We start from the raw sequence: 54,590 nt of genomic DNA, 5'->3' as shown, positions 1-54,590 counted from the left end.
TATTAGCTGCAGCTGCCTTTTTCACTAAGAAAGTAAACGGTGCAAACGGCTGGATATTTGGAATACAGCCTGCAGAATTTGTTAAGATAACAGTTATTCTTGTCTTAGCTCATTTCTTTGCCAAAAGACAAGAAACGAATACACCTGTTTCCAAAGGGTCAGGTCCAGTACTTATTGGTGTTGGTATAATCATGTTTTTAATATTAAAGCAAAATGATTTAGGTACTGATTTGTTAATTGCAGGAACAGTAGGAATTATGTTTCTTTGTTCGGGAGTACAGGTTAACTTATGGATTAAACGAATTGCTTTAACTTCTATAGTATGGATTCCGGCACTATATCTTCTTGGTAATTATGCATTAAATCCATATCAAAAGGCGCGTTTTTCTGTTTTCCTTGATCCGTTTAATGATCCTCAAAAGGATGGGTTTCAATTAGTGAATTCATTTATTGGAATCGCTTCTGGAGGGCTTAATGGTAGAGGATTAGGGAATAGTGTACAAAAATATGGTTATTTACCAGAACCGCAAACGGATTTTATAATGGCAATTATATCTGAAGAACTTGGTTTTATAGGTGTAGCTATCATTTTAATCTGTTTATTACTTATTATTATTCGGTCATTTAGAGTTGCACAAAAATGTACTGATCCATTTGGAAGTTTAATAGCTATCGGAATTGCAAGCTTGTTTGGAGTTCAAACGTTTATTAATGTTGGTGGTATGTCTGGAGTAATACCACTTACAGGAGTACCATTACCGTTTGTCAGCTACGGTGGTAGTTCTTTATTAGCTAATCTACTTGCGATGGGAATACTACTTAATATTGCTAGTCATGTAAAACGAGAAGAAAAACAGCAGAATGAGGTAATAAAAGAAAGAGAACAAAATGGACCACATCTTGTAGTTGTAAAATAAAAAACACATCGTGCTTTAGAGCAGGATGTGTTTTTTATTTTCAAGTAGTTTTAAATATGATGTATTAATTTCTCTTTCAGTTAAAAGATATATCACATTTGTTTAAATGTGATATACAATTAAGTTGTTAGAAAAGGAAGAGGTATGCTATACTATTTTTGTGAAACAAATTGCACAGAAAACTTATCATTTGTTAAAAAATAAGGTATGATGGATAAAAATAAAGTGAAGCTTTCTAAGTATAATATAATGTGGAAAGTGAAGAACTTCACGCTTTTTAAGGTGTGTATATATTTTATCTCTAGAGTGGTAGGAAAGTAGAGGGGGAAAATCATGACAAAGCTGCAACGTATTCAAAAAGTATTGGTAGCTAACCGTGGAGAGGTTGCAATTCGTGTGTTTCGAGCTTGTTCGGAACTTGGATTAAAAACAGTTGCAATCTATTCGAAAGAGGATAGTGGTTCTTATCATCGCTATAAAGCCGATGAGTCCTATTTAGTTGGGGAAGGAAAAAAACCAATTGATGCTTATCTAGATATTGAAGGCATTATTGAGATTGCAAAAAGTAATCATGTAGATGCAATCCACCCTGGATATGGTTTCTTGTCAGAAAATATTCAATTCGCGAAACGTTGCGAAGAAGAAGGAATTATCTTTATCGGTCCGAAAAGTAAGCATTTAGATATGTTTGGAGATAAAGTGAAAGCAAGAACACAAGCGCAGCTAGCACAAATTCCAGTTATACCTGGTAGTGATGGTCCAGTAGATTCATTAGAAGAAGTCGAAAAATTTGCTGAAAAGTATGATTACCCGATTATTATTAAAGCGTCCCTTGGTGGTGGCGGTCGTGGTATGCGTATTGTGCGTACTAGTGAGGAATTAGGAGAATCATATAATCGAGCAAAATCAGAAGCGAAAGCAGCCTTTGGTAATGATGAAGTTTACGTCGAAAAATTCGTTGAAAAACCTAAACATATAGAAGTACAAATTTTAGCAGATGAAGAAGGCAATGTTGTTCATTTATACGAGCGTGACTGTTCTGTACAACGTCGTCATCAAAAAGTTGTAGAAATAGCACCGAGTGTATCACTTTCAGATGATCTGCGTCAGCGTATTTGTGATGCTGCTGTGAAGTTAACGAAAAATGTAAACTATTTAAATGCAGGAACAGTAGAATTCCTTGTAAAAGATGATGAGTTTTACTTTATTGAAGTAAATCCACGTGTTCAAGTAGAACATACGATTACAGAGATGATCACAGGAGTCGATATCGTTCAATCACAAATTTTAATAGCTGATGGACATGCATTACATAGTAAAATAGTAGGTGTTCCGAAGCAAGAGGAAGTGGTTGTACACGGATTTGCAATCCAATCTCGTGTAACAACTGAAGACCCACTAAATAATTTTATGCCGGATACAGGAAAAATTATGGCGTATCGATCAGGCGGTGGTTTTGGTGTGCGTCTTGATACAGGAAATAGCTTCCAAGGTGCAGTTATTACACCATACTACGATTCTTTACTTGTAAAAGTTACAACTTGGGCACTTACTTTTGAGCAAGCTGCTGCAAAAATGGAACGTAACTTAAAAGAATTCCGTATTCGTGGTATTAAAACAAATATTCCATTCCTAGAGAATGTAGTAAAACATAAAAACTTCTTATCAGGAGAATATGATACTTCGTTTATTGATGTGTCACCTGAACTATTCTTATTCCCGAAACGTAAAGACCGCGGAACGAAAATGTTAAATTATATTGGTTCAGTAACAGTAAATGGCTTCCCAGGAGTAGGGAAAAAAGAAAAGCCAATATTCCCAGATGCTCGTATTCCATGTTTAAAACATTCAGAGCCAATCCAAAATGGAACGAAACAAATTTTGGACGAGCGTGGAGCAGATGGATTAGTAAAATGGGTACAGGATCAAAACCGTGTACTTTTAACGGATACAACATTCCGTGATGCACATCAGTCATTACTTGCAACTCGTATTCGTACAAAAGATTTACATCAAATTGCAGAGCCAACAGCGAGAATGTTACCAAACCTATTCTCAGCTGAAATGTGGGGCGGTGCAACGTTTGATGTCGCGTATCGTTTCTTAAAAGAAGATCCATGGGAACGATTACTAGATCTTCGTGAAAAAATGCCGAACGTTTTATTCCAAATGTTACTACGTTCGTCAAACGCAGTTGGCTACAAAAACTATCCAGATAATTTAATTCAAAAATTTGTGGAGTGTTCTGCTCAAGCAGGCATTGATGTGTTCCGTATTTTTGATAGTTTAAACTGGGTAGAAGGTATGAGAGTTGCAATTGATGCTGTACGAGATACTGGTAAAATTGCAGAAGCAACAATGTGCTACACAGGAGATATTCATGATCCATTACGTAGTAAATATGATTTGAATTATTATAAAAACTTAGCAAAAGAGTTGGAAGCATCGGGAGCTCACATTTTAGGTATTAAAGATATGGCTGGCCTACTAAAACCAAACGCAGCATATGATTTAGTTTCAGCATTAAAAGAGACGGTATCGATTCCGATTCACCTGCATACGCACGATACGAGTGGAAATGGTATATTAACGTATACGAAGGCAATTGAAGCAGGTGTTGATATTGTCGATGTAGCAGTGAGTTCTATGGCTGGTCAAACGTCACAACCGAGTGCGAACACATTATTCTATGCACTAGGTGGAAATGAAAGACAACCAGATGTTAATATCGATTCTTTAGAAAAGCTATCTCATTATTGGGAAGATGTACGCAAATACTATGCACCGTTTGAAAGTGGTATGAATGCACCTCACACAGAGGTATATATGCATGAAATGCCAGGTGGACAGTATAGTAATCTTCAGCAACAAGCGAAGGCGGTTGGTTTAGGAGATCGCTTTGATGAAGTGAAAGTAATGTACCGTCGTGTGAATGACATGTTTGGAGATATTGTAAAAGTAACACCGTCATCAAAAGTTGTTGGCGATATGGCGTTATTTATGGTTCAAAACCACCTGACAGAACAAGATGTTTTAGAGCGTGGACATGCTTTGGACTTCCCTGGATCTGTTGTTGAAATGTTCTCTGGTGATTTAGGTCAACCGTACGGTGGTTTCCCGAAAGAATTGCAAAAGATTATTTTAAAAGGGAAAGAGCCGTTAACAGTAAGACCAGGTGAACTACTAGAGCCAGTAGATTTCGACGCGTTAAAAGAAGAATTATTCCATAAACTTGGACGCGAAGTAACAATTTTTGATGTAGTTGCATATGCATTATATCCAAAAGTATTTATGGACTATGAAAAAGTTGCTGAGCTTTATGGAAATGTATCTGTACTTGATACACCGACATTCTTCTATGGTATGAGACTAGGTGAAGAAATTGATGTGGAAATTGAACAAGGTAAGACATTGATGGTTAAACTTGTATCAATTGGAGAACCACAGCCGGATGGAAATCGTGTCCTTTACTTGGAATTTAATGGTCAACCACGTGAAATTGTCGTGAAAGACGAGAGTGTGAAAGCAACAGTTGCACAACGTGTGAAAGGAAACCGTGAAAATCCAAATCACATTAGTGCAACAATGCCAGGAACGGTAATTAAAGTAGTTGTAAAAGAAGGCGATGAAGTGAAAAAAGGCGATTCTATGGCAATTACAGAAGCGATGAAAATGGAAACGACAGTTCAAGCGCCGTTCAATGGTAAAGTGAAAAAAGTATATGTTAACGATGGTGATGCAATTCAAACGGGAGATTTACTTATTGAATTAGATCACTAAAATAAAGAAAAGAGCTGTGTAAATACAGCTCTTTTCTTTATTGCAAAAAATCCCTTGCCGAATTGGCAAGGGATTTTAGTTTTAAATTATTTTGTTTGTTTAGAAGTTGATCCGGCTTCTTTTGCATTCACTTTACTTCTTGTTCCTAACATAACTAAATAGCATAGTACGGCAAACAAGCAAGAAATGAATAGAGAATGTAACAATGCCATTGCTAAACTAGCGTTTGTAAATACAACTAAAATTCCTACTACAGCTTGAAGTGTAACAAGGATAAATGAAATGATCCATCCCCAATATACTACAGGTTGCTGTTTGTAATGACGAATAGCGAGAATCATCGCGTAAAGTATCCAAGCGAAAATTAACATTGCTGCAACTCTATGGCCCATTTGAACCCATTCATGTAGTTGAGTTGGCATAGGTCTGTTTTTGCTACATAAAGGAAAGTCTGGGCAGGCTAAGCTAGCTCGTTCGTGACGTACTAAAGCACCTGTGTAGACGACGATATAACTGTAAATTGTTACACCATAAATATGAAATTTCATTTTTTTGTCCATAATAAGAGAACGTGCATCAAATTTTTGGTCAATTTCAAAGATAAGACACGTTAATAAAATGACAGAAGCAAATGAAATTAAGGAAATACCGAAATGGATAGCAAGTACAGCTGGCATTTGTCCCCAAACAACTGCTGCTGCTCCCATTAATGCTTGTGCAACTAAAAATACGAAGGATAAAATTGCTAACGTTTTTGTTTCACGCACATGTTTATAATATTTCCAGGACAAAATACAAAGGAGAGTGACAAGAATTCCAGCTGATCCTGATGTTAATCGGTGGCTAAGTTCAATAATAGTTTCCATTGATAAATTAGATGGAACAAATTCACCGTTACAAAGTGGCCATGATTTACCACAACCTTGACCAGAACCTGTTTTTGTAACTAAAGCGCCTCCTAATAAAACTATTAATAAATCAAGGCTTGTAATGACTGCTAACCATTTAATAAAGCGTTGCAATCTCTTTCACCATCTTTCTGCTATGAAGTTATTGCGAAATATTTTCATTCCATTATGTATAGAATAAAACGCGCTAGTTCCTATGATATATAAAAAATAATAAAATAGCAAAGAAATGGAGGGGAAAGGAAAGGGGGAGAAAATAGGTGTAAAAACAGGGTTCCTAAGGAAAAATTTAGGTGAAAAATAGGCTATTTTGAAAAGAAATGGGGAGAATACGTGTTAAATAGGATAAAATAGTTTATTATAGAAGGTAACATCATGTTATGATAAGGACAAGTCAGAATGAAGTTTTTTATATTCGACACAAAAAGTTCATGTTTTCTTCACAAAATGTTCGGGAAATATGATTTAATATATTGGAGTATGGGCGTAGATTAGTAGTAGAATGGGTTAACAATGTTTCTACTGTAATAATATTGCTATATAGAAGCGAATTATTTCATTTGAAATAGGCGCAAAAAGAAAGATGAAAGTTTTAAGAGGGGGTTAGAGTGATGAACCATGCAACAAGTGAGCTGCATGATGAGTCCGCTGTTACAAGTGTACCGGAAACAACTCGGATACAAGATTTAAAAGCACTCGTTAAAATGGGGATTGTAAACTCAAATACACTTACTGTATTTACAGGATTTTGGTTGGCATTACACTTTAATGGATTAAGTGTAATGGACAATCTGGATAAGTTATTCTTTACAATCGTTGGTTCTGGATTAGTTATGGCAGGGGTATGTTGTTTAAACAACTACATTGATCGAGACATCGATCCATTAATGGAAAGAACAAAGACCCGTCCAACGGTTACTGGAAAGTATAAACCAGGATTTGCACTTACATTTGGACTAGTCATATTACTTCTTGGTTTTGTATTTTTATTATTAACAACACCAATGGCAGTCTTAATGGGATTTATTGGTGCTTTCACATATGTTGTTCTATATAGTTTATGGACAAAGAGAAAGTATACACTAAATACTGTTGTAGGTAGTATATCTGGTGCAGTTCCACCTTTAATTGGATGGGCAGCAATCGATCCATCTTTAGGTCATCCAATTGCTTGGATGTTATTTTTAATTATGTTTATTTGGCAAATCCCACATTTCCTTGCATTAGCGATGAAACGTGTTGATGAATATCGAAATGCAGGAATTCCAATGCTTCCTGTAGTTCATGGATTTGAAATTACGAAACGCCAAATTATGATTTGGACAGTATGTTTATTACCACTACCATTTTATATGAGTGGACTAGGGATAACATTTATGGTAATTGCAACACTGCTTAACATCGGATGGATCGCTTTAGGATTTTATGGATTCCGTAAGAAAGATGACATAAAATGGTCCGTGCAAATGTTTGTTTATTCCCTAAATTATTTAACAATCTTATTTGTATCAATGATTGTAGTTACATTCTTCTAAGACAACGACATAATTGGATTTCTTTACGTTGAGATTTACTTTACTTAACTATAAAGTACAATCTAATTCACAAGGAAAGTGGGGGTTGTTTGTATGAAGAAACAGTGGCGACTGCTTTCGTTCGTTTCACTGCTGGCTTTACTGTTAGGGGGATGCGGTAAAGCCTTTCAATCTACTTTAATTCCGCAAGGAGAAGTAGCAAAAATGCAATATGATTTACTTCTACTGGCGAGTGCAATCATGGTAGGAGTAGTACTAGTAGTTACTATTATTTTCTTGTATGTAATTGTGCGTTTCCGACAAAAGAAAGGTCAGGAAGATTATATTCCAGAGCAAGTTGAAGGAAATCACAAGCTAGAAATTATATGGACAGTTATTCCGATTATTCTTTTACTAATCTTAGCTGTTCCAACGGTTACATATACATTCAAACTTGCTGATGTAAGTGCGATGGAGAAAAAGAATATTGATAAAGATACTATCGTTGTTGATGTAACAGCGAATCTTTATTGGTGGGAATTTTCTTATAAATCAGAAAAGATAGTAACTTCGCAAGATTTAGTCATCCCCACAGGTAAGAAAGTGTATTTAAATTTGAAGGGTGCCGATATTAAACACTCATTTTGGGTTCCATCTTTAGCTGGGAAAATGGATACAAATACAGACAATGTGAACAAAATGTGGTTAAAGGCAGATAAATCGGGCACTTATAATGGTTTTTGTACAGAATTTTGCGGCCCATCACATTCTTTAATGCAATTTAAAGTGAAAGCTTTAGATGAAAGCGAGTACAAAAATTGGCTTGCTGATATGAAGAAGATTGATGGGAAGAAAGAAGTAGCTTCAACAAAGGCGCAAGAGGGCCAAGAAATATTTAATAAAAGCTGTATTGGTTGTCACGCAGTTGGATCTAATGATAGTAGACCACCTTCCGCTCGTATCGCACCAAACTTAGCAAACTTTGCGGATCGCGATATGGTTGCCGGTATTGCCGAAAACAATGAAGAAAACTTAAAAAAATGGCTGAAAGATCCTGAAAATATGAAGCCAGGAAACAAAATGACTGGCAAATATGGCAACTTAACGGATGATCAAATTGATGCATTAAATGCGTACTTACAAACGTTAAAAGTTGAAAAGTAAAGAGGGATTATTCGCGAAGGGGAGGTTGAAAACGTGAGTTCTGTAGCAAAAAAACAGGGGATGGGTGCTGTCATATGGGATTATTTAACGACAGTAGACCATAAAAAGATTGCCATTCTCTATTTAATTGCAGGTGGATTGTTTTTTGTAATAGGCGGAATAGAAGCTCTATTTATTCGCCTTCAATTAGCGATTCCTAACAACGCTTTTCTTGTTGGGGATGCTTATAATCAAGTATTGACGATGCACGGTACAACAATGATTTTCCTCGCAGCTATGCCACTCGTGTTTGCATTTATGAACGCCGCTGTACCACTTCAAATTGGTGCACGTGATGTAGCGTTCCCGTTTTTGAATTCACTCGGATTTTGGTTATTTTTCTTTGGTGGAGTATTTTTAAATTTAAGTTGGTTTTTAGGTGGAGCACCTGATGCAGGATGGACATCTTATGCATCTTTAGCTTTAGCTTCTAAAGGTCATGGTGTTGATTTCTATGTACTCGGTTTGCAAATCTCAGGTATTGGTACATTAATTGGAGGGATTAACTTCCTTGTCACCATTATTAATATGCGTGCGCCAGGAATGACGTATATGCGTATGCCGATGTTTACATGGACGACATTTGTAACATCTTCGCTTATATTATTCGCTTTTCCACCGTTAACTGTAGGATTAGGACTTTTAATGTTAGATCGTTTATTTGGAACAAGTTTCTTTAATCCAGCATTGGGTGGGAATACAATTATATGGGAGCATTTATTCTGGATTTTCGGTCATCCAGAAGTATACATTCTTATACTCCCAGCTTTCGGAATATTCTCAGAAATCTTCGCGACATTTTCGAAAAAACGATTGTTTGGTTATTCATCGATGGTGTTTGCGACTGTATTAATTGGATTTTTAGGATTTATGGTATGGGCGCATCATATGTTTACTGTTGGACTTGGTCCAGTTGCTAATGCTATTTTCTCAGTTGCAACAATGGCGATTGCGGTTCCGACTGGTATCAAAATATTCAACTGGCTCTTTACAATGTGGGGCGGAAATATTCGTTTTACGACACCGATGATGTGGGCAGTAGCTTTCATTCCATCATTCGTAATGGGGGGAGTTACAGGGGTTATGCTAGCATCTGCACCAGCTGATTATCAATTTCATGATAACTATTTCGTAGTAGCACATTTTCATTATGTAATCGTTGGCGGTGTTGTATTTGGTTTACTTGCAGGAGCTCATTATTATTGGCCACTGATGTTTAATAAAGTATTAAATGAAACATTAGGAAAGATAACGTTTTGGCTATTCTTTATTGGTTTCCATTTAACGTTCTTTATTCAGCATTTCCTTGGCTTGATTGGTATGCCACGCCGTTACTACACATATCTTGAAGGGCAAGGGTTGGAAATGGGGAATATGATTAGTTCTATCGGAGCGGTGTTTATGGCTCTTGGGACGATTGTTCTTCTATTCAATGTAATTAAAACGACAGTATCAAAAGAAAAAGCTGGTCGTGATCCGTGGGATGCACGTACATTAGAATGGACGATGCCAGCACCGACACCAGAATATAACTTTAAACAACTACCATTTGTTCGCGGATTAGATCCGTTTTGGATTGAAAAACGTGAAGGTAATAAAGAGATGACAGCAGCGGAACCAATTGGTGATATTCATATGCCAAATCCTTCGTTTTCACCATTTGTCATTTCTTTCGGATTGTTTATAGCGGCATTTGGTGCAATGTATATGCAGGGCGGAAAAGATAAGTTCTGGTTATTAGTAGCAATTATTGGTTTAATCATTACATTTGGCGCAATGTTCCTACGTTCAGTAATCGATGATCATGGATACCATATTCATAAGGAAGATTTAGATGATAAGGGGGGCAAGGCATAATGCATGTAGATGAAAAATTAACGAATGAAACATTTCCAGCAGAGCCTGAAAAAGCAACCCTTGAAGGGAAAAATAAGTTTGTCGGTTTTTGGTTATTTCTTGGAGGCGAAACAGTGTTGTTCGCTTCCTTATTCGGAACATATTTAGCATTAAAGAATTCTACAAATGGTGGACCAACATCTCAAGAAATGTTCCAAATGCCACTCGTTTTCATTATGACGATGCTTTTATTAACGAGTAGCTTAACAAGTGTATATGCGATGTATCACATGAAAAACTTTAACTTTAAGAAAATGCAACTTTGGTTACTAGTAACTGTATTGCTAGGTTTAGGATTTTTAGGGTTTGAGATATATGAGTTTTATCATTATACACATGAATTTAAGCATACTATGAGAAGTAGTGCGTTTGGCTCTGCATTTTATGCTCTTGTTGGTACACATGGACTCCACGTATTGTTTGGGTTGTGTTGGATTTTAACATTAATCTTTAGAAATGCGAAGAGAGGACTAAATTTATACAATGCACCGAAGTTTTATGTTGCATCAATTTATTGGCACTTTATTGACGTAGTTTGGGTGTTTATTTTCACTGTAGTATATTTAATGGGAATGGTGGGATAAACAATGGCGATAAAGCAAACGAATAATCCTAAAGTTGATCTTGTTTATCGGAAGAGAAAAAGTGCGGAGGAAATGAAGCATCAAGTTATTACGTTTGCATTAATGATTTTTTTAACATTAGTTGCATTTGTAGCAGTGGCGTACCCAAAAACTTTTAGTCCGACTTTCTCTGTGCCATTTATTTTACTATTAGCAGTGGTACAAGTAATTTTTCAATTGTATTATTTTATGCATATGAGCCATAAAGGACATGAAGCAGCAAGTTTCTTTCTTTACTCTGGCCTGCTAATAGGGTTAATTACAATTTTAGCTTTTATGACAATTGTGTGGATTTGAAAAGTGAAATATAAGGGAGCTTGTGTTGTCACAGCTCCCTCTTCATATTATGGGATAACCTTACGAAGGTAGGTGTGAAAATGAGTAACTTGTGGATATTTGGTTTTCAGGCTTTATGGAGTCCAATTTTTTTATTATTTATGCTTTCGATTCTTATTGGGTACTTCTTAATTATTGGACCTTATAGAATGCGATTTGAAAATGCGACGAAGGTAAGTAAGAAGCAAATTTTTTATTTTACGACTGGTATTGTTCTTTTGTATTTTGTAAAGGGAGGGCCTATTGATTTAATTGGCCATATTATATTTAGTGCTCATATGTTTGAAATGGCAGTCATGTATATTGCAGTTCCACCGTTACTGTTGCTTGGTATACCAACTTGGTTATATCGTTACATTACTTCTTTTAAGTTCGTTCAAATTATATTAAAGGTATTTGCTAAACCACTTATTGCGTTGTTTGTATTTAACGGCCTGTTTTCTTTTTATCATTTACCAGTTGTTTTTGATACGGTAAAACAAAGTCAAATTGCTCATCCTATTTGTCTCGCTATATTGTTTTTTACAGCAATCATGATGTGGTGGCCGATGTTAAATCCATTACCAGAATATCAAACGTTAAGTGATATAAAGAAACTTGGTTACATGTTTGCTAATGGTATATTATTAACGCCAGCTTGTGCGTTAATAATTTTTGCGACAGCCCCGTTATTTACAACGTATACGGATCCGGCTGCTTGGATGAAAGCGATGGAACTATGTGTACCAGCGGGCACTTTATCAGATTTAAATATAACGGGACCGGAATTTTTGCACTGGATGCCAGTAGTACAAGACCAGCAAACTGGTGGTATCATAATGAAAATTGTCCAGGAAATAGTGTACGGTACAATTATAGGCTATGTATTCTTTAGATGGGCACGTAGAGAACGTGAAAAGGATAAGGAGCAGTTACAACAATTGCCGCCGTATTTACAAACTAAGTAAAAAAAGTGTATGGGATTCCATACGCTTTTTCTTTTTTAGTTTTAGCTTTAGCTTTTTATAAAAGATTGAATTTTCTAATTATTTATGTTAAGTTAGTGTAGGCGTGTACTAAAAGTGGATATAAAATTTACTACTAGCTTTCATACGTAATAATTCCATATGTAGTGCAAGTTTTTTAGAGAGTTACAAATATATATTGTTATCTTTAATAAATACGAACTATTTTAAGGGGGAATTTAAATGGGTAGTAGTGGAAGTATGGTAAAGCCGATTAGTGGTTTTTTGACAGCGCTAATTCAATATCCAGTACCAGTAGTAGAGTCACGTGCAGACATTGATAAACAAATTCAACAAATCATAAAAACAATTCATTCGACCAAATCAGGTTACCCAGGATTAGAATTGATAGTATTTCCTGAATATAGTACACAAGGGCTCAATACAAAAAAATGGACTACAGAAGAATTTTTATGTACAGTGCCTGGGCCAGAAACAGACTTATTTGCTGAGGCATGTAAGGAATCTAAAGTATATGGTGTTTTTTCAATAATGGAAAAAAACCCTGATGGTGGAGAGCCATATAATACAGCAGTTATTATTGATCCACAAGGTGAAATGATTTTGAAGTATCGTAAGCTAAATCCTTGGGTGCCAGTCGAGCCTTGGAAAGCTGGAGATTTAGGCTTACCTGTTTGTGATGGACCTGGAGGAAGTAAATTAGCTGTTTGTATTTGTCATGATGGCATGTTCCCTGAAGTAGCTCGTGAAGCAGCCTATAAAGGTGCAAATGTCTTGATTCGTATTTCTGGGTATAGCACACAAGTTAGTGAACAATGGATGCTAACCAATCGTTCAAATGCATGGCAGAATTTAATGTATACATTGTCGGTAAACTTAGCGGGTTATGATGGTGTATTTTATTACTTTGGTGAAGGACAAGTATGTAATTTTGATGGGACTACTTTAGTACAGGGGCATCGAAATCCTTGGGAGATTGTTACTGCTGAAGTATATCCAGAACTAGCAGATCAGGCTAGATTAGGATGGGGATTAGAAAATAATATATATAATCTAGGTTCAAGAGGATATGTAGCAACTCCTGGTGGGGTGAAAGAAAACCCATATACGTTTGTAAAAGATTTAGCTGAAGGTAAATATAAGGTTCCTTGGGAAGATGAGATTAAAGTAAAAGATGGATCTATTTATGGATATCCAGTAAAAAAAACGATTCATTCTTAGGGAAGGGAAATAAAACAAGCGCATCATATTGATGCGCTTGTTTTTGTTAATCAATAATTTGAAGTTCCTTTAACTCTTTTTCGACATTTTGTAGGAGTTGTTCACTTTTTTGAAGTACATTCGTTGGGAAAGTCTCATCATCGCCATATTCAACGCCGTGAGGATAATAATGTTTTCCTAATAAGGGAGGGAGTAGTTTTACTTCAGCGTGTCTACTGCCGATGTCACCTTCAACAGCAACTCCTTGCACTCGCAAATAATAAACATCATTTAATATTTCAAATTTATAATCGTATGTAACCCGTTCATAATCCCACTGTCCAGCAAGTACGAAGTGGTTGTTTTCCATGATTTCAGTTAAAAGAGTTAATTCAACGACGGCTCCATTAAATTTCGTATTTGTAAATTGCATATAATACCTCCTTTTTTAATGTTACACCATTATTTTTATAATAGTATGAATAATAAGAAAGTGCAATTCATATTGAGAGAAAAGGGATAATCCAGACTTTTTTCACAAAAATATGATATAGTGAAAAGAGTACGGTACACACAAAAAGAAAGAAAAGGATTTGTGTATATCTCAATTTTATGTTTTGTTCAGGAGGTATATCGTTTGAAGAAATTATTGCGTATCGTAATGATTACAATTTTAATTTTAGCTGTTGATTTATACGGGAAATTACTCGTTTCACAATATATATTAACCCCATCTCAATCAAAGCAAGAAAATAAAATTGTGAAAAAGAAAAAGCAAATTAAGGAAGACTCCTCAGACACTGTTTTAAATATGATTGGTGAAGACTCTGAAAATTTATTAGCGAAGTGGGGAGAACCCTCTCGAATAGAGCCATCTGCATACGGATATGAATGGTGGGTATACAATCAGGATTTAACTCAGTATGTTCAATTCGGAGTTTCTGAACGTAAAGTTATAACGGCGTACGCTGCTGGTGAACAAGTTAAGGTTCCACCTTATTATATAAATGAAAAATATGAAGAAGTATATAAAAAAAGTCCGCTTTCGCATGAAATTTCATTAAAAAGAGGGAAAAATAGTTATCAATTTGAACTATCTGATACCGAAGTCATGGAACAACCGTTAATACCTGTAGAAGATGGATGGGCGCAATTGTATTTTGATCAATTTACACATGAGCTTGTGGGTGTTCGTTATATGGATGATGAAACTTTATTACGCCAAAGACCGTATCAGCTCGTTTATTCAGGTGAATTAATAGCAGAACAACCATTGACTCCAGAAAAGATAAAACAAGTAGAAAATGGGAATATGCAACAAATTTTTGATTTAACAAATATCATTCGAAGTCGTCATAAATTACCATTATTAACATGGGATCAGGAAACGGCAGATGTTGCTGTTGGTCACAGTAAAGATATGAAAGACAATAATTATTTTTCTCATGACTCACCTACATTAGGTACGCTAGGAGATCGTTTGCAGCGCGGGAAAGTAGGATTTCAACTTGCTGGTGAGAACATAGCGGCGCAACATAGTGATGGAATTGCGGCAGTGCAAGGTTGGTTAAATAGTGAGGGGCATAGAAAGAATTTATTAAATGAACAATTTACAGGATTAGGTGTTGGTGTATACGATAAATTTTATACACAAAACTTTATTCGAAAATAAAGCGAAACTGTAAGCAATGGGGTGTTACATCACCTAATTAGTTACTTCGTATTCACTGAATTGTAGGTGGGAATCTGACCGTATGGAAATAGCAGAAAAAAAGGTGCATGAATCGTCTAAAAATAGGCGAACCATGCGCCTTTTTTTTCTTACTATATAGTAGATATACATGGAGAGGTGAGGATTATGCCAACAACAAAAGGGCCGTTACATCCATCGGTTCAACAGTTTAAAGAATTTGTAAACCATCACCCTAAAATGGTTCATGAGGTTAGAAGTGGTCACAAAACTTGGCAACAATTTTATGAAGAATGGTACTTACTTGGTGAAGAAGATCCAATATGGGCAACTTATAGACCGGATGGAGCGCCTGCGTTTTCTTCGGTAAAAGAAAATAAAAAAGAAAAAGATAATCGAACTGAAGAGGAAAAAACTGCTGATGTGATGGGGCAAATGCTTTCTTTTTTTAAAAAGTTGGACGTGGAACAAATGCAGAACCATTTAGCTAATGTGACGAGTGCTATTGGGAGCGTGCAACAAGTTATTCAGCAATTTCAAGGTAACCGTACGCAGCAAGAACAAAGTACTTCAGAAAATAACCCGTTTTTCTTTCAAAAGGATTAGGGGGAAAGATGATGAGAGCAGAAATTATGGAGTTTATAAAGGCTGATGAGGATTTATCTCGCTATATTAGAGAGCAACCGTACTGGTATAGAAAATTAACACGAAATCCTGAAGAAAAAGAGGCTTTTGAGTTAGCGGCGATGCAACATTTCAAAAAAACAATACCAGATAAAGTGGAAAAATTTCAAAATCAATTGGCTGTTGCTTCGATCATGATTGATATGTTTCAGTATATGAAGCAACAAAATGCAACCTAATTACAAGTGAAAAATATGTCCGTCATGCAGAACTTTTGTTACAATAGAGATTGATTATTTAAAAAGGAGTTGCAGCATGACGGAAATTTGTTTAGTACGACATGGACAAACTGATTGGAATTTTCAAGAAATTATTCAGGGGCGAGAAGATATTCCGCTTAATGAAGTTGGTAAGAAGCAAGCGAGTCAAAGTGCAGCTGCTTTACAAGAAGAAACGTGGGATATCATTATAAGTAGCCCGTTAATTAGAGCGCAAGAAACGGCTAATGAAATCGCAAAGGCGGCTGGATTACAATCGATTTTATTAGATGATCGATTTGTTGAACGGAATTTTGGAGAAGCTTCAGGGAAGCCAGTTGCGACTGTTAGAGAGTTGATTGCTGAGGGTAAAGTAGAAGGTATGGAGCAAGATGAAGAGATTGTAGCTCGTTGCTTTGCTGCTTTAGAAGATGTTGCAACAACTCATTTTGGCAAACGTATTATTATTGTTGCTCACTCACACGCGATAAAAGCAATTTTACATGCCATTGAACCAGATGAAATTACATTTAAGACACCATTAAAAAATGCGTGTATTAGTTATGTGAAACAAAATAGTGGGAAATGGGATGTTCTTAAATATAATATAGCGGAACATATTAATGTATAAGTGTGTACGGATATAGTGTGAAAATAGTTTCATTATATCTTTCTTTTGAGTAAGTCACTTCAATTAGTAGTTCTAATCTAAATGTGGTATGATGGATACTCGGAGGTGTCTCTCATGATTGTAGCGACGCTAGAAAGCGTATTAATATTAGATAAGGCAGAGCAGCTTGCAAAAGCGATTATCTGTTCAGATATAGCAGAAGATTATCGTAAGTATTATAGAGAATTACATGAAGATATGGAACTTCAGACGTTAATTCAGCAATTTACAGCGATGAAAGAACGGTATGAGGAAGTACAGCGTTTTGGAAAATACCATCCTGACTACACTACCGTATCGATGAAAATGAGAGAATTAAAGCGTTCTGTGGACTTACATGATAAGGTTGCAGCTTTTAAAAGAGCAGAAACTGCTTTGCAGAAGTTATTAGATGAAGTTAGTGTAGCAATCGGTTCGGAAGTGTCTTCTTCCATTAAAGTGCCAACAGGGAATCCATTCTTTGATGCTGGTGGCTGTGGTGGAGGTTGTGGTACTGGCGGAGGTTGTGGTTGTAAAAAAACGGGGTGATGTACCCCGTTTTTTAGAAGTTGGAAGGAAACGTATACAGAGTTTGTCCTGTAATGTTATAAATTTCTGATTGGTTTTCATAGAATATAAAATATATGTTTTTAAAAGGAGAAGATGGAGAAGATTATGTTCGGGCAACGACAAAGTATGATTGTTTATTTACATTCATTGAAACATGCCAAGATTTTAAGGAAATATGGTAACATACATTACATATCAAAACGATTAAAATATGCTGTAGTATATTGTGACATGGAACAAATTGAGCATATGATGCATAAATTGAACAAACTTCCTTTTGTGAAAAAGATAGAACAGTCGTATCGCCCGTATTTAAAAACGGAATTTGAAAATTCCCGTCCTGATCGAGCAAAAGAATACGATTATAGCTAATAGAAAAAATCCCCTGCTAAATTTAGCGGGGGATTTTTTAATTGAAATAAAGTGTTATTTCATCGGAGGAATGAAATTGTTCATTCGTAAAATACCAATTAAATGATTAAAAAATAGTTCTTTTTCTGGGAAAGTTGTAGATGGCTTTACAGTAAAAGTAGCCACTTTTTTTCCGAGTTGCTCTGCCGTTTCTTCAAATAAAATGACACGTTTACTTTTTTTATTTTCAAATACAGGAATGCCTTCACGACATATGTATAATGGTTGGAAATCACCAGTAGTAGTTGGTTTTAATATTACAACAAGCGAACACACTTTTTTATCGTTTTTTATCGTTTCAAATTGTAACATATGTGCTATACGTTCTTGATTTGTTTTGGCAATTTCAAGTAATTCATATAAATCAGAGTAGCCTTCTCCGAGTTCTATAAAGCGTTGAATCATATTTTTTCCTCCTCTTTCTTTTACTGTACCATTTCACTTTTTAAATGAAAAGCATACAAAGAAAAAAAACCCTGCATAGCAGGGCCCTTCTTATACTAGCATGTACTAGTAAGAAGGCAAAGGGAGAGGAGAAACCGGAGGAAGAACTTATGGGGAAACGTAAGTCTTCTCCGCGGTTGGCAACAACATCGAAGGTGATGTTGTTATAATTATTTATGTCCAATCTAAATGAAGATATACATGAATGAAATTAAATTTTATGTCAGGCTTTTTATTTTTCTTTTTTTTTATTTTGTGATAGGATAAAAAAGATAAAGTGGAACTAATATACATATTGGATTCATATTAGTGAATGATGAGATGAATACATAAAAATAATGAGTGGTTATTTGATGCTGAGTTTTCTAATATTTTGGTGAATGTAATTTGTTAACGGTTACCGAAGTGGGAATGGCTTTCTATAATCGCTCGATAGATTGAAATAAAGGTAGTGACAACAGATGAGAGTAGTTTCAGGAAAATGTAAAGGACACCCACTTAAAGCGGTTCCTGGTAATACAACACGTCCAACGACAGATAAAGTAAAAGAATCTATTTTTAATATGATAGGTCCTTATTTTGATGGTGGTATCGCCCTTGATTTATTTGGTGGTAGTGGTGGCCTTGGAATTGAGGCTTTGAGCAGAGGGATCGATAAAGCGATTTTTGTTGATAGGGATAGTAAAGCGATAAAAGTAATTCATCAAAATTTAGAAAGTTGTAGAATACAGGAACAAGCTGAAGTATATCGAAATGATGCGGAACGTGCAGTAAAGGCGCTTATAAAACGTGAAATGTCATTCGATCTTATATTAATAGACCCACCATATAAAGAGCAAAAAATTGTATCTTTAATTAGTGTAATGGATCAACATGGATTGCTACATAGTGATGGATTAATTATGGCAGAGCATGGTAATGATGTGGTTTTACCTGATTCAATAGGAAAGCTTGTAAAAGTACGAGCTGAGAATTATGGGATTACTGCAATATCGATTTATAAGTATGAAGGTGAGGGGACAGAATGACAAGTATAGCTATTTCTTCAGGAAGTTTTGATCCAATTACCCTTGGGCATCTGGATATTATTAAAAGGGGAGCAAAAGTATTTGATGAGGTGTACGTAGTCGTTTTAAACAATTCATCTAAAAAACCATTCTTTTCAGTTGAAGAGCGATTAGAACTAATTCGAGAAGCGACAAAGGATATCCCGAATGTAAAAGTAGATTCGCATAGTGGGCTGTTAGTAGAGTATGCAAAAATGCGTAATGCAAATGCAATATTACGTGGTTTACGAGCAGTTTCTGATTTTGAATATGAGATGCAAATTACTTCTATGAATCGAAAATTAGATGAAAATATTGAAACATTTTTTATTATGACAAACAACCAATATTCATTTTTAAGCTCGAGTATTGTGAAAGAAGTTGCGAGGTATGGAGGAAGTGTAGTAGATCTTGTGCCTCCTATTGTAGAGCGTGCTTTAAAAGAAAAGTTTCAAACCCCGTTAAAGTGAACGGGGTTTTTCTTTATACGTGCGAAAAAATAATAAAATAACATATAAATATAGACAAAATAATGTGAAAATTGGTCCGTAATGTATAAAAGATGTCCAAATTTCATGTAGTATAGAAGGATGCTTGGATAAAAATACAGGAATATCTTTTTGCATAGGTGAGAAAGAACTTACTTTCTCATAAAATGGTGTCCAAAATATAAATGTAAAAATAGGGGCAAGAATACTTTGAATAATTCGTGCGAAAAAATAGGGTTTAAATCGGATGTCTGTTTCAGCTAATATGCTAGCAACTTGTGCCTGAATAGAAAGACCGCTAAATGCTAAAATGAAGCTTGTTACCATAGCTTGTTGTAAGAGGGGTGTTTCATTTATTTGACTAATCATTTGGCTTCCGAGTGTCATTTCGAAAACACCTGATAATATAGGTATACTAAAATCTGTACTTAGTTGGAAGAATGATAAAATATGTTGCATAATAAAAGAAAGAGCTGCTGTAATGTGGAATACAGTAATCATTTTATTTAACACAGAGAATAAAATAATAAATCCGCCAATCATAAGTAATGTTTGAATAGAAGAAACGATAGCATCCCCAAGTAATTTACCGATTGGTCTTTTTTCTTGTAAGCGTGTCTCGTGAAGAATTAAAAAAGGGTTTTGAAAGCGGCGTTTTTTTGTAGTGTGTGTATTATTTTTGTAAGCGGTATTATGGCCGTAAAAACGCATAATTAATCCGACAGCAAAGTTACTTAAATAATGGGCAGCCGCTAATATAATCCCTAATTTCGGATTATTAAAAAAACCGATAGACACAGCACCGAAAATAAAAAGTGGATTAGAAGAATTTGTGAAAGAAACGAGGCGCTCCGCTTCAATCTGAGTTAAAAGGTTGCTTTTTCGTAGTCTAGCGCTTAGTTTGGCGCCTGCAGGGAAACCTGAAGCCATTCCCATTGCCCAAACGAATCCACCTATCCCTGGAATGCGAAAAAGTGGGCGCATGAGTGGTTCTAATATAACGCCAATAAATTTTACAACACCGATACTAATTAGAAGTTCCGCAATGATGAAAAACGGTAGTAGTGAAGGGAATACAACTTCCCACCATATATTTAACCCGCGAATAGAAGCTTGTAAAGCGGCTTGGGGGTGGAATACAAGAGAAAAGGTTAAAAAAAGCGTTGATATGGTAAGGAAAGCGGTTTTCCATTTTTCATACATGTAAGTAAATCCCCCTTTGTCCCAAAAAACGTTCATTTCAGTATACGTGGATACGTAGTGAATTTAGACCATAAGTATGAAAAAGGAATGAAAAAAATTAAAGGGTGAGAAAAATGAAAGAACCAAAGATTGGTTTAGCACTTGGGTCTGGAGGAGCGAAAGGGTTTGCTCATATTGGTGTAATAAAGGTTTTAAGGGAAGCTGGTATCCCTATTCATATGATTGCAGGAAGTAGTATGGGGGCGCTAATAGGTACGTTTTATGCGGCAAGTAGTAACGTTGAAAGATTGTATAAATTGGCATCTGTTTTCAAGCGGAAGTATTATTTAGATTTCACGGTACCGAAAATGGGATTTATTGCTGGAAAACGTGTCAAAGATATGATTAAAATGTTTACATATAATAAAAATTTAGAAGAGTTAGATATCCCGACGGCTGTTGTGGCTACTGACATATTGAAGGGGGAAAAAGTGGTTTTTACAAGTGGACCAGTTGCAGATGCGGTGAGGGCTAGCATATCTGTTCCTGGAGTGTTTGTACCAGAAAAAATAGATGGACGATTATTAGTGGATGGTGGGGTTATTGATCGTATCCCAGTATCGGTTGTGAAAGAATTAGGGGCCGATATTGTTATCGCTGTGGATGTGTCTCCAATTAAGGTGAATGGCGATGTTACGTCCATTTATGACGTAATCATGCAAAGTATAGAAATTATGCAGCATGAGCTTGTAATGAATCGGCAAATTGCATCGGATTTAATGATGCGACCAGCTGTAGAGCAATTTAGTTCACGTGCTTTTACAAACATTGAAGACATTATTCGAGTTGGAGAAGTAGAAGCGGAAAAACATGTTTCAAATATTTATTTATTAATTGAGCAGTGGAAGGAGAAACATAATGTTTAAGCGTTTTCGGTTTATATATGCAATCTTAATAGGGGTTATATTGGCGATGTTACTTGTTTACGTGCGTTTACCGTATTATGTAACAAAACCAGGAATGGCTGCCAAATTAGAGCCTTACGTTCAAGTTGAGGGTGGAACGAAAGAATCTGGTGATTTTATGCTTGTTACGGTTTCAATGGGACCCGCAAATGTGGTGAATTTAATAGCGGCACAGTTTAATAAATATACACATATTTCAAAAGCGGAAGAAATATTGCAAAAAGGTGAGAGTAATGAAGAATATCAATTTCGCCAAAATTATGCGATGAAAGATTCACAAAATGCAGCAATTTATAATGCATATAAACGTGCAAATCGCTCCGTTTCTTTTGAAAATAAAGGTGTATTAGTTGCTGGTGTGGCAAAAGGAATGCCGTCAGAAGGAAAGCTTAAGCTTGGTGATGTTATTATAGCTGTTGATGGAAAAACATTTGAAAAGACGGAGCAATTTATTGAATATATGACTGGGAAAAAAGAAAGCGATGCTGTAAGTATTGAGTACATGAGAAATGGAAAACAATTGAAAGAAAATTTAAATGTAAAGACGATTCCTAATGGGAATGGACGTGTCGGTATAGGTGTTTCTATCGTTACGGAAAGAGAATTAGTGGTCGATCCGAAAGTGAAAATTAATTCTCATGAAATTGGTGGACCATCCGCAGGTTTAATGTTCACATTAGAAATATATAATCAACTTGTGGAAGAAGACTTAACAAAAGGACATGAAATAGCTGGAACAGGTACAATTAATGAAAAAGGAGAAGTTGGCCCGATTGGTGGTATAAATCAAAAAGTGGTGGCTGCTAGCGATGCTGGGGCTGAGGTGTTCTTTGCGCCAAATGAAAAAGGAGCGGAGAAATCGAACTATAAAGATGCACTTGAGACTGCAAAGGACATTAAAACAAAAATGAAAATTGTACCAGTGGATACGCTGGATGATGCGTTAACATATTTAGAAAAGATGGATAAGGAAAAAGCCTCTCTGAAATAGAGAGGTTTTTTATAGGAATTTTGTAGTTGTTTCATCATAGCGAATAGGATGGTGTGTTATATCCTGTTTTAATAGTTGCGTGCGTAACGGTTCGTGCATGATGGAGAAATATACAGAGTTTGCTTTTTTCTCTATATCTAAAGCAGCATGGTCAAATGTTTTTGTATGAGTAAGGATTGGAAGTTCGATTTTTTTCTTGTTTTTTGAAAGATAAGTTTGTCCTTTTTGTGACATGCCTAGCAGGCGGATATATGGTGCATGTTGTTCTATATTTGCGCTACGTATTTCCTCTTTTGTTATGTTTGTTAAAATGTGTGTACAAGCTCTTTGTAGTCTAGTCCATGTATAGCGTTTTGTTTTTAATGCTTCCATGAATGAATAGAAGGAGGAACTGTTTTGTATTTTTGATAAAATACGATGCTCTAAACCTTCTTCTATTTCATATATATGTCGTAAGTCTCCTGAAGACATCGTCATGAGTTTATATTTAAAAAATGAAAAGTATTGTTCCCAATTATGTAATATCCCGTAGTTTTGTTTGTAATTTGCTAAAAGCGAAGTGGTTGCCTGTGGGAGAAAAGGTTCAATTGTTGTAAATGATCCTTCTTCGCTAAAGAGTTGTTTCCGAATGCTTGTCGCGCTTGCAATATGTTGGTCATTAAATGTTTCATCATGATAATGAGAGGCGAATCTTTTTATAGTTTGAGCTTGTATAGAGCTATTTTGTGACAGAATTGCTTTAATATATTGGAAGCCTAAAATATTATTTGGTTGTGACATATCTATGTTTTTTTCGGATGTTAAAATGTGTGAGAAAGCATCCGATGTTGCTTTTGCATAACTATTTCCAGCGTCCATGAATTGTTTTACAAGGCAGTTAAAAGTCTCTTCTTCGTTTTTTTGTACGGAGATGGTATTATAAAAATTTTCGATTTGTCCATCCTCACTACCGAAACAAATTTCAGAAACACGTAGGGCATTTAAAATGGAAATAGCACCATTTGCGAAGGTTTCAGCCTTTTGTGTTGCAAAGACGTATGGAAGCTCTACAACAAGGTCTACGCCGTTTGCTAAGGCCATTTTAGTGCGATACCATTTGGAAATGAGTGCGGGCTCACCACGCTGTAAAAAAGGACCACTCATAACGGCAATTATTATATCGGATTGTGTTAACTTTTTTGTCTCTTGCACATGATAAAGATGACCGTTATGAAAAGGGTTATATTCAACAACAATACCACCAGCTTTTATGGTAATCTCTCCTTTCGATGTAGCATCTTTTTGAAAAACGTGATACTCTATATATTATTTACTATGATGACTTCATTATAGTGTAAAAAAAAACTTACACTATAAACGCATTATACCACTTGTTATACGGGTTTTAATCCTCTTCATTTTCAACGATGACCACATTTTGACCACTTCGACCACTTTTTAATACATTTCCTAGCATTTCAGTTACTTCAATTTGACGCTCTTCATAAACATCAGTATAAATATTTAAAGTTGTAGAAACATTTGTATGACCAAGCAATTTTGAAACAACCTTTGCATTTGCGCCAGAATCGATTAAAATAGTTGTAAACGTTCTTCGGATATCGTGGAATCTAATATACGGTACGTCAATTGCTTTGCACAAAGCTTTCATTTGGTAGCGTATCGTATATGGATGCACGATTTTTTTATTTCTTGTGCAAATTAATAAGTCGGAAGAATTCTCCTTCTTATGACTTTGATATTCTAACAACTCTCCCAATAATTCTTCTGTCATCGGGATTATACGATTAGATGCTTCAGTTTTTGTCTCACCTAATTCATACTTTCCATCAACAAGCGTTAATGTTCTTTGTACATGAATAGTCTTGTTTTTGAAATTAATATCATCCCACTGTAAAGCTAATACTTCTCCGATTCGCATGCCTGTATGCAACGCTAAAACAAATGCAATATAATAGCTTCCTTGTATTTTTGCATACTCCATAAACTTCATGGCTTGTTCAACTGTCCAACTAGCTTGCGACTTCTTTTTAACTTTAGGCCGTTTAGCTTTCTTAGCAGGATTAGAGTTAATCATTTCTAGTTCTACGCCTTTATCGAGGATTTGTTTTAACATAACATCAACAGATGAAATGTATTTCGTAGTTAGACCTTCTTTAAGTAGCTTCTGGTGAAAATTATGAACAGTCAATGGTTTTATACCTGATAATCTCTTTTCACCAAATTCAGGCATAACACGTGAGCGTAGAATGCGTTTGTATTGATACAATGTTGATGGTCTACATGATGATTCTTTCTCTTGCATCCAGATTTCTACGAGCTGAGAAAAGCGAATATCACTATTCTCGTAATCCCCATTTGCTAAATCATTTGTTACTCTTGCTACTTCTTCTTGAGCAGCTTTCTTTGTTTTAAAACCACCTTTAGTGATTTGTTTTCGTTTACCTGTGAGCGGGTCTTTGCCAACATCCATAGTAAAAGACCACTTCTCACCACGTTTACGAAAGTATGCCATGATTTTCACCTCGTCATAATCGTTTTCTAGATACAAGCTGTGGTATGTGGTAGTGGTATAAGAATGATAGCATGTTAGCGTATTTTTTGTAAAAGGTATAATTTGATGTTTATTAAGCAATTTGTTTCATTTATTTGTTCCAATATTCGACAAAAAAGCTATAATAGAGAAAGACATAAAATACATATTGCTATGTATAAGATATAGAAGATAGGTGGGTTACGAAGTATGGAAGTAATGGTTCCACGACGCTTTAATCGCAGTACAATGTATGAATTGTTAGAAGCGGTAATTGATGAGGATTTAAAACCTAAAGCTAAAGAAATTACATTTAATTTCCGACAACTAAATTTTATTGAGCCTGCTGGTGTAACTATACTAGGAAATTTATTTGAGTGGTTAAATAAAAATGGTGTTACATGCGATAAAATATTGCCAAGAAGGATAGATGGAAGGGATGCCGTTAGGTATTTGGATGATTCTCTATTTTTTGAGCAATACTTTGGAGAGAAATTAAGAGAAGAAGCTGGTTTGAGACCCACAACCATCCCGTTAAACTTGGTTTCATACGCCAACAGTTATCAATTCTTACGCGGTAGGTTTGCTTTTTGGCTTGCAAATAGATTAGATGTAACTGTTGAATCTGTTAAAAATATAACGGTTTCCATGGAAGAAATTTTCAATAATATTAGGGATCATGCGCAAGAAAATACAGGGTGTATTTTCGCGCAACACTACCCAAATAAAGATGACGAAAATACAGTACATATCACTATTTCTGACTTCGGTGTTGGTATTCCACATAATATACAAAAGGAATACCCTTCAATGGATGATGGAGAAGCTTTAAATATGGCGATTACAGCGGGATTTTCTACAAAAAGTACTCCAAGAAACAGAGGGGTTGGTTTAGCTACATTAGTTGATAATGTTGTTAAGGACCTTGGTGGCGAAGTGTATATCCACTCTAATCATGGTATACTAACTTGTAAAACAGGAAACACTGACATTGATGTAGAATATAATGTATCACCATCATATTATCCAGGTACTTTAATTCAAATGAAATTAAAGGCCGATAATATAGAAAATATAATATCAGATGAGGAGGACTTCGGAGAATGGGAATAATTAATGTTTTAGATCATGTAGAACGTTGCTATTCAAATGACGACGGACAAATCATTCAAGATTTAATTAGACATAGTTTTAAACAAAATGAGAAAGTAGTAGTATCATTCAAAGGAGTAACAGCATTAAATTCATCTTTTGTTAATACTGCATTTATCGAATTGTTAAATGACTATGAATTTTCTTTCATAAAGGCACATTTAGGCTTTTCTAACTCAACAGCACAAATTAATAAAATGATAAAAAGTAGATTTAATTTTGAGGTAAATGAAAGAAAAAACTTAGTAACCGTTTAAAAGGATTTGATTGAAAAGAGCTATATTTACATAGCTCTTTTTTCTTTAATTTACAGATATAAAAGAAGTGAGCTACAATATTTGTATATTAAATAAAGGAGGGGGAAATATGGAGGAATTCACAAAGGACCCTGGTGGTCACAAAGTAGCTGATCCAGGTGTAGGTTGGCATAACGATCCAGGCAGTGGTGGCTGGAAATACAACGAAGACCCAAGAATAGGATGGAAAGTAATTTCTGATCTGGGGACAGGCGTATAAAAAGAAAGGGGAGAGTGAGAGTATGAACTGCTACATAAAAGACCCAGGAGGAGCAGGTGGAAGTCCGTTATTTGATCCAGGGAATGGGGGCGCAGGATTAAAAATAGAACCAGGTGGACATAGAATGAACGTGCCAAGTAGTAAAGGTTTAAAAAATAATACTGATCCAGGAGGATGGTAATATGTTATTACACTCTAAAGAATCACAGGAACCTGGTACAGGATGGAAGTTATACGATCCGGGGACAGGAATGGGGATTTTTGATCCAGGACCAGGCGGGGGATATACAACTGATCCAGGTGGTGGATGGCGAAAAGAACCGGGAGGTTTAAGAAAATGAAAAGAGATAACTTTGATCCAGGCGGTTTAGGTGGAAATCAATTGAAGTATGACCCAAATTCGTGTGGAGGGGATTGGAAAGATCCAGGTGGCGGAATGGGTATGTATGATCCTGGGGCAGGTGGAGGATACATAAAAGATCCAGGCACAGGAATATAAAAAAGAGAGCTAAGTGCTCTCTTTTTTTGTTGATAAAAATTTGTTAATTTTTACCGTTGCGATTGGAAATGTTTTCTACTACAATCGACTCATAACAATTCTTTTTTCTCGTTTAAAAATTGCGTGTAAAACTTGAGTTGTTTACAGAACTGTTCTCGTTGGGATTCATCCAGGCCTGCGAAAACCGTTTGAATTTCATCGAGAACATTTTCTAAATTCTTTTCACTGGTCGTGAACTTTCGCCCCATTAGTGTATCAACAGAGATATCAAAGAATGACGCGATACGATCTAACGAATCTAAATCAGGCTCATTGAAGTTGGTTTCCAGATTACTAATCTGACTACGACTTAATTGAACTTTATCGCCTAATTCAGCTTGCGTTAAAGAACGAGTATTTCTAAACTTTTTTAAATTTTCTCCAAATGTATTCATGTCTTTATTATAAATAAGGCATTATTTTTAAACTATATATACCAAATAATTTGGCTTAAATGGTATGTTAGCTTAATTATTTGGTTAGAAATCAAAATTAAACTAGAACAAGTGTTCTTTTGGTGGTAAAATATTCTTAGTGAAAAAATGGACTTTTTGAAAAAAATTTCTCAACATGATTTGACTATAAACGGAATGAAGATTCTTAATCTTGTGATAAACTGATTTTAAAGATAAAAATTAAGAACAAAAAAGACCCATAGCGCAGCAAAAGTAGTGTGCAGCCACTCTTATGCTGTTCCCCTAATAAGGTAGGGAAAACACTTGCCATGAGTCAGCACAAGTATAACATATTAAATCTAAAAAAACTTAGATGGTATAGTTTTTCTATTGAGAAAATTCAGGGAAGGTGTCTCGCGTTCAAAGGAGGCTTCATTATGAATAAAGTAGCTAGTTTAGGCGATATTGTTTCAGGTGATGAGTTAAATTCAGTAAAGCTTTCAAGAATAACAAATTTATCGCAGTCAAATTTGTGGAAGACACTGAATGGAAAAGTGCCTATGACTTTTGCAAAGTTAGTTAAAATATTAAGTGGACTCAATTCTGAAGAGGAAAAAATGGAAGTAGTTCAAGAATTCTTAAAGCATACAGATAAAGAAGCAGATATAAGAATTGCAATGTATTATTTATATCTTTCCGGCTACACAGAATTGCTTCACGGTCTTGTTGAGAAAGAATACAAACAATCAGTAACTAATAATTACAGGGATATATTCCGTGTTTGTTTAGATAGACAAACTCATTCACTGAGATCAGGAGCATTTCTTAAAGAAATAGAAAGTTTACGCACACAGGTGAATTTAAACAAAACCGGTGTGAACATACTTATAAACACTTTAATTATATATGGATATTTCGATTTAGGTGCATATAATGTTTTGACAGTTCTCCAAGGAATGATACAAGAAAAAATTAATGAAATGCCGAGGGGATTGGAGAAGACATTAAACGAATCGGAATTAAATATAATCTGTGCATATGCATATTTAATGCAAGATGAAGTGAAAATGGCTAGAGAATCATTGCAGAAAGTACTAGAAAAACAAGAAATTCCTCGTTTATTGAAAGCTACAGCACTTAGTATATTCGCTGAAAGTTATATTTTCTGTGAGCCTGATAAAGCATTGCATTTTTTTGAGCTTTCACTTTCAGAATTAAGGAAGTTAAAGAATAACAAATCATTACTTAAAAGAAAATTAGTGGAAAATACAACTGCTTTTTGTTGTATTATCCATAACATTCCTGTAAAATTAGAATATATACATGATGACGCTGAAATTGCGTTACAGTGTATTCGACAAAATAAGAATAGTGAAGCTTGCAAAATTTTAAATCAAATCAGTAATCGAACAGCAATTCAAGATTTTTATTTATCGATTGCAACGAATGATGAGGGATTGAGAAGAAAGGCATATCATCGGTTCTTAAAGGATGGAAACTTATTCTACATAAAAATTTTTGATATCTTAAAGTGAGGGACAGTGAGGATGAAAAAAATAATCGCTAGTGTAGTTATTGCGTGTACGCTCACATTATCAGTGTTATCGATTAGTTCGGTATCAACTAAAGATAATCAAGCAACAGGAAAAGTAAAAGAAGTACAGCTAATGAAAATGGATCCAGGTACTTTAGGATAATAAATAAATTAAAATGCCATTGCATCTTAGGATGCGATGGCATTTTGTACGTTTAAGGGGTTATTCATTTTTTTATTTTAATATTTTTGAATAATTAAGGATGATGGGGGAAGGAAGCAATGATGGAAAATGTACTAGAGAACACATTATGGGAAATGTTAAAATTAGAAGTATTAACTACAGATGATAATGAAAAAAAATTGGTAGAAAGTATTAAAAATATAGTTAGAAAAGAAAAAAATGATTGTTAGCCTAATTGCTAACAATCATTTTTTGTTATGGCCTACAGCAGCCTTCATCATATCTAATAACATATCTTGTTTTTCTTTTGGCATTTTTTCTAACATGTCAATTAGCTCATTAAATTCTTTTCTTATTTCAGTGAACTGAACCGCATTTAATTCTGGATCATCAGATCGGCCTAATAAATAATCAACAGATACATTTAATACATCTGAAATGATAACTAAAGTTTCATTAGATGGCGAACTATAGCCTGTTTCATAGTTAGAAATTGTAGTCTTTGTTACTTTAGTTTCCGTATCCATCTTTTCTTTTATTTTTAATGCTAATGCATCTTGTGTTAATCCACGTTGTTTTCTAGAAAGTTTTATCCTCTGCCCTAAAATAGTCACAAACTCACCCCATATATATATTATATCCAAAACTGAACACTGTATTTTGAATTTAAAAGTACAACTAAATTGTACTTGGTTTATAAAAGTTTTGCATTAGTTTTTTAAAATTTTGTTTAAAAATCCAAAAAACTCAGATATTATTATTGACAGTACAAAAATATTGGATATATAATGAGTATAACAAGTTCAAGAAAGTTGGATTTTAGGAGGTGTCATCATGGGAAAGAAACGACATAATTTAATTAAAGCTCGTAAGCGTAAAAATTTTACCCAGGAACAACTAGGAGCTTTGATAAATAAACAGAAAACGGTAATAAGTAATTGGGAAACTGGTTACGCAACTCCAGCATTAGATGATGCAATGCAAATAGCACAAATATTAGAAGAAGATATATATAGCCTTTTTTCAGGTGTTCTAGTTCAAGAAACTCAAACTTAATTTCGGAAAGTTCAATTGTATTATGACTTATATAAAAAATGAAAAGGAGCTATAAAACATGTACCAAATAAAACAACTTCCATTTGCACTAAAAGCAGAGGATATACAGGAATTTCTAAACATTTCTCGATCAGCCGCATATGCACTTATGAAGAGAGAAGATTTTCCGTTAATTGTAATAGGAAAAAGCAAACGTGTTAAAGCTGAAGATTTTCTTAAATGGGTGGAAGCACAAAAGGTCGGAGTAAATGCTAGTTAAAATTAAGTCTTGGATTTTCAACAAAATTACCGTTTGATAAATGAGGAGGTGATTTAGTGGAAGATACAACATCGTTAGTTATATTCGCAATGTTAATTGCATGTGGTTCATGGTTGCTTTACATCACTTACGAGCCAATAAAACAATGGGCTTGGAGTGATGTAAAACAAAATAAAAAGACCCATGGCAGTGGGTCCGTTAAGAAAAACAACTTGTTATAAGTATATCACGGAAAGTAGGGAAATAGTACATGCGTTTAACTGAATATCAAGTGCTATTACCTAATAAATTCTGGAACTTAGCAGAGAGCAAGGACGAATTAAAGGAAATGATTGAACAGTATTTCAAAGTTGGTTATCCGCATTATGAAATTCAACGAATAATCAAAAGTGGACAAGCATATGTGGCAGTTTGTATTAGGGGGTAAATATTTATGGCAAACGTAGTAACTGAAATTGGTGGATTAAATTTCAAAGGTAATGTAGTGGATCATGAATGGTTTAATTACATCACTTTTAGTAATGGTAAGCCTCACATTGTAGCAATTATGGTATTGAGTGAAATCGTCTATTGGTATCGTCCTACAGTTATTCGAGATGAATATACTGGCAAGGTTACTTATAAGAAAAAATTTAAATCAGATAAGTTACAAAAGAGCTATCAGCAATTAGCAGAAACATTTGGATTTTCAAAACTACAAGTTAAACGAGCTTGTGACTTATTAGTGGATATGAACTTAATCGTAATCGAATTTAGAACAATTATTGTAAATGAAATCACTTTAAATAATGTAATGTTCGTTGAGCCTAAAGTAAGTGAAATAAAAAGCATATCAAGTATGTATCAACAAGTCGAAGAAGACCCTGTTGACTTTGAAGTAAAGAGGGTAGTTACTTCAAAATCAGGTACCTCTTCACATGAAAGTAATGAAGCTCCTGACTTTAAAGTAAAGACAAATACAGAGATTACTACAAAGAGTACTACAGAGAATGTAAGTAGTAGTAATATCTTCTCTTTCTACGAAAATAACTTCGGTATTTTAAATTCATTCATAGCCGAAAGTATTTCGCAATGGGTAAACGATACGAGCGAAGAACTTGTACAGGCGGCTATGGAGCGTGCTTTGAAACAGCAGAAGAAATGGAATTATGCTGAAGGGATTTTAAAACAGTGGGTTAACAAAAACATTCGTACTTTAGCTGATGTTAATGCAGCAGAAATAGAGTTTAAAAACAAAGGTAAAAAAGGAGCGAATAGAAATGGCAACGCCAATGAAAAAACTGGCAGAATCCCTGGAATCGAAGGTGAATTACCATTCTGATCAATGTATGAATCACTCTTATGAAATAGGTGGACAAACCATCGTTAAGCCAGTTCAAATGATTATTTATCAAGGGAAACCTGTTTGCCCAAGATGTGTAGTTGAGCAAAACAATAAGGTTTTGGAGGAACAAGCTAACGCTCATTATAAGAAGATTAGCCGTTTACAGAAATTCAACATGCTGGAAAAGGCTAGTGTTATTACAAATAAGAAAATTCCTCTTTCAAGATTATCTGATTACAGAACCGGGTGTGATGAAACGATTAGTCACAAGAAAGCTGTAGAAGAAACCTTGGAGGACTTAAAGAACGGAGAAATTAGAAAAGTTGTATTTACAGGAAATCAAGGGACAGCAAAAAGTTTCCTAGCATACAGCATGCTTCATGAATTAAATCAATATTTTTGGGATATCAGTCAAAAAGAAGAAAATTATCATCTTATGAAAAGTTGCTTGTACGTTGAATTAGAAGCAATAACAAGAATGATTATGGATTCTTTTGATGATAAGAGCAGTAAATATACACTTCAATATTTCGTTCAATTAATTGGACAAGCTGATTTTGTAGTATTAGATGATCTTGGGGCAGAAAGTGGTTCAACGGATTCAAATAGACAGGCATCTGATTTCATTCAACGTCTTTTATATGCAGTATCAAACGCTAGGCAAGGAATGAGTACATTTACCACTACAAACTTTACTGGAAAACAACTTTTTAAGAAATATGATGCTAAAACAGTTAGTCGTTTGTTAGGTGACTCAAAGGTTTTGAAATTCACAACAGCTGATCAAAGGCTTGCAAATTTAGGTTTCTAATAAGGAGGAATAAAAAATGAAAAAAATTCAATTAACTGATGGAATGCCAACAAGTATTAAAAGAGAAGATCTTAAAAGAAGTACAGAAAATTTATTGATGAAAATTAAAGAAGAATGCTTAAAAAGTGAGTTGAGTTATGTGGAGGTAAATAAGGCCCTTCATCTAGCTGATGAAGAGCTTTACAAAAGTGTAATTCATAATTCTTGCAAAAAGTCTTAAATTAGCTCGAATTTGTCTTCTTCTAATTCTTTTTTATAAGCATCATATTGTTCTTGGTTAGCACCTACAACATAGGCGGTGTTGTAGTATGCTTGCTCATTGTAGAAATCAATTACCTTGGTGCCAACATGAAGTAAGATCCAACCTTTTTCTAAGTAATTGTTGGCTCGTGAGTTAGCGGAATCATCAGCAAACTCTAAAGTAAATACAATATCTTTCATTAAACTTCCCTCCCTTCAAGGGAGATTATACCAAAATAGTAGGTTTGAGTGGAAAAAGATTCTATTAAGGAGGAATAAGCATGTGTGCATTATGTGGTGATACAGGGATTATTCGTAAAGAAACTTATCCAGGTGTAATTGAACGAAATGGTTGTAACTGTGAAGTAGCAATACAGCAGCAAGAAGAAAACGATAAGCGTTGGAAAGCGTACTTAATTAAATTCGAGTCAATGAAACAAGAGTTGCAACGGAATCAACAACAAAAAGTAAGTTAATGAGGGGGAGCAAATTATGAAAAATACAGGCGTTACAAGAAAAGTGGACGAGCTAGGGCGTGTAGTAATTCCGGTTGAGTTACGCAGGACTTTAGGGATTGCTGAAGGGACAGCACTAGATTTTCATGTTGATGGGGAAAACGTCGTTTTGAGAAAACAAGATAAGTCATGCTTTGTGACGGGGGAAGTTTCTGAATCAAACATAGAGTTGCTAGGTGGCCGAATGTTTTTAAGCAAGGCGGGAGCAAATGAATTACTTGATGCTCTTGAAAAGAGTGTGAAGGTACATGCCTAAACAATTAAATATTTTCGATGTCGAGCCAGCAATTTGTGAGTTCGATGTAATGAAGGCAAATGTGAAAAGAGGTACTGGACGCACTACATACGCTGATGTACGCGTCCAAATTCCAAGAAATGCAAAGAGTACGGATGAATTACCACGCACAACTAAACAAGATGATCGTTATGACATCTTTGAACAATATGCAATGGCGATTTGGAGATTTCAACGCGCTGTAGATAAGTTTTTTAGTTGGGATACAGCGGAAGAATTGTGTAAGGCAGCAAGGGATAAAAAAGAAATAATTCCGGTACGGGTTTATTTAGGAAGTGGCTTTAAACCTGATGTTGTCGAGTACATGCGGTAGTAAAAGGGAGAGGGACATATGAAAAAAATAGAAATTGATGTTAGTAGTAACAAACTATTAATAGTGAAGGACGGAAATGTTACAGTAGTCAATCCACCAATGAGCGGATTCGGTGAGCAAGTTGCGGTTTGGGTAAACGGCAAGGTTGATCGTGTGGATACTAAGTTTACTGAAAAGATAAAATAATCATTTTTAGAAAGTAGGTTCGCTTATGAGTGTAGCAAGAAATCATGAAGCGATGAAGGAATCACGCTTAAAGGTATACATCGCTTTAGAAGAGGCTAACTTCATTTGGGATGAAAGAGATGTAGTTCGTTTTCGTGAAATGTGGAGTCAAGGTATGAGCTTACCAAGGATGGCAAAAGCGTTAAGGAGACACCAAGCGGAAGTTGCACTTCTTGTAATAGATCAGGCTGATAAGTATTTAATTGAAAATCGTCCGATAGGATTAGGGATTTGTTAAATAGGAAGGGGAAATCAAAATGAACATTATGGAAAACGGTGTATTAGAAGCAACTAAATTAATGAGTGAAGCAAAAAATGAGGACCAAGTTATAAATGAAGCTACAGTTTTACAGATTGCAAGTATCTTATCGATTGATGAATTAAATGATTATCAGGAAGCAACTTTACGAACTTGGAATAGCAAAACTGATTTTGGAGGACGTGTTTCAAATGTAGCTTTAGGACTTACAGGCGAAGCTGGTGAAGTTGCCGATATTGTAAAAAAAGCAATTTATCACGGGCATGGTTTTCAACCATCGCATTGTCCAGGAGAAGAGGACGGAAATACTTATAAATTAGCCTTAGAACTTGGGGACATTATGTATTATGTATCGATTATGGCGCACGAACTGGGATATACGTTACAAGATGTTGCTGAAATGAATATTGCAAAACTAGCTAAAAGATACCCAGATGGATTTAGTCAGGAAGCAAGTCAAAAACGTGTTGATGTGAAATGAAAAAAGGCTAGGATTTCACCTAGCCTTTAATCAAAAGATTGTCGTACAGAAATGGAATGTTGGCAAATATAACATTTGCACTTTTAGTATATAAGGATTTTTGGGTGAAGGAAATATATTTTATCAATCTTTACAAAAAATTAATATAAAATTTGAATTTTGTACAGAAATGGGGAACGAAAAATGAAATACGCAAAGGTTAGCGGTAATAATGTGGTAATCAAATTGCCAATTGATATGTTAGTAGTCGCTTTTAACGATAATCCAAATAATTATGATGAAGAAATTAAGGTCAAATATAAAAGGAAATTTGCTGAAGGATTCGCTGAACATGTAAACGAGCACAGCAGTAATGGTGAAACAGGTTTGACGGTGTTCCAAGAGTGGATTGACCAAATCTTTGAAGAAATGATTGAGGGTGACTCATCTTATATTAAATATCCTAAGGAAGAATTATAACAAAAGCGTTATTTGAATAGAAAATGGCAGGTAATTGACTAAGTTACCTGCCGAGCGCCTAAACAATTCGGAGGAACAAGCTCCGTTTTGAAAGAGTGTAGTCATGGGAAGTTGACGTGTAGATAGTATGTGTAATGTGGAGAAGGATATTCGTAAAGGGGGATTAAAAAGAACCTGTTGCTTATACAAACAGGCTCAATTACAGGAACTACAAATCTACTGGGAGTAGTGTAATTCCTGATTAATATTAAGGTATGTTAATAAAATCTAAATATGATTAATCAAATGATAACTAAACAAAATTCTTATTTAACAACAAATAAAAGAGCGCATTTTATATGCACCCTTAGTACGGTAGATGAATGTCTTATGAGATGTAGAAATCTAAAAGGTTGTAATCAGATTTTTACGAGTAAATTTTTAATATAGTATGCTTTATTTGGGATTATGGAGCCTGTCATCAAAGAATAAAGGCGAGTAGGAATTTTAACAAAATTTTTATTTGAACAGAAAAAGAGCGTTCGGGAGAAAGCGTTCTTTTTACCTAATCATAATGGAGGTGAAGAGCTCACATTATACAGAAAGGTAAGCGTTTTTATTTTAAGAACTTAAGTATAGTTTTATCGAGAATCCACTTTCCTTCAATTTTTTTAGCAGGCAATTTGCCGGCAGCGCACATATTTTTTACTGTTTGAGAGGAACGTCCTAAAAATTTAGCAGCTTCCGCCACACCTATGATGTTGTTTAGCGAAGTGAAAGAATCATATGAAGTACGACTATTTTCCTCGGGAGTTGCTTTTATATAAGGCCATAAACGGGTTTCACCAGGTGCCACAATCCAAATGGAGGGCCATTTATAATCAGATTCAAGAATAGAGTTTAAAGCTACTGTAGCAGCATCCAATGTTTTATGGTAGCTGAGTATATCATAATAACTTCCAAATAAAATGTGGAAATCTGTATTGTTAGTGAAAATCCTTTGCTGTTTAAAGTTGTTCATTATTGATAGCTCCTTTTTCAAGGGATGACTATATTTAAAAAATATGGCGAATCAAATTGTTCATGTTTAAGTAGAAAGAGAAATCATGAAAGCAAATTTGATTAAATTACAGTGGAATAAAAGTGCGTTGATATTGTGTTTAAAAGGAATAGCAGGGCAATAATCTTACAAACATTTTATATAACCATTATGAGGAACGGAATATTTTATAGTCGTTATAGAAAAGTAATTGATAGTAAATCGTAAAAAATGACAGTTTGTTCCATGGTGCACACTGATGGAACCTTAAACTATTTATCTAAGTTTATGTGTGTGAGTCATGAACATGAATAAATAGTTAGGGAAGTAAGGGGTCGCGACAGTATATGTATGCCAAAAAGAAATGGTTCTTTAAACCAAAAAAGAGCAGATAGCAAAAGCTAACTGCTTAAACAAAAGGATGACTGAAATGACAAAAGCTCGATTTAAGGAGGTATTTACAGTATGCGTATGAATCCGTTTTTTTATACGAAGAAATCGTAAGAAATGGTTTTTTAAACCAAATGAAGAGAGGTGATAATTAAAAAAGATAGACGGATAGAAATTAAGCAATCAAAAATAAAAACCAAAAACCAACCTGTTTAAGAAGGTGTTGGCGAGCCACTGAATGAATTGTTAGGTGTGACTGTATCGGACCTAGTAGAGATAGGAGGTGCACTCCACAGTGATCTCATAATTTAAAACTTGAACGAAATAAACCTTTTGTAGAAAGACAAGGGTTTTCATTTTAGTGCCGTAAGCCTAGTTGTATCGAGAATCTATTTTTTTAAAAATTTCTTTAGCAGCTTCTTTAACACCTATGATGTTTTCAATCGAATTAGAGGGAGTTTTATGAGCCATATGAAATCTTCCTATGTTCCTCGTAGGGAGCAGTTATGCAAGTGCCTGAAAGGATTTCGCCTGGCTTCAAAATCCAAATGGAAGTCCAGCTACTATCAGAGATATGGATAGACCTTAAAGCTATTGTGGCATCGTCCCATGTTTCATGGTAGCTCACAATATCTGTATAATTACCAAGTAAAATGTAAAAATCAGTATTGTTAGTAAAGAAGTTTCTTTGCTTAATACCATTCATTATTAATTCCCCCTTGCAGTGGTTGATTGTATTTTTATGTATGACAATCGAATAATTTGGTTAAAATAACCAAAGTTGAGCAAGTTAGTAAAACTAAGTGCTCAACTTCGAAGGTGACTCAAATATGGGATGTCTCCTGAAGGGGAGATGTTTACAATATATTCGAAGTTAAATGATTTATTCTTAATTAGGGAGAAAAATGGTTTTTAAAACCATAAAATGAAAATACTATTGTAAAGTGAGGGTAGAAGAATGAAAGCTTTGAAGAAAAGAAAAATTAGAAAAGCAATTGCGCGTCGTGCGAAGGTAGTGGAAAAATATCAGTTTGATAAGGCTTGGAGGAATATTTTTGTACGAACTGGTTATTTGAAATAGATAGAATTTGAATAGAGTCTGGCTAGAAAACTAGAGGACACCAATTTTTAAAACAGCAATTGTAGCTGTCTTAAGAAATGGTGGCCTCTTTTATTTTGGAAGGGAGATGGGGAAGGAAGGTACTAAAGGATTAATTACATGAGTGGGGAAAACAAGTGAAAAATAAAAATTAAGTATTCGTGAAATTGAAGAATGAATAGGGATTCGTGGCTTGCGTTATGAACGTAGACTTAGAGCGTTAAGACAAAAGTAATAAAAAATAAAAAGGGGTGGTCTTGCATGACGAAACAATTATCTTTTTTACCAAAAATTGATAGAGCAGCAACACAAGAGAAGTTAGAAGGTGTTCTTGAAAGTGTACGTATATATAGACAGTTCGGAATGATTCGTAAGGAAATGAAAGTCACTCCTTCTTATGAAATGAGAGAACATGGGCCTACGCATGTAGTTGGAAAACCTTTAGAAGATGTAGCGATAGCAAATCTACAACAAAGTGAACGTGAAGAGTGGCTGGAGTTAATTTCATTCCGCATTGATCAGTTTTTAAGTCGCTTAGGTAATGGTAGTGCGGGAAGAAATCAGAGGGATATTATTAATAAGCGTTATTTAGAAGAAGAGGATGTATGCGACTATATGATTTATAACGAGATTGGAATGGCTGAACGTACATATCGTCGTTGGAAGTCCAGAGCATTTTATAATTTAGCTTTTGCTCTTAGATTAGAAGTTTACGAGGCAGAAGAGACTGGAGGTAATGAATAATGAATTTCGTTCAACCAATACGTGATCCAGAGCAAATACAGCAGCTAAAAGAGTATTTTAAAGAAAAGAGCTTACGTAATTACATTCTCTTCATTATGGGAATCAATACAGGTTTGAGAATATCGGACATTTTGAAATTGAAGGTAGGAGATGTCAAAGGTAGTCATATATCTATGAGAGAAAAGAAAACTGGGAAACAGAAACGAATACAAATTACTGCAGCACTAAAGAGAGAGCTTCGGTGGTTTAATGAAAATAGAGAAGATGATGAGTACCTATTAAAAAGTAGGCAGGGAAAAAATCGTCCAATCGGTCGTAGTATGGCATATAAGATACTAAGTGGAGCGGCAGCAGAGTTTGGTTTAGATGAAATAGGAACACATACGTTAAGAAAGACGTACGGATACCATATGTACATGCAAACGAAAAACATAGCATTACTTATGGAGATATTCAATCATTCGTCAGAGAAGGTCACGTTACGTTATATAGGCGTAAACCAAGATGCAATGGATAAAGCAATGACTAGGTTTAAAATCTAATCCTTGCTTTTTTCTTTTTAAATCTATACAGTTACTCATAAATTTCGTACTGTGTAACTCAAAAGGGGAAGTATTATAAAGTCAATGATACCAAGGGATTCAGCGAAAGGGTCAGTTACACACAATACAAGATATGGGTAACTCATTTGCAGGAATTACAATATAAAATAATACATACAAATAACTGTAAAACATAAATGAGGGGGCATATGATTTATGTTAAATGAAGAATTGTTAGCAGCACTAGTTAATTATAGAAAGATAAATAATGGGAAAATGCCTGATAAATTAAGAGTAAATCCAATTCATTTTAAAAATCTATTAGAAGAATTGGGTTACTCAGAATGGATGATTAAAAGGAAAGAGAAAGAAATGACAAAAAATTTATTAGGAGTTCCAATTGAATTAACTGAGGAGGTGCAGAGGTTTGAATTATAAAAATTAGTGGCAGAGTCTTGACCGTTTTTTGGCAGGAAATGTGCCGGTTATTTTGGAATCAACGTGATATATTTGTATTGCGAGAAGTGGCGGAAAACACAACTCATAAATTCCTTTATAAACTATATATTGTTTAAACGGTTTCATAATAACGTTACATAAAATCTGAAACCAGCAGATAGTACTGATTGAATGGTACTGTTATGAAGGAGAGCTTTTGCTCCGCTTCCAGTTACTTAATAAATTGCAAAGAGATTGTTGTTGTAATGTTTAGGTAATCAGAAGGGGAGAGAGATGTTATTTTTCTGACCCAGTAACGATATAGGCTTTTCATGCAAGAGTAAATAATGTGCAGTTATTCTTTTTTAGTACATCTGAATCTGTCTCTTGATACAGGTAATATATATGATTCTTGTTTATTCTTTTTTTAGTTAGAGTAATCTTATGTATATGTGTATAGGAGAGGTTGAAATTGATGCGAGTGAAAAAGGATATGTTAAAGCAATGGAAAGCCGATTTTCAGGCAATTCAAGAGGAAAAAAGAAGGAAGAATAGAGAAAAGAAAAAGAACAAAAAATATAATATTCCGGGTCATACAGCTGACTTTATGGATAGAGAAGATACGTACCATAAAAAGAATGGGGTATGGAAACAAAAGAAGAAATAAGTCCGAAGACTGGATGATGAATTGTAAAAATAGAAACGGGTGAAGGAATGAAGAATGCCAGAATAAAAAAGTGTGGTGGGTTTATTCTATCTAGATGTAAGGTATCCTGTGCATTCTTCAACCTTCGGAATAGAAATGGGAGGAAGAATGACGGATATCCTTTGGTACGATACACGAGTGGGTATAAGCACATGCAGTGCACCAATTTGATGGTAGGTTCTTCCTCTATTTGTATTATGGACTTCGAATTGGTTTTTAATACCAATAAAGATGAATCAATAAAAAAAGGCGAATGAAATCGCCTCTTCTTTACATGGGTACCAAGAAATGCAATAGAGCGTGTTCATATACTATATTCTAACTGTCGTTATATATACCTTTTTAATTTAACTTTTCTTTGATTATGTAAAAAAACGAGTACGTGTGCCAACGTACCCATTTTTTGAAACTTACAGTCACTAATATTGTTATGTGTGTGAGTCATGAACAAATAATAGTTTGAAAAGTAAGGGTTCAAGATAATATATGTAAATGAGTGGGGAATGGAACTAAAGGACAAAATAAATACGGTTTTTAAAACCAAAAAATATCGATAGTCTTATCATATGACGTTAATTACTCGCTTATTTTTTCTTTATTTACCAAAAATATAGAACTTTTTAAAGAGATAAGCATATATTGAAGTGTAGGACAACACCTATTGGTGGTGCTTTTTCCAAAGACCTTCCTTGCGATATAGATTATGTAAGAGCCGCTATTATTTGGGGCTCTTTTTTTGTTTAGATCAAATAGATTAATGTCCATTTGGCATGTAATAAAGGTAAAATAAAGTTGGATGAAGAGCGACTGTATGATGATAAAGAGGAACTTTATGAATTGAGATACAAGCACGCTCGTCATCCATCTAAATGGAAAAGCTGAAGGGGAACATATGTATTTGATGCCATAGGGTGTTGTAAGAATGAGATATGAAAAAGAGAGTATCTTTACATATGTTCTTCATTCGTACTCTTAGTATGGGAAGTGGTTTGGGTTTTTATACCAATGAAGTATACGAGTTAAAGCATCCATTTGGGTGCTTTATTTTGGATAAGGAGTGAGAACAAATGAAACTAACTAAACAGGAACAGACGGTTGCGATTGGTACATTCATTTCACTGTTAGGACAAGAGCTTGTAAATGAGCGTATTGATAAACGACAACTAGAGAGTGTAATTCCCATTTTTAATGAATTGGAAGATAACACAACACCAAAGCAAAGAAGAGAAGCGATGGTTAGTTTGTTAGATAAAACTATGGATGAATTTTTAAAGCAGTAGAAAGAAATGAAAAGTACAGCTGCATCATCATCTGTGGAAGATAAGCAACTGTGCATATGAAGTGTAAAAAAAGTCCGTTATAACCATAATTGGTATTCGGAATGTTAGGGTACTTTTACTATAACCAGACGCAGGAAAATATTGAATCATAAAGATGATCTTTTACAAATGTAAAAGGGAAGGAATAAAGAACAGTTGTATACTTTATAACAAAGGGAAATAATGGTGTAGGTTTAATAGGAAGTATACAACATGTTCCTTATCCTTCATGGAGTGACTGAAAGGATGAAGCACATACATATTCATACATTTCAAAGATGTAGAATAGCCAATTGGGGTCATTCAATGTACAAAAACGTAGCGAAAGTTCTTCATCCACTCTTATTATTTGTTAATTTTGGTTTTGTATACCAATAAAGATGAATATAAATTAACAAATGCCCAAATGGTATTGGAATGAGAACAGATAAGGAGTGGAGAAAATGGAACATATTGAAACAGAGGTACAAAAGAAAATTGATGCGCTCGGTCTAAGTCCTTTGGACGATATAATTTATCATAGATATTTTAAAAATCGAACGGTAGTAGAAATGGATGAACTTCAGTTTAAATATTATAAAATGTATGGACATCAACCTATGTTCTATTCAATAACTCATCTTATGGATTCGACAATAGAAGAATTAGTAAAGAATGATGAAAAGAATCAAAAACAATTCAATCCTTCCTTTTTTATGAGATTAAAAAGAAGGGTTGATAGATGGTTGTTTAGAGGAGTAGTTCGAAAGTAGAGTGGTAAAGAGAGAATGAGAGAATATAAAACCAAACAACAAAAACGTAAGTTCTATGACAGTAGGGCATGGAAACAATTGCGAGAAGAAGTAAAAAAGCGAGACAATTATGAGTGTCAGGAATGTAAACGAAATGGTCGTGTACAAACTGATACCAGTGAGTACAGTGAGCGTGCCAAGCGTAAGAAGATTCAACTCGTTGTCCATCATATAAAAGAACTAGGACATCATCCAGAACTTGCATTAGAAATAGATAACTTAGAAACAGTCTGTGTGGATTGCCATAATAAAGAACACGGTAGAACATTCAAAAAGAAACCGAACAAATGGGAAAACGATGAAAAGTGGTGAAAATGATTCAGGGATAAGGCCCCCCGGTTCGAAGGTTGGGCTTTTTTTCGTCTAAGGGGCACCGGAGGAGGGGGTCGATTTTTCAAATTTATAACCAAATTCGCGCGTTATATCAAATTGGAAAACGATGTAAATCAGAAGGGAGGGATATTGTGGCTAGAGTGAAGCGTGAAACAATAAGAAAAAGGATTGAAAAGGATCTAACAAACCAATTAAAAGAAAAGAAGATTGTAGGTAATCATTATACTGACTTAATTCAAGACTATTTATCATTGTGGGATTTAAAGTGTGTTCTTGTTGATGATATTGAAGAAACAGGAATAAAAGTGTCTGGCATGCATGGTCCGAAATCCAATCCTTCTATTAATGATTTACATAAAACAAATGATCGAATGATAAAGATTTTAGATGCACTTGGATTAGAAGCATCGGCAGAAGAAAAGAAAGTTCCTTCAAAACCTGTGCGCTCTATTAAAGATTTAACATGATTCAAAATAAATATGTCACTGAATATATTGAAATGTATCGCGCAGGGAAAATTAAGCTGAATAAAGAGCGCATAATGCTAATTGAGTACCTGGAGAAATACATCTTAATACGCGATGATTTGTATTTCGATAATGAAATGCATGAGGACTATATAAAATTCACCGAGAAATGGTACTTTGAATTGCAAGCATTCCAAAAGTTCCTAACAGCATTTGTTTTTCTTTTCTATAAAGAAGATGATTCTGTTTTTTATGAGCAATTTTTAATTATGATGGCTCGTGGTGGTGGTAAAAATGGTTTAATTTCATCACTATGCCATTTCTTTATTAGTCCGCTGCACGGAATAGATCGATACAATGTTTCAATTGTGGCGAACAACGAGAAACAAGCTAAAGTTTCTTTTCGTGAAGTCTATGATGCTATTAAAGGAAAAGAAATACTAGAGGATATGTTTTATCGAACTAAGGTAGAGATACTGAGTAACGATACGCAAAGCATTATGCAATATCATACATCTAATGCTGGTTCTAAGGATGGACTTCGTGACGGTTGTGTTATTTACGATGAAATACATCGATATGAAAACTTTGATGTAGTAAATGTATTCTCTAGTGGACTTGGAAAAGTACCAAATGCTAGAGAATTTTTTATTGGTACAGATGGCTTTGTTCGCGACGGATTCCTGGACAAAACAAAAGAGCGAGCGATGAATATTCTAAAGGGAAAAGATTTAGAAGATCCATTATTTCCTTTCATTTGCAAGATAGATAATCCAGAAGAAATTGATAATCCTGATGTATGGGAAAAAGCGAATCCAATGTTTAGTGAGCCGAGAAGTTCTTATGCTAAACAATTATTTAAAAAAGTATTAACTCAATATAAACAATTAGAAAATAATCCTTCAAACCGTGAAGAATTCATAACAAAACGTATGAATTACCCTGAAACAGATTTAACAAAGTCTGTAGCTTCATGGGAAGAAATCATGCGTACTGGTTTTGAAGAAGATGGAGAAATGCTCAGAGAAGTTCCAGATTTAAAACATAAAGTAGCTGTAGGCGGTCTCGACTTTGCCAGCATCAAAGACTTCGCGGCAGTCGGCTTGCTGTTTAAACATGGTGAAGATTATATATGGAAAGGTTATTCATTTGTACGTAAAGGATTCTTGGACAAGGTGAAATTAAAAGCGCCTATTTATGAATGGGCTGAAAAGGGCTTACTAACTATTGTGGATGAGCCGGTTATTAATATCTCTCATATTGTGGATTGGTTTGTAAAAATGCGTGAGATATACGGATTTAACACAATAGTAGCTGATACATTCCGTCTTGATCTGGTTAAAACAGCACTTGAAGCTGAAGGTTTCATATTGTTATACATTCGTAATCCAAAAGCTATTCATTCTTTATTAGCGCCAAGGGTAGAAACGTTATTTGCAAACAATCGTATTATTTTTGGTGATAATCCATTAATGCGTTGGTACACCAATAACGTCTACGTCCACATCAAAAAAGACGGCAACAAAGAATACCTGAAAAAAGATGAATTTAAGCGAAAAACAGATGGATTCCAAGCTTTTATACATGCGTTATGGCAAGCGGATAATATTCTTGTGGATGAATTCGACTTTATGTTAGATGGTATTAAATTCTAATAAAGGGGGTGATAATCATTGGATGGCTGGATGCAGTATTTAAAAGAAATAGTGAAGTAGGATTTATGTTTGATGTGGAAATGTTTATTGAGAAAGCCAATAGAGTCCACATGAAGCGACTGGCGATTGATACCTGTATATCCTTTTTAGGGAGAACAATTAGTCAGTCAGAATTTAGAGTGAAAAATGGTGAAGAATTCGAAAAGGATGAACTTTACTACCGATTAAATGTCAGACCGAATAAGAATATGACAGCAAGTACCTTTTGGGAGAGTTTCATTTACAAACTTATTTATGATAATGAAGCTTTGATTATCCAAGCGGATGATGGTGATCTACTTATTGCTGATGACTTTGAACATAACGAATATGCTGTGTTTGAAGATACTTTTACAAATGTCACTGTAAAAAATTATCAGTTTAAAAGAAGTTTTAAACAAAGTGAAGTCATTCATTTAAGATACAGGAATGATAAGTTATCACCTCTTATCGATGGTTTGTTTACTGATTATGGTGATTTATTCGGTAGAATATTAAGTTCTCAAAAACGTAAGAATCAAATTCGCGGAACAGTTGATATGGACATGCTCGCTGCAAAGAGCAAAGAACACCAATCAAAACTGCAAGAGTTTATTGATAACATGTACAAAGCGATTGGAGAAAAAGATGTCGCTATCATTCCACAACAACCAGGTTTTAAGTATGCTGAAACGTCAGGTGGAGCAAATTCTGGGCAGAGTGTGGAGGAAATTAATAAAGTAACAAATGGCTTCTTAAATCAAGTAGCAATGGCTTTTGGTATTCCAACTGCTTTGATATATGGCGAAATGGCTGATGTTGAGAAGCAAACGAAAAATTATATGCTTTTCACAGTGAAACCATTATTAAAAAAGATTTCTGATGAAGCAAACGTTAAATTTTTTGAAGAAGAAGAGTATCTTTCAGGTCAAAAAATTGAAGTTAAAGCTGTTTCTTATCAAAGTATATTTGATCTTGCGACAAGCATTGATAAACTCATTTCTTCAAGTGCATTTACAGGGAATGAGATTCGATTAGAGGTAGGATATGAAGTTTCAGATGATCCGAATTTAAATACACATCATATTACGAAAAACTATACGAAACTAACTGAATCTGAAGGAGGTGAAAAACAAAATGACGGTGAAAATTGACGTGAAAGGCCCAATTATTTCAAATGATGAAGCGTGGATTTATGATTGGTTTGAAATGGATGCTGCAAGCCCAGGTGAAATTTCAAAAGAACTAACTAACGCCAATGGTGACGATTTAATCGTATCGATTAATAGTCCTGGCGGTTATGTACACGAGGGATCAGAAATTTATACAGCATTAAAAAATTATCCTGGTCATGTAGAAGTTCAAATTGTTGGTTTGGCTGCAAGTGCGGCTTCTGTTATTGCGATGGCTGGTGATAAAGTCCGAATTTCACCTACAGCACAAATTATGATTCATAATGCTTCAATGTGGAATGGTGGAGATCATCGTGACATGGAAAAGGCAGCTAAAATGTTGAAAACGACAGATAGAGCAATTGTAAATGCTTATGTCATTAAAAGCGGTAAATCAGAAGAGGAACTACTTAATATGATGGCTGAAGAGACTTGGATGGGTCCGCAACAAGCATTAGAAAATAATTTTGTGGATGAAATTATGTTTATGGATAATCAGGTTAAAATGACAGCTTCAACTGCTACTGCTGCCATGCTTCCGCAGAAAGTAATCGATGGCTTTAGAAATGGAACCATGAACAAAGGCCAAGGGATTACAAAAGAAGATTTAAATGCAGCATTATCAGGATTGAAAAATGAAATCTTGAATGATTTACAAAACAATATAGAAGAACAACCAAAGGAGCCGAATCCTAGACCTGTAAAAAACAGTGGGATTAAAGGGCTCCTTTTAAAATTATAAAAATTGGGGGAAACACATAATGACGATTAAATTTAATAAATCTGAAGCATTTACTAAGGCAAAAGCAAAGTTGACGGACACTTTAACTAACGCGGAAAGTACAGAACAAGAACAAACGTCAGCGTTTGAAGGTTTCTTTGATGCACTACAAACAGATGTAGCAAATACCGTCCGTGAACAAGTAAATAACGATATGCTTGATCGTTCAATTTTACAGCAACGTGGTCAAAATGTTTTAACTTCAGCAGAAACAAAATTCTTCAATGCAGTTGTTAAAGAAGGTGGATTTACAGATGGCTCAATTCTTCCTGTAACGACTCAAGAGCGTGTGTTTGAAGATTTAGTTACGGAACATCCCTTATTAGCTGAAATTGGTTTGCAAGATTTAGGAGCAGTTACGAAGTTTATTTATTCTGATGCAACGAAGGCATATGTATGGGGCGAATTATTCGGTGAAATCCGTGGGCAAATTGATGCCATCTTCAAACAAGAAAAAATTGGTCAACTTAAATTAACTGCATTTGCAGCAATTCCGAATGATATGAAGGAACTGGGACCGGAATGGATTGAACGTTATGTTCGAACTGTTTTAGTAGAAACATATTCTGTCGGTCTAGAATTTGGCTTTATTAATGGTGGTGGATCTGTAGCACATCAACCAGTTGGGTTAATGAAAGATGTAAATCCAGAAACAGGCGCTGTTACTGATAAAAAATCTTCTGGTAAACTAACATTTGCTCCGTCTGATAAAGGGGTAATTGTAGCAGGTGAGCTTTATGAAGTAGTAAAGGCTTTATCTGTTGATGAAAAAGGGAAATCCAGAAAAGTATTAAATAAAATTGTAATGGTAGTTAACCCGATTGATGCGATTGGCGTACAAGCACGTAATACAATCCAGACCGCAACAGGTCAATGGGTAATGGCATTACCTTATAACATTAAACCTGTCGAGTGTGAGGAAGTTCCTGTTGGTAAAGCATTATTCTTTGTAAAAGGACAATATATTGCTGCAATTGCAGGTGGATACAAGCTAAAAGAATTTGATCAAACATTAGCTTTCGAAGATGCTACTCTGTATACAATTAAACAATTTGCTAATGGGAAACCGAAAGATAATAAAGCGGCCCTTGTTTACGATTTAGAAATTTCATTTACAGCACCAACTCCACCAGCAACTAAATAAGGAATGATGTGAATGGATACAGTAATTTCAAACGAAATATTACAGCAATTCAAAGATAGGATGCACTTAGGGGATGAGGAAGATGATAACCTAAAGCGCATCCTTTCTACGTCTAACAAGGCATTACTTAGGGTTTGTGGGAATTATGATTTAAATAAAGACGAGGAGTTCAAAGAATTAGTCTTTGAACGCTCTCGTTATGTTTATAACGATGCATTAGAGTATTTTGAAAAGAATTTTTTAAGTCAGATTAATAGTTTAGGTATCGATAAAGCATTAGAAGAAATTAAATTGGACGGTGATTAATATGCGTCCTTTTCAGTATAAAAAACCATTAAATACAGGTGATTTCAGGAATCGAATCAGCATTGAACAACCTGTAGTAATAAAAGATGAATTAAACCAAGTAATCGAAACATCTTGGCAAGAATTAAAGAAAGCCTGGTCAATGATAAAAACGATGAAAGGTTCCGAGTACATTGAAGCTTCAGCTTCACAAGCTACACGGGTTTATCGTTTTGTGATTCCTTATACTTCTGATATTACAGAAGAAATGCGAATCAATATGAAAGGTCGTATCTTTGATATTATCGAACCGCCAATGAATGATGATGAAATGCATCAAACATTGACTATTATCGCAAAGGAGCATACTTAATATGAATGATTTTGCGAGTGAACTTGCTAGAGAATTACAAAGATATGCAAATGTTGTGGAAGAAGAATTAACATTTGCACAAGAAGATGTAGCTGATAGTGCTGTAAGTAAATTAAGACAAAGCGGTCCTAAAAAAACAGGTGCTTATCGTAAAGGTTGGCGTAAGAAAAAAGAAGGTAATAGCGTTGTTGTCCACAATACAAAAGGGCAACTAACGCATCTTTTGGAAAATGGCCATGCAAAGGCTGGTGGTGGACGTGTTCCGGCTCAAGTGCATATTCGTCCAGTGGAAGAGTATGTAATTAATGAATTACCAAGACGGATTGAAAGGGCGCTGGAATAATGACATTAGGTGAATTAACAAAAATTCTTGAAGCTACAGGTTATCCTGTGGCTTATTCGCATTTTACAGCAACGCCAGGTAAGCCAGTACCAGCGCCACCTTATATTTGTATCCTTGTGGATGGATCAGCAAATTTAATGGCTGATAACAAGGTGTATCACAAGATAGACGATGCAAATATTGAACTTTACACAACTAAAAAAGATTTAGTTGCAGAAGCCAAGCTGGAAAAGGTCCTAGACGATCATGAAATACCTTATGACTCGTATGGGATTTTTATTGAATCTGAGAAATTATTTCAAAAAACATATGAAACGAGGTTGTTGTAAATGAATGAAAACAAGGTAACATTCGGTTTGAAAAATGTACATTACGTGCCATTTGATATTAAAGATTTCTTAGTTACATTTGGGACACCAATTCCATTACCTGGTGGAGTGGAACTAACATTTGAGCCACGTGGTGATTTAATTGAATTCTATGCAGATGACATGCTTTATTACGCGGCAAGTAATAATTAGGGTTACGATGGAACATTAAGTATTGCTACTATCCCAGAAAAATTTGCTATTGATGCACTCGGTGAAGAATTAGACGAAACGGATGGTGTATTAAATGAGTTGGCTGATGCAAAAGGAAAACCATTCGCATTATTATTTGAGTTTGATGGTGATGTCAATGCAACTCGACATGTTATGTATAACTGTTCAGCAAGTCGTCCAACACTTGCATCTAAAACAAAAACAAGTTCGGCTGAACCCAATACAAATGAACTGAAGTTTGTTTCTAGTCCAATTGTTTTAGCGCCAGGGGGAAGACCTATGGTTAAAACGAAAACGACTGTTAAAACAACGCAAGCAATTTATAACGACTGGTACAAAAAAGTATATGTAAAAACATCAGCAACACCAAAAGGAGCGTAATAGTAAATGGAAAAGACAATTACAATAGATGGAAAACAAGTCCGATTAAAAAGTACAGCAGCTACTGTTAAACGATATAAAGCGCAATTTAGACGTGATTTATTTGCTGATATGTTTAAGTTAGGGATTTTGTCTCCTTCAAATCCTCAAGAGGGTTCACTAGCCACTATTGATTTAGCAAATGCAGATTTAAGTAAGTTAGATTTTGAAGTTGTTTATGATTTAGTTTGGTTATACGCGAAAACAGCAAATCCAGAAATTGCTGAGCCAATTACATGGTTAGACGGTTTTGATGAATTCCCTATTTCAGAGATTATTCCGGAAATTATGGATATGATTCAAAGTACGATGGGCGCAAAAAAAAAATAAAGAAAAGTAATGGAGAGCAAGGAACGTTCAGTGATGAAGAATTAACCACTGACACGTTCCTTGCTCTTTGTTATAAGGCGAAATTAACGCATTGGGATTTAGAAGTTATGACAATTGGTGATTGTTTTGATTACATTGCTGAATTTGCTGAAATGGAGAAACCAGATAAAGATAAAACTCGTAAAGCAAACCAAAAAGACTTCGATACATTCTAAGAAAGGGGTGAGATGATGGCAGGAGGAAGAATTAAAGGGATTACAATTTCTATAGATGGAGAAACTACAGGTCTTCAAAATGCCTTGAAAGATGTAAATAAACAGAGTGATTCTTTGGCTAAAGAGTTAAAAGATGTTGAGCGCTTATTAAAATTTGATCCAGGTAATGTTGAAGCGCTTGCTCAAAAACAACAGTTACTCACACAACAAATAGACAATACAACGCAGAAATTAGATAAATTAAAGGCAGCAGAACAACAAGTGCAAGCCCAATTTCAAAACGGTAAAATTTCTGAAGAACAATACCGTGCTTTTCGACGTGAAATTGAATTTACAGAAGGATCTCTTAATGGACTGAAAAATAAACTTGGAAATATGAAGGCTGAACAAGATAATGTAGCGAGTTCTACAAGGCAATTAGAAACATTGTTTAGCGCGACTGGGAAAAGTGTTGATGATTTTGCAGGAGCATTAGGGAATCGTCTTGTGAATGCAATTAAAAGCGGCACAGCAACAAGTAGACAATTAGACCAAGCAATTGGTCTTATTGGTCGTGAGGCGTTAGGAGCGGAAGGTGACATTGAAAAATTACAGCGAGCGCTACGGTCTGTAGATTCTGGTAATTCTATTCAACAAGTACGAAATGAATTAAGGGACTTACAGCAAGAAGCTGGGAGAACTGAGAAAAAGTTTGAAGGGTTAAAAATAGGGTTGGAAAATGTCATTGGTGGTATGGCAGCTGGTGGCGGTATTGCTAGTGCAGTTGAAAAAGCAATGGATATGTCAAAATTGAAAACTAAGATTGATATCACTTTTGATGTTCCAGAGTCTTCGAAAAAATCAGTGGAAGAAGCTATTAGGGGCGTTAGTACTTATGGTATTGACGCTGAAGAAGCGTTAGAAGGTGTTCGCAGACAATGGGCATTAAATAAGGATGCTTCTGATGAAACAAATGCCGCTGTGGTTAAAGGGGCAGCAACTATTGCAGCATCCTATGCTGGAATTGATTTTAATGAACTTATACAAGAAACCAATGAGATTGGTGCGACGTTAGGTATTACTAACGAGGAAGCATTGGGACTAGTTAATACATTATTAAAAACAGGATTTCCACCAGAACAATTAGATATTATTGCTGAATATGGGGATCAGATGATTCAAGCTGGATTTTCGGCTAAAGAAGTCCAAGGAATTATGTCAGCAGGGGTCGATACTAAGAGTTGGAATATCGATAACCTATTAGATGGTGTAAAAGAAGGACGTATCAAAATGGCTGAGTTTGGTGCGGGTGTAGATAAATCTATGCAAGAGGTTTTAGATAAAACAAAGATTTCGGCGGATCAGTTTGGAAAATGGGGTCAAGCTATCGCTCAAGGTGGCGAAGGTGGACAAAAAGCGATGCTTGAAGCCACGAAAGCTTTAGCTGGTGTTGAAAATGCAACAGACAGAAATGCACTTGGCACGAAGATGTTCGGTACTCTTTGGGAAGACCAAGGAAAGAAAATCATCGACACTATTTTGAAAGCAGAAGGAAAACAAGTTGATTTAAAAAAAGGGGTAGAGGATTTACATGGTGCTACTTCTAAAATAGATGCAAGCCCAGCAGTTAAGTTTCAAAAAGCAATGCAAGATTTACAAGTAGCTCTCAAACCAGTTCTAGGTGTTATAGCTGATGTTGTTGCTAAAATTGCGGATTGGATTTCTAATAACCCAAAGTTAGCAGCTACATTAGCAGCTATAGCAGTAGCTATAGGTGTAATTTCAGGAGCATTTATGGCTTTAGCGCCAATAGTTGTTGTCATATCGACCATAGGGGCAGCAATGATGGGATGGGTAGCATTAATTGCAATTGTTGTAGCAGCGGTTGTTGCTTTAGCTGTAGCTATTTATCAAAATTGGGATTCTATAACGAAATGGACCATTGAAGCCTGGAAGGCAATTGGAGAATTTTTAGTAGGAATATGGGATGGAATTGTACAATGGGCAAGTGAAACCTGGAATAGTATTAGTAAATCTACATCGGAAGTTTGGAATTCGATCAAAGAATACTTAATAGAGCTATGGAATGGGATAGTTGAGTCCTTATCTGAAATATGGAATTCTATCGTTGAAACCACTACAGAAACCTGGAATTCTATTGTAGAGTATTTGACTGAAACTTGGGATGGAGTAGTTGAAACACTATCAGAGATTTGGAATAGTATCAGCCAAACTACTTCCGAAGTGTGGACCGCAATTAGTGAGTTCTTCCAAGAAACCTGGAATGGATTAGTAGCTTTTATCACGCCAATTTTACAAGGAATTGCTGATTTCTTCTCTATGATTTGGAACGGTATTTCCACAGTGATTCAAACGGTATGGGGTTTTATTACTCAATACTTACAAGCAATTTGGACGGCTATTTTATATTTCGCCACTCCAATTTTTGAGTCTATACGAGATTTTTTAGCTTCGGTATGGGAATCTATTAAAGAAAAAGCTACAGCGGTGTGGGATGCACTTACAAATTTCTTAACGACTTGTTGGAATGGAATAGTTTCAATTGCGACAACTGTATTTGAGTGGATTAAAAATACAGTTACAACCGTTTGGGATACAATCAGTTCAGCCACAATGTCTGTATGGAATGCCGTTAAGAATTTCTTACAATCATGCTGGAACGGGTTAGTAGCTTTTGTAACGCCAATATTTACCTCAATAAAAGATTGGATTGTGAATACATGGAGCACGATTAGTTCTACAACAAGTGTGGTATGGAACGCTGTAAAAAACTACTTGTCTAGTTTATGGGGTTCAATTGTTTCTACAGCAATGGCTATTTTTAACAATATTAAAGAAGCTATTTCAACAGTTTGGAATATGATTAGTAGTACTAGTGTCAGCGTATGGAATGGCATTAAATCTACTCTTGTGAGTATTTGGGAAGGGATTAAATATACAGCAGCATCAGTCTGGCGTGGATTGATGGATGCAATTATGACACCCGTAAATTGGGTGACAAGGGCTGTTATTGGCGCGTTCGAAGGTATGCAATCAGCTATACTCGCTGTGTGGAGTGGAATTAAAAGTGGTATAAAAGCAGCCATCAACGGACTTATTTATATGATAAATAAGTTCATTTATGCATTTAATACACCAGCACAATTATTAAATCGAATCCCTGGTGTGAGTGCTCCTACAATTCCATATGTTCCAATGCTTGCTAAAGGTGGAAAGCCTGTAGGTGATGGTTCATTTATTACTGGAGAAGCCGGACCAGAATTATTTACTAAGAAAGGTAATTCCATTACGGTTACACCTTTATCATCAAAAGAAAAATCGCTTGGTATAACAGGAACAATGAATCAATTGATGGGGGATATGAGTCGTATGATGGCTAGTTCTATGAGTCAGTTGTCAGGGCTAAAGACTGTTATGAGTGGTGTATATGGAAATATGTCAAATAGTAGACAAGCTATGACCAGCGACGTTGCAAATCAAGTATTCAATTACTCTCCTGGATCATCCGGTGATCATAGGGTACCAATGCAGGGTGGCGACTTAGTAGTTGAAGTTCCTGTTGTTTTAGATGGTCGAGATGTGGCACGCGGTACTTATCGCTATACAACCGAATATCAAGAAAGAGAAACAAAAAGAAACGCAGACTTTTAGGTTTGGGTTTCTTTTATTTTATAAAGAAATGAGGTGTCAAAATGAGCTCTTTCAAATTTAACAATG

Annotated in this window: 72 protein-coding genes and 1 pseudogene (1 of these 73 running past the window's edge); 62 read left to right on the top strand and 11 right to left on the bottom strand. The window is 35.1% G+C overall.

All coding sequences use genetic code 11. The features are described 5' to 3' along the window. Window positions 1-917, top strand: the 3' portion of a protein-coding gene (locus tag ACQRBL_RS19615; RefSeq protein WP_071729772.1) for an FtsW/RodA/SpoVE family cell cycle protein. Its footprint begins 262 nt before the window's first position; the window shows 917 of its 1,179 coding nt (coding positions 263-1,179); its start codon lies off the left edge, out of view; it ends in the stop codon at window positions 915-917. A gap of 333 nt (window positions 918-1,250) precedes the next feature. Next, on the top strand, window positions 1,251-4,697 hold the full coding sequence (pyc, locus tag ACQRBL_RS19610) for a pyruvate carboxylase (RefSeq protein ID WP_411996195.1): 3,447 nt from the start codon (window positions 1,251-1,253) through the stop codon (window positions 4,695-4,697). A gap of 86 nt (window positions 4,698-4,783) precedes the next feature. Here the strand turns inward: pyc and ctaA are convergent, their stop codons facing one another. Next, on the bottom strand, window positions 4,784-5,719 hold the full coding sequence (gene ctaA / locus ACQRBL_RS19605) for a heme A synthase (RefSeq protein WP_001188740.1): 936 nt from the start codon (window positions 5,717-5,719) through the stop codon (window positions 4,784-4,786). A gap of 497 nt (window positions 5,720-6,216) precedes the next feature. Between ctaA and ctaB the strand changes: the two genes are divergently transcribed. The 7 genes from ctaB to ACQRBL_RS19570 all read left to right on the top strand — a co-directional run bounded on the left by ctaB (window position 6,217) and on the right by ACQRBL_RS19570 (window position 13,363). Further along, window positions 6,217-7,140 carry a protoheme IX farnesyltransferase gene (gene ctaB, locus ACQRBL_RS19600; RefSeq protein ID WP_001015053.1) on the top strand — a complete coding sequence of 308 codons (924 nt, stop codon included), beginning with the start codon at window positions 6,217-6,219 and terminating at the stop codon, window positions 7,138-7,140. 93 nt (window positions 7,141-7,233) lie between these two features. Then, entirely contained in the window at window positions 7,234-8,283 is a 1,050-nt protein-coding gene (gene coxB / locus ACQRBL_RS19595) for a cytochrome c oxidase subunit II (RefSeq protein ID WP_000745273.1), read from the top strand. Window positions 8,284-8,343: 60 nt separating this feature from the next. Next, window positions 8,344-10,179, top strand: coding sequence for a cytochrome c oxidase subunit I (gene ctaD / locus ACQRBL_RS19590; RefSeq protein WP_170924972.1), 1,836 nt, complete (start codon window positions 8,344-8,346; stop codon window positions 10,177-10,179). Then, window positions 10,179-10,802, top strand: a complete 624-nt coding sequence (gene ctaE, locus ACQRBL_RS19585) for a cytochrome c oxidase subunit III (RefSeq protein WP_000557861.1) — start codon at window positions 10,179-10,181, stop codon at window positions 10,800-10,802. The genes ctaD and ctaE overlap by 1 nt, the downstream gene beginning before the upstream one ends. Before the next feature lie 3 nt (window positions 10,803-10,805). Beyond that, entirely contained in the window at window positions 10,806-11,138 is a 333-nt protein-coding gene (gene ctaF, locus ACQRBL_RS19580; protein WP_000985703.1) for a cytochrome c oxidase subunit IVB, read from the top strand. 80 nt (window positions 11,139-11,218) lie between these two features. After that, window positions 11,219-12,124: a cytochrome c oxidase assembly factor CtaG gene (gene ctaG / locus ACQRBL_RS19575; RefSeq protein ID WP_411996194.1), complete on the top strand. Its 906-nt coding sequence runs from the start codon at window positions 11,219-11,221 to the stop codon at window positions 12,122-12,124. Window positions 12,125-12,364: 240 nt separating this feature from the next. Beyond that, window positions 12,365-13,363, top strand: coding sequence for a formamidase (locus tag ACQRBL_RS19570; RefSeq protein ID WP_000535802.1), 999 nt, complete (start codon window positions 12,365-12,367; stop codon window positions 13,361-13,363). Window positions 13,364-13,409: 46 nt separating this feature from the next. Here the strand turns inward: ACQRBL_RS19570 and ACQRBL_RS19565 are convergent, their stop codons facing one another. After that, window positions 13,410-13,775, bottom strand: coding sequence for a YugN family protein (locus tag ACQRBL_RS19565; RefSeq protein ID WP_001160949.1), 366 nt, complete (start codon window positions 13,773-13,775; stop codon window positions 13,410-13,412). 204 nt (window positions 13,776-13,979) lie between these two features. Between ACQRBL_RS19565 and ACQRBL_RS19560 the strand changes: the two genes are divergently transcribed. From ACQRBL_RS19560 to ACQRBL_RS19535, 6 genes are all read left to right on the top strand, one after another. Beyond that, window positions 13,980-15,014 carry a CAP domain-containing protein gene (locus ACQRBL_RS19560; protein WP_000735387.1) on the top strand — a complete coding sequence of 345 codons (1,035 nt, stop codon included), beginning with the start codon at window positions 13,980-13,982 and terminating at the stop codon, window positions 15,012-15,014. Between the two features lie 186 nt (window positions 15,015-15,200). Next, window positions 15,201-15,638, top strand: coding sequence for a YlbD family protein (locus ACQRBL_RS19555; RefSeq protein WP_001143346.1), 438 nt, complete (start codon window positions 15,201-15,203; stop codon window positions 15,636-15,638). A gap of 11 nt (window positions 15,639-15,649) precedes the next feature. After that, a complete protein-coding gene (locus ACQRBL_RS19550; protein WP_001200990.1) occupies window positions 15,650-15,895 on the top strand; it encodes a YlbE-like family protein in 246 nt (81 codons plus the stop codon). A gap of 76 nt (window positions 15,896-15,971) precedes the next feature. Continuing rightward, on the top strand, window positions 15,972-16,544 hold the full coding sequence (locus ACQRBL_RS19545) for a histidine phosphatase family protein (protein WP_000134944.1): 573 nt from the start codon (window positions 15,972-15,974) through the stop codon (window positions 16,542-16,544). Window positions 16,545-16,658: 114 nt separating this feature from the next. Beyond that, window positions 16,659-17,111, top strand: coding sequence for a YlbF family regulator (locus ACQRBL_RS19540; RefSeq protein ID WP_000634366.1), 453 nt, complete (start codon window positions 16,659-16,661; stop codon window positions 17,109-17,111). A gap of 126 nt (window positions 17,112-17,237) precedes the next feature. After that, window positions 17,238-17,504, top strand: coding sequence for a YlbG family protein (locus ACQRBL_RS19535; protein ID WP_002082261.1), 267 nt, complete (start codon window positions 17,238-17,240; stop codon window positions 17,502-17,504). 54 nt (window positions 17,505-17,558) lie between these two features. On the opposite strand, the gene ACQRBL_RS19530 is transcribed toward ACQRBL_RS19535, so the two are convergent. Beyond that, window positions 17,559-17,948: a DUF7147 family protein gene (locus ACQRBL_RS19530; protein WP_000616017.1), complete on the bottom strand. Its 390-nt coding sequence runs from the start codon at window positions 17,946-17,948 to the stop codon at window positions 17,559-17,561. A 500-nt stretch (window positions 17,949-18,448) separates the two neighbouring features. Between ACQRBL_RS19530 and rsmD the strand changes: the two genes are divergently transcribed. Continuing rightward, window positions 18,449-19,015 (top strand): 16S rRNA (guanine(966)-N(2))-methyltransferase RsmD, encoded by a 567-nt coding sequence (rsmD, locus tag ACQRBL_RS19525; RefSeq protein WP_001266976.1) that lies wholly within the window; start codon window positions 18,449-18,451, stop codon window positions 19,013-19,015. Beyond that, on the top strand, window positions 19,012-19,503 hold the full coding sequence (gene coaD / locus ACQRBL_RS19520) for a pantetheine-phosphate adenylyltransferase (RefSeq protein ID WP_000200601.1): 492 nt from the start codon (window positions 19,012-19,014) through the stop codon (window positions 19,501-19,503). Before rsmD ends, coaD begins: the two co-directional genes overlap by 4 nt. On the opposite strand, the gene ylbJ is transcribed toward coaD, so the two are convergent. Continuing rightward, a complete protein-coding gene (ylbJ, locus tag ACQRBL_RS19515) occupies window positions 19,495-20,724 on the bottom strand; it encodes a sporulation integral membrane protein YlbJ (RefSeq protein WP_411996193.1) in 1,230 nt (409 codons plus the stop codon). The genes coaD and ylbJ overlap by 9 nt on opposite strands. 113 nt (window positions 20,725-20,837) lie before the next feature. Here ylbJ and ACQRBL_RS19510 point away from each other — a divergent pair, with 113 nt between their 5' ends. Both ACQRBL_RS19510 and ACQRBL_RS19505 read left to right on the top strand, forming a co-directional pair. Then, window positions 20,838-21,629 (top strand): patatin-like phospholipase family protein, encoded by a 792-nt coding sequence (locus ACQRBL_RS19510; protein WP_000662590.1) that lies wholly within the window; start codon window positions 20,838-20,840, stop codon window positions 21,627-21,629. After that, window positions 21,622-22,659, top strand: coding sequence for a SepM family pheromone-processing serine protease (locus ACQRBL_RS19505; protein WP_000476314.1), 1,038 nt, complete (start codon window positions 21,622-21,624; stop codon window positions 22,657-22,659). Before ACQRBL_RS19510 ends, ACQRBL_RS19505 begins: the two co-directional genes overlap by 8 nt. A 9-nt stretch (window positions 22,660-22,668) precedes the next feature. On the opposite strand, the gene ACQRBL_RS19500 is transcribed toward ACQRBL_RS19505, so the two are convergent. Both ACQRBL_RS19500 and ACQRBL_RS19495 read right to left on the bottom strand, forming a co-directional pair. Beyond that, complete coding sequence (locus ACQRBL_RS19500) at window positions 22,669-23,850, bottom strand: nucleotidyltransferase (RefSeq protein WP_003271282.1); 1,182 nt, start codon at window positions 23,848-23,850, stop codon at window positions 22,669-22,671. 193 nt (window positions 23,851-24,043) lie between these two features. Next, window positions 24,044-25,174, bottom strand: coding sequence for a tyrosine-type recombinase/integrase (locus ACQRBL_RS19495; RefSeq protein ID WP_411996192.1), 1,131 nt, complete (start codon window positions 25,172-25,174; stop codon window positions 24,044-24,046). A gap of 228 nt (window positions 25,175-25,402) precedes the next feature. Between ACQRBL_RS19495 and ACQRBL_RS19490 the strand changes: the two genes are divergently transcribed. The 6 genes from ACQRBL_RS19490 (at window position 25,403) to ACQRBL_RS19465 (ending at window position 27,359) form a co-directional block, all read left to right on the top strand. Continuing rightward, the gene (locus ACQRBL_RS19490; protein WP_023522916.1) at window positions 25,403-26,305 is read left to right on the top strand and encodes an ATP-binding protein; all 903 of its coding nucleotides are present in this window, start codon (window positions 25,403-25,405) and stop codon (window positions 26,303-26,305) included. Further along, entirely contained in the window at window positions 26,296-26,601 is a 306-nt protein-coding gene (locus ACQRBL_RS19485; protein ID WP_000511407.1) for an STAS-like domain-containing protein, read from the top strand. The genes ACQRBL_RS19490 and ACQRBL_RS19485 overlap by 10 nt, the downstream gene beginning before the upstream one ends. Before the next feature lie 109 nt (window positions 26,602-26,710). Beyond that, a complete protein-coding gene (locus tag ACQRBL_RS19480) occupies window positions 26,711-26,860 on the top strand; it encodes a hypothetical protein (protein ID WP_179860829.1) in 150 nt (49 codons plus the stop codon). 22 nt (window positions 26,861-26,882) lie between these two features. Next, window positions 26,883-27,041, top strand: a complete 159-nt coding sequence (locus ACQRBL_RS19475; protein WP_023522914.1) for a hypothetical protein — start codon at window positions 26,883-26,885, stop codon at window positions 27,039-27,041. Between the two features lies 1 nt (window position 27,042). Continuing rightward, window positions 27,043-27,201: a hypothetical protein gene (locus ACQRBL_RS19470; protein ID WP_000924328.1), complete on the top strand. Its 159-nt coding sequence runs from the start codon at window positions 27,043-27,045 to the stop codon at window positions 27,199-27,201. Further along, window positions 27,198-27,359 carry a hypothetical protein gene (locus ACQRBL_RS19465; RefSeq protein ID WP_411996191.1) on the top strand — a complete coding sequence of 54 codons (162 nt, stop codon included), beginning with the start codon at window positions 27,198-27,200 and terminating at the stop codon, window positions 27,357-27,359. Before ACQRBL_RS19470 ends, ACQRBL_RS19465 begins: the two co-directional genes overlap by 4 nt. Window positions 27,360-27,448: 89 nt before the next feature. On the opposite strand, the gene ACQRBL_RS19460 is transcribed toward ACQRBL_RS19465, so the two are convergent. Beyond that, a complete protein-coding gene (locus ACQRBL_RS19460) occupies window positions 27,449-27,793 on the bottom strand; it encodes a helix-turn-helix domain-containing protein (RefSeq protein WP_023522912.1) in 345 nt (114 codons plus the stop codon). Between the two features lie 437 nt (window positions 27,794-28,230). Here ACQRBL_RS19460 and ACQRBL_RS19455 point away from each other — a divergent pair, with 437 nt between their 5' ends. The 3 genes from ACQRBL_RS19455 (at window position 28,231) to ACQRBL_RS19445 (ending at window position 29,741) form a co-directional block, all read left to right on the top strand. Then, on the top strand, window positions 28,231-29,328 hold the full coding sequence (locus tag ACQRBL_RS19455; protein ID WP_411996190.1) for an AimR family lysis-lysogeny pheromone receptor: 1,098 nt from the start codon (window positions 28,231-28,233) through the stop codon (window positions 29,326-29,328). 12 nt (window positions 29,329-29,340) lie between these two features. Then, window positions 29,341-29,490 carry a hypothetical protein gene (locus tag ACQRBL_RS19450; RefSeq protein WP_023522910.1) on the top strand — a complete coding sequence of 50 codons (150 nt, stop codon included), beginning with the start codon at window positions 29,341-29,343 and terminating at the stop codon, window positions 29,488-29,490. Window positions 29,491-29,609: 119 nt separating this feature from the next. After that, entirely contained in the window at window positions 29,610-29,741 is a 132-nt protein-coding gene (locus ACQRBL_RS19445; RefSeq protein WP_255300911.1) for a hypothetical protein, read from the top strand. Window positions 29,742-29,756: 15 nt separating this feature from the next. Here ACQRBL_RS19445 and ACQRBL_RS19440 read toward each other — a convergent pair whose 3' ends face one another. Further along, window positions 29,757-30,125: a helix-turn-helix domain-containing protein gene (locus tag ACQRBL_RS19440; RefSeq protein WP_023522908.1), complete on the bottom strand. Its 369-nt coding sequence runs from the start codon at window positions 30,123-30,125 to the stop codon at window positions 29,757-29,759. Window positions 30,126-30,345: 220 nt separating this feature from the next. Between ACQRBL_RS19440 and ACQRBL_RS19435 the strand changes: the two genes are divergently transcribed. From ACQRBL_RS19435 to ACQRBL_RS19405, 7 genes are read left to right on the top strand one after another with little or no spacing between them, the layout of a single operon-like run. Continuing rightward, entirely contained in the window at window positions 30,346-30,567 is a 222-nt protein-coding gene (locus ACQRBL_RS19435; RefSeq protein ID WP_411996189.1) for a helix-turn-helix transcriptional regulator, read from the top strand. Window positions 30,568-30,625: 58 nt separating this feature from the next. Then, window positions 30,626-30,826, top strand: coding sequence for a helix-turn-helix domain-containing protein (locus tag ACQRBL_RS19430; protein ID WP_023522906.1), 201 nt, complete (start codon window positions 30,626-30,628; stop codon window positions 30,824-30,826). A gap of 56 nt (window positions 30,827-30,882) precedes the next feature. Beyond that, window positions 30,883-31,047, top strand: a complete 165-nt coding sequence (locus ACQRBL_RS19425) for a hypothetical protein (protein ID WP_023522905.1) — start codon at window positions 30,883-30,885, stop codon at window positions 31,045-31,047. Window positions 31,048-31,076: 29 nt separating this feature from the next. Beyond that, entirely contained in the window at window positions 31,077-31,253 is a 177-nt protein-coding gene (locus tag ACQRBL_RS19420; protein ID WP_023522904.1) for a hypothetical protein, read from the top strand. 6 nt (window positions 31,254-31,259) lie between these two features. Then, window positions 31,260-32,147, top strand: a complete 888-nt coding sequence (locus ACQRBL_RS19415; RefSeq protein ID WP_023522903.1) for a DnaD domain-containing protein — start codon at window positions 31,260-31,262, stop codon at window positions 32,145-32,147. Continuing rightward, window positions 32,086-32,961 carry an ATP-binding protein gene (locus ACQRBL_RS19410; RefSeq protein WP_052364204.1) on the top strand — a complete coding sequence of 292 codons (876 nt, stop codon included), beginning with the start codon at window positions 32,086-32,088 and terminating at the stop codon, window positions 32,959-32,961. Before ACQRBL_RS19415 ends, ACQRBL_RS19410 begins: the two co-directional genes overlap by 62 nt. Window positions 32,962-32,977: 16 nt before the next feature. Next, complete coding sequence (locus tag ACQRBL_RS19405) at window positions 32,978-33,181, top strand: hypothetical protein (RefSeq protein WP_023522901.1); 204 nt, start codon at window positions 32,978-32,980, stop codon at window positions 33,179-33,181. Here ACQRBL_RS19405 and ACQRBL_RS19400 read toward each other — a convergent pair. Next, window positions 33,178-33,402 (bottom strand): hypothetical protein, encoded by a 225-nt coding sequence (locus tag ACQRBL_RS19400; protein WP_023522900.1) that lies wholly within the window; start codon window positions 33,400-33,402, stop codon window positions 33,178-33,180. The genes ACQRBL_RS19405 and ACQRBL_RS19400 overlap by 4 nt on opposite strands. 80 nt (window positions 33,403-33,482) lie before the next feature. Here ACQRBL_RS19400 and ACQRBL_RS19395 point away from each other — a divergent pair, with 80 nt between their 5' ends. The 7 genes from ACQRBL_RS19395 to ACQRBL_RS19365 all read left to right on the top strand — a co-directional run bounded on the left by ACQRBL_RS19395 (window position 33,483) and on the right by ACQRBL_RS19365 (window position 35,748). Further along, complete coding sequence (locus ACQRBL_RS19395; protein ID WP_023522899.1) at window positions 33,483-33,677, top strand: hypothetical protein; 195 nt, start codon at window positions 33,483-33,485, stop codon at window positions 33,675-33,677. A 16-nt stretch (window positions 33,678-33,693) separates the two neighbouring features. Beyond that, on the top strand, window positions 33,694-33,972 hold the full coding sequence (locus ACQRBL_RS19390) for an AbrB/MazE/SpoVT family DNA-binding domain-containing protein (protein WP_016125853.1): 279 nt from the start codon (window positions 33,694-33,696) through the stop codon (window positions 33,970-33,972). Beyond that, window positions 33,965-34,324 (top strand): hypothetical protein, encoded by a 360-nt coding sequence (locus ACQRBL_RS19385; RefSeq protein ID WP_023522897.1) that lies wholly within the window; start codon window positions 33,965-33,967, stop codon window positions 34,322-34,324. The genes ACQRBL_RS19390 and ACQRBL_RS19385 overlap by 8 nt, the downstream gene beginning before the upstream one ends. Window positions 34,325-34,342: 18 nt before the next feature. Next, window positions 34,343-34,510, top strand: coding sequence for a DUF3954 domain-containing protein (locus ACQRBL_RS19380; RefSeq protein ID WP_000717828.1), 168 nt, complete (start codon window positions 34,343-34,345; stop codon window positions 34,508-34,510). Between the two features lie 25 nt (window positions 34,511-34,535). Continuing rightward, on the top strand, window positions 34,536-34,787 hold the full coding sequence (locus ACQRBL_RS19375) for a hypothetical protein (protein WP_023522896.1): 252 nt from the start codon (window positions 34,536-34,538) through the stop codon (window positions 34,785-34,787). Between the two features lie 19 nt (window positions 34,788-34,806). Then, window positions 34,807-35,289 (top strand): nucleoside triphosphate pyrophosphohydrolase family protein, encoded by a 483-nt coding sequence (locus tag ACQRBL_RS19370; protein WP_411996188.1) that lies wholly within the window; start codon window positions 34,807-34,809, stop codon window positions 35,287-35,289. Between the two features lie 183 nt (window positions 35,290-35,472). Then, window positions 35,473-35,748: a hypothetical protein gene (locus tag ACQRBL_RS19365; protein WP_063220754.1), complete on the top strand. Its 276-nt coding sequence runs from the start codon at window positions 35,473-35,475 to the stop codon at window positions 35,746-35,748. Between the two features lie 595 nt (window positions 35,749-36,343). Here the strand turns inward: ACQRBL_RS19365 and ACQRBL_RS19360 are convergent. Both ACQRBL_RS19360 and ACQRBL_RS19355 read right to left on the bottom strand, forming a co-directional pair. Then, complete coding sequence (locus ACQRBL_RS19360) at window positions 36,344-36,748, bottom strand: helix-turn-helix domain-containing protein (RefSeq protein WP_006929360.1); 405 nt, start codon at window positions 36,746-36,748, stop codon at window positions 36,344-36,346. An 868-nt stretch (window positions 36,749-37,616) separates the two neighbouring features. Beyond that, window positions 37,617-37,862, bottom strand: coding sequence for a hypothetical protein (locus tag ACQRBL_RS19355; RefSeq protein ID WP_001013298.1), 246 nt, complete (start codon window positions 37,860-37,862; stop codon window positions 37,617-37,619). 252 nt (window positions 37,863-38,114) lie between these two features. On the opposite strand from ACQRBL_RS19355, the gene ACQRBL_RS19350 reads away from it, so the two are divergent. From ACQRBL_RS19350 to ACQRBL_RS19255, 20 genes and pseudogenes are all read left to right on the top strand, one after another. After that, window positions 38,115-38,237, top strand: coding sequence for a DUF3983 domain-containing protein (locus ACQRBL_RS19350; protein WP_000645584.1), 123 nt, complete (start codon window positions 38,115-38,117; stop codon window positions 38,235-38,237). A gap of 279 nt (window positions 38,238-38,516) precedes the next feature. Then, window positions 38,517-38,999, top strand: coding sequence for an ArpU family phage packaging/lysis transcriptional regulator (locus tag ACQRBL_RS19345; protein ID WP_000166150.1), 483 nt, complete (start codon window positions 38,517-38,519; stop codon window positions 38,997-38,999). Next, a complete protein-coding gene (locus ACQRBL_RS19340; protein ID WP_197229076.1) occupies window positions 38,999-39,541 on the top strand; it encodes a site-specific integrase in 543 nt (180 codons plus the stop codon). The genes ACQRBL_RS19345 and ACQRBL_RS19340 overlap by 1 nt, the downstream gene beginning before the upstream one ends. Before the next feature lie 216 nt (window positions 39,542-39,757). Continuing rightward, on the top strand, window positions 39,758-39,979 hold the full coding sequence (locus tag ACQRBL_RS19335; RefSeq protein ID WP_023522891.1) for a hypothetical protein: 222 nt from the start codon (window positions 39,758-39,760) through the stop codon (window positions 39,977-39,979). Between the two features lie 475 nt (window positions 39,980-40,454). Then, window positions 40,455-40,646, top strand: a complete 192-nt coding sequence (locus ACQRBL_RS19330) for a hypothetical protein (protein WP_023522890.1) — start codon at window positions 40,455-40,457, stop codon at window positions 40,644-40,646. A 1,106-nt stretch (window positions 40,647-41,752) separates the two neighbouring features. Then, window positions 41,753-41,965, top strand: a complete 213-nt coding sequence (locus ACQRBL_RS19325) for a hypothetical protein (protein WP_023522889.1) — start codon at window positions 41,753-41,755, stop codon at window positions 41,963-41,965. Between the two features lie 482 nt (window positions 41,966-42,447). Further along, a complete protein-coding gene (locus tag ACQRBL_RS19320) occupies window positions 42,448-42,756 on the top strand; it encodes a hypothetical protein (protein WP_023522888.1) in 309 nt (102 codons plus the stop codon). A 15-nt stretch (window positions 42,757-42,771) separates the two neighbouring features. Further along, the gene (locus ACQRBL_RS19315) at window positions 42,772-43,107 is read left to right on the top strand and encodes an HNH endonuclease (protein WP_023522887.1); all 336 of its coding nucleotides are present in this window, start codon (window positions 42,772-42,774) and stop codon (window positions 43,105-43,107) included. A 152-nt stretch (window positions 43,108-43,259) separates the two neighbouring features. Then, window positions 43,260-43,595, top strand: a complete 336-nt coding sequence (locus ACQRBL_RS19310) for a P27 family phage terminase small subunit (RefSeq protein WP_411996187.1) — start codon at window positions 43,260-43,262, stop codon at window positions 43,593-43,595. Next, window positions 43,592-45,250, top strand: coding sequence for a terminase TerL endonuclease subunit (locus tag ACQRBL_RS19305; protein WP_411996186.1), 1,659 nt, complete (start codon window positions 43,592-43,594; stop codon window positions 45,248-45,250). The genes ACQRBL_RS19310 and ACQRBL_RS19305 overlap by 4 nt, the downstream gene beginning before the upstream one ends. Before the next feature lie 8 nt (window positions 45,251-45,258). Next, a complete protein-coding gene (locus ACQRBL_RS19300; protein ID WP_418886354.1) occupies window positions 45,259-46,422 on the top strand; it encodes a phage portal protein in 1,164 nt (387 codons plus the stop codon). Continuing rightward, on the top strand, window positions 46,406-47,182 hold the full coding sequence (locus ACQRBL_RS19295; RefSeq protein WP_023522883.1) for a head maturation protease, ClpP-related: 777 nt from the start codon (window positions 46,406-46,408) through the stop codon (window positions 47,180-47,182). The genes ACQRBL_RS19300 and ACQRBL_RS19295 overlap by 17 nt, the downstream gene beginning before the upstream one ends. A 19-nt stretch (window positions 47,183-47,201) precedes the next feature. Further along, complete coding sequence (locus ACQRBL_RS19290) at window positions 47,202-48,365, top strand: phage major capsid protein (protein WP_411996185.1); 1,164 nt, start codon at window positions 47,202-47,204, stop codon at window positions 48,363-48,365. 12 nt (window positions 48,366-48,377) lie between these two features. Continuing rightward, a complete protein-coding gene (locus ACQRBL_RS19285; protein WP_023522881.1) occupies window positions 48,378-48,671 on the top strand; it encodes a hypothetical protein in 294 nt (97 codons plus the stop codon). A 1-nt stretch (window position 48,672) separates the two neighbouring features. After that, window positions 48,673-49,023, top strand: coding sequence for a phage head closure protein (locus ACQRBL_RS19280; protein WP_411996184.1), 351 nt, complete (start codon window positions 48,673-48,675; stop codon window positions 49,021-49,023). 1 nt (window position 49,024) lies between these two features. Beyond that, window positions 49,025-49,366 (top strand): HK97 gp10 family phage protein, encoded by a 342-nt coding sequence (locus tag ACQRBL_RS19275; RefSeq protein WP_411996183.1) that lies wholly within the window; start codon window positions 49,025-49,027, stop codon window positions 49,364-49,366. Further along, complete coding sequence (locus ACQRBL_RS19270) at window positions 49,366-49,695, top strand: hypothetical protein (protein WP_023522878.1); 330 nt, start codon at window positions 49,366-49,368, stop codon at window positions 49,693-49,695. Before ACQRBL_RS19275 ends, ACQRBL_RS19270 begins: the two co-directional genes overlap by 1 nt. Continuing rightward, window positions 49,696-50,289 (top strand): annotated as a pseudogene (locus tag ACQRBL_RS19265) (major tail protein). A 6-nt stretch (window positions 50,290-50,295) separates the two neighbouring features. Further along, the gene (locus ACQRBL_RS19260) at window positions 50,296-50,658 is read left to right on the top strand and encodes a hypothetical protein (RefSeq protein ID WP_000415930.1); all 363 of its coding nucleotides are present in this window, start codon (window positions 50,296-50,298) and stop codon (window positions 50,656-50,658) included. A gap of 227 nt (window positions 50,659-50,885) precedes the next feature. Next, the gene (locus ACQRBL_RS19255; protein ID WP_427735198.1) at window positions 50,886-54,524 is read left to right on the top strand and encodes a DUF2207 domain-containing protein; all 3,639 of its coding nucleotides are present in this window, start codon (window positions 50,886-50,888) and stop codon (window positions 54,522-54,524) included. Window positions 54,525-54,590 lie beyond the last annotated feature (66 nt).

Origin of the sequence: Bacillus sp. AF62, assembly GCF_050312695.1 — a bacterium.
Lineage (GTDB): Bacteria > Bacillota > Bacilli > Bacillales > Bacillaceae_G > Bacillus_A > Bacillus_A cereus.
Note: the sequence above shows the minus strand (reverse complement) of the source record. Positions and strands in the feature narration are given on the sequence as shown.

Bases quoted from the DNA above. Each gene is read 5' to 3' on its own strand.
- ACQRBL_RS19495 (WP_411996192.1), bottom strand. From the start codon at position 25,174: ATGGCATACTTTCGTAAACGTGGTGAGAAGTGGTCTTTTACTATGGAT.
- ACQRBL_RS19400 (WP_023522900.1), bottom strand. From the start codon at position 33,402: ATGAAAGATATTGTATTTACTTTAGAGTTTGCTGATGATTCCGCTAAC.
- ACQRBL_RS19335 (WP_023522891.1), top strand. From the start codon at position 39,758: ATGTTAAATGAAGAATTGTTAGCAGCACTAGTTAATTATAGAAAGATA.
- ACQRBL_RS19260 (WP_000415930.1), top strand. From the start codon at position 50,296: ATGGAAAAGACAATTACAATAGATGGAAAACAAGTCCGATTAAAAAGT.
- ACQRBL_RS19545 (WP_000134944.1), top strand. From the start codon at position 15,972: ATGACGGAAATTTGTTTAGTACGACATGGACAAACTGATTGGAATTTT.
- ACQRBL_RS19535 (WP_002082261.1), top strand. From the start codon at position 17,238: ATGTTCGGGCAACGACAAAGTATGATTGTTTATTTACATTCATTGAAA.
- ACQRBL_RS19510 (WP_000662590.1), top strand. From the start codon at position 20,838: ATGAAAGAACCAAAGATTGGTTTAGCACTTGGGTCTGGAGGAGCGAAA.
- coxB (WP_000745273.1), top strand. From the start codon at position 7,234: ATGAAGAAACAGTGGCGACTGCTTTCGTTCGTTTCACTGCTGGCTTTA.
- ACQRBL_RS19355 (WP_001013298.1), bottom strand. From the start codon at position 37,862: ATGAATGGTATTAAGCAAAGAAACTTCTTTACTAACAATACTGATTTT.
- ACQRBL_RS19330 (WP_023522890.1), top strand. From the start codon at position 40,455: ATGCGAGTGAAAAAGGATATGTTAAAGCAATGGAAAGCCGATTTTCAG.
- ACQRBL_RS19470 (WP_000924328.1), top strand. From the start codon at position 27,043: ATGTTATTACACTCTAAAGAATCACAGGAACCTGGTACAGGATGGAAG.
- ACQRBL_RS19430 (WP_023522906.1), top strand. From the start codon at position 30,626: ATGTACCAAATAAAACAACTTCCATTTGCACTAAAAGCAGAGGATATA.
- ACQRBL_RS19415 (WP_023522903.1), top strand. From the start codon at position 31,260: ATGGCAAACGTAGTAACTGAAATTGGTGGATTAAATTTCAAAGGTAAT.
- ctaF (WP_000985703.1), top strand. From the start codon at position 10,806: ATGGCGATAAAGCAAACGAATAATCCTAAAGTTGATCTTGTTTATCGG.
- ACQRBL_RS19305 (WP_411996186.1), top strand. From the start codon at position 43,592: ATGATTCAAAATAAATATGTCACTGAATATATTGAAATGTATCGCGCA.
- ctaD (WP_170924972.1), top strand. From the start codon at position 8,344: ATGGGTGCTGTCATATGGGATTATTTAACGACAGTAGACCATAAAAAG.
- ACQRBL_RS19280 (WP_411996184.1), top strand. From the start codon at position 48,673: ATGCGTCCTTTTCAGTATAAAAAACCATTAAATACAGGTGATTTCAGG.
- ctaG (WP_411996194.1), top strand. From the start codon at position 11,219: ATGAGTAACTTGTGGATATTTGGTTTTCAGGCTTTATGGAGTCCAATT.
- ACQRBL_RS19275 (WP_411996183.1), top strand. From the start codon at position 49,025: ATGAATGATTTTGCGAGTGAACTTGCTAGAGAATTACAAAGATATGCA.
- ACQRBL_RS19290 (WP_411996185.1), top strand. From the start codon at position 47,202: ATGACGATTAAATTTAATAAATCTGAAGCATTTACTAAGGCAAAAGCA.
- ACQRBL_RS19485 (WP_000511407.1), top strand. From the start codon at position 26,296: ATGGGAATAATTAATGTTTTAGATCATGTAGAACGTTGCTATTCAAAT.
- ACQRBL_RS19315 (WP_023522887.1), top strand. From the start codon at position 42,772: ATGAGAGAATATAAAACCAAACAACAAAAACGTAAGTTCTATGACAGT.
- ACQRBL_RS19350 (WP_000645584.1), top strand. From the start codon at position 38,115: ATGAAAGCTTTGAAGAAAAGAAAAATTAGAAAAGCAATTGCGCGTCGT.
- ACQRBL_RS19480 (WP_179860829.1), top strand. From the start codon at position 26,711: ATGGAGGAATTCACAAAGGACCCTGGTGGTCACAAAGTAGCTGATCCA.
- ACQRBL_RS19395 (WP_023522899.1), top strand. From the start codon at position 33,483: ATGTGTGCATTATGTGGTGATACAGGGATTATTCGTAAAGAAACTTAT.
- ACQRBL_RS19370 (WP_411996188.1), top strand. From the start codon at position 34,807: ATGAACATTATGGAAAACGGTGTATTAGAAGCAACTAAATTAATGAGT.
- ACQRBL_RS19570 (WP_000535802.1), top strand. From the start codon at position 12,365: ATGGGTAGTAGTGGAAGTATGGTAAAGCCGATTAGTGGTTTTTTGACA.
- ctaB (WP_001015053.1), top strand. From the start codon at position 6,217: ATGAACCATGCAACAAGTGAGCTGCATGATGAGTCCGCTGTTACAAGT.
- ACQRBL_RS19405 (WP_023522901.1), top strand. From the start codon at position 32,978: ATGAAAAAAATTCAATTAACTGATGGAATGCCAACAAGTATTAAAAGA.
- ctaE (WP_000557861.1), top strand. From the start codon at position 10,179: ATGCATGTAGATGAAAAATTAACGAATGAAACATTTCCAGCAGAGCCT.
- ACQRBL_RS19505 (WP_000476314.1), top strand. From the start codon at position 21,622: ATGTTTAAGCGTTTTCGGTTTATATATGCAATCTTAATAGGGGTTATA.
- ACQRBL_RS19360 (WP_006929360.1), bottom strand. From the start codon at position 36,748: ATGAACAACTTTAAACAGCAAAGGATTTTCACTAACAATACAGATTTC.
- ACQRBL_RS19410 (WP_052364204.1), top strand. From the start codon at position 32,086: ATGGCAACGCCAATGAAAAAACTGGCAGAATCCCTGGAATCGAAGGTG.
- ACQRBL_RS19365 (WP_063220754.1), top strand. From the start codon at position 35,473: ATGAAATACGCAAAGGTTAGCGGTAATAATGTGGTAATCAAATTGCCA.
- ACQRBL_RS19340 (WP_197229076.1), top strand. From the start codon at position 38,999: ATGAATTTCGTTCAACCAATACGTGATCCAGAGCAAATACAGCAGCTA.
- ACQRBL_RS19490 (WP_023522916.1), top strand. From the start codon at position 25,403: ATGGAAGTAATGGTTCCACGACGCTTTAATCGCAGTACAATGTATGAA.
- ACQRBL_RS19435 (WP_411996189.1), top strand. From the start codon at position 30,346: ATGGGAAAGAAACGACATAATTTAATTAAAGCTCGTAAGCGTAAAAAT.
- ACQRBL_RS19465 (WP_411996191.1), top strand. From the start codon at position 27,198: ATGAAAAGAGATAACTTTGATCCAGGCGGTTTAGGTGGAAATCAATTG.
- rsmD (WP_001266976.1), top strand. From the start codon at position 18,449: ATGAGAGTAGTTTCAGGAAAATGTAAAGGACACCCACTTAAAGCGGTT.
- ACQRBL_RS19530 (WP_000616017.1), bottom strand. From the start codon at position 17,948: ATGATTCAACGCTTTATAGAACTCGGAGAAGGCTACTCTGATTTATAT.
- ACQRBL_RS19550 (WP_001200990.1), top strand. From the start codon at position 15,650: ATGAGAGCAGAAATTATGGAGTTTATAAAGGCTGATGAGGATTTATCT.
- ACQRBL_RS19255 (WP_427735198.1), top strand. From the start codon at position 50,886: ATGATGGCAGGAGGAAGAATTAAAGGGATTACAATTTCTATAGATGGA.
- ACQRBL_RS19325 (WP_023522889.1), top strand. From the start codon at position 41,753: ATGAAACTAACTAAACAGGAACAGACGGTTGCGATTGGTACATTCATT.
- ACQRBL_RS19420 (WP_023522904.1), top strand. From the start codon at position 31,077: ATGCGTTTAACTGAATATCAAGTGCTATTACCTAATAAATTCTGGAAC.
- ACQRBL_RS19295 (WP_023522883.1), top strand. From the start codon at position 46,406: ATGACGGTGAAAATTGACGTGAAAGGCCCAATTATTTCAAATGATGAA.
- ACQRBL_RS19380 (WP_000717828.1), top strand. From the start codon at position 34,343: ATGAAAAAAATAGAAATTGATGTTAGTAGTAACAAACTATTAATAGTG.
- ACQRBL_RS19375 (WP_023522896.1), top strand. From the start codon at position 34,536: ATGAGTGTAGCAAGAAATCATGAAGCGATGAAGGAATCACGCTTAAAG.
- ACQRBL_RS19455 (WP_411996190.1), top strand. From the start codon at position 28,231: ATGAATAAAGTAGCTAGTTTAGGCGATATTGTTTCAGGTGATGAGTTA.
- ACQRBL_RS19460 (WP_023522912.1), bottom strand. From the start codon at position 27,793: ATGAATACATTTGGAGAAAATTTAAAAAAGTTTAGAAATACTCGTTCT.
- ACQRBL_RS19565 (WP_001160949.1), bottom strand. From the start codon at position 13,775: ATGCAATTTACAAATACGAAATTTAATGGAGCCGTCGTTGAATTAACT.
- ACQRBL_RS19285 (WP_023522881.1), top strand. From the start codon at position 48,378: ATGGATACAGTAATTTCAAACGAAATATTACAGCAATTCAAAGATAGG.
- coaD (WP_000200601.1), top strand. From the start codon at position 19,012: ATGACAAGTATAGCTATTTCTTCAGGAAGTTTTGATCCAATTACCCTT.
- pyc (WP_411996195.1), top strand. From the start codon at position 1,251: ATGACAAAGCTGCAACGTATTCAAAAAGTATTGGTAGCTAACCGTGGA.
- ACQRBL_RS19555 (WP_001143346.1), top strand. From the start codon at position 15,201: ATGCCAACAACAAAAGGGCCGTTACATCCATCGGTTCAACAGTTTAAA.
- ACQRBL_RS19445 (WP_255300911.1), top strand. From the start codon at position 29,610: ATGATGGAAAATGTACTAGAGAACACATTATGGGAAATGTTAAAATTA.
- ACQRBL_RS19345 (WP_000166150.1), top strand. From the start codon at position 38,517: ATGACGAAACAATTATCTTTTTTACCAAAAATTGATAGAGCAGCAACA.
- ACQRBL_RS19385 (WP_023522897.1), top strand. From the start codon at position 33,965: ATGCCTAAACAATTAAATATTTTCGATGTCGAGCCAGCAATTTGTGAG.
- ACQRBL_RS19540 (WP_000634366.1), top strand. From the start codon at position 16,659: ATGATTGTAGCGACGCTAGAAAGCGTATTAATATTAGATAAGGCAGAG.
- ACQRBL_RS19270 (WP_023522878.1), top strand. From the start codon at position 49,366: ATGACATTAGGTGAATTAACAAAAATTCTTGAAGCTACAGGTTATCCT.
- ACQRBL_RS19390 (WP_016125853.1), top strand. From the start codon at position 33,694: ATGAAAAATACAGGCGTTACAAGAAAAGTGGACGAGCTAGGGCGTGTA.
- ACQRBL_RS19475 (WP_023522914.1), top strand. From the start codon at position 26,883: ATGAACTGCTACATAAAAGACCCAGGAGGAGCAGGTGGAAGTCCGTTA.
- ylbJ (WP_411996193.1), bottom strand. From the start codon at position 20,724: ATGTATGAAAAATGGAAAACCGCTTTCCTTACCATATCAACGCTTTTT.
- ACQRBL_RS19450 (WP_023522910.1), top strand. From the start codon at position 29,341: ATGAAAAAAATAATCGCTAGTGTAGTTATTGCGTGTACGCTCACATTA.
- ACQRBL_RS19320 (WP_023522888.1), top strand. From the start codon at position 42,448: ATGGAACATATTGAAACAGAGGTACAAAAGAAAATTGATGCGCTCGGT.